43 protein-coding genes and 1 pseudogene (2 of these 44 running past the window's edge) are annotated in these 57671 nt (G+C 71.8%); 27 read left to right on the top strand and 17 right to left on the bottom strand.

The window, feature by feature from the left end:
- Positions 1-745, top strand: partial view of a saccharopine dehydrogenase NADP-binding domain-containing protein gene (locus AB0959_RS15175; protein ID WP_366826856.1) — the 3' portion only. The gene continues 434 nt to the left of window position 1, outside the view; only the last 745 of its 1179 coding nucleotides appear in the window; the start codon falls outside the window, past its left edge; the stop codon is at positions 743-745.
- A gap of 39 nt (positions 746-784) precedes the next feature.
- Here AB0959_RS15175 and AB0959_RS15170 read toward each other — a convergent pair whose 3' ends face one another.
- The 3 genes from AB0959_RS15170 to AB0959_RS15160 all read right to left on the bottom strand — a co-directional run bounded on the left by AB0959_RS15170 (position 785) and on the right by AB0959_RS15160 (position 2923).
- On the bottom strand, positions 785-931 hold the full coding sequence (locus tag AB0959_RS15170; RefSeq protein ID WP_366826855.1) for a hypothetical protein: 147 nt from the start codon (positions 929-931) through the stop codon (positions 785-787).
- 75 nt (positions 932-1006) lie between these two features.
- On the bottom strand, positions 1007-1705 hold the full coding sequence (locus tag AB0959_RS15165; protein WP_366826854.1) for an endonuclease V: 699 nt from the start codon (positions 1703-1705) through the stop codon (positions 1007-1009).
- Positions 1706-1822: 117 nt separating this feature from the next.
- Positions 1823-2923: an oxidoreductase gene (locus tag AB0959_RS15160; RefSeq protein WP_366826853.1), complete on the bottom strand. Its 1101-nt coding sequence runs from the start codon at positions 2921-2923 to the stop codon at positions 1823-1825.
- Positions 2924-3182: 259 nt separating this feature from the next.
- Here AB0959_RS15160 and AB0959_RS15155 point away from each other — a divergent pair, with 259 nt between their 5' ends.
- Positions 3183-3599, top strand: coding sequence for an SsgA family sporulation/cell division regulator (locus AB0959_RS15155; RefSeq protein ID WP_366826852.1), 417 nt, complete (start codon positions 3183-3185; stop codon positions 3597-3599).
- Positions 3600-3610: 11 nt separating this feature from the next.
- Here the strand turns inward: AB0959_RS15155 and AB0959_RS15150 are convergent, their stop codons facing one another.
- Positions 3611-4282, bottom strand: a complete 672-nt coding sequence (locus tag AB0959_RS15150; RefSeq protein WP_366826851.1) for a GPP34 family phosphoprotein — start codon at positions 4280-4282, stop codon at positions 3611-3613.
- Positions 4283-4613: 331 nt separating this feature from the next.
- On the opposite strand from AB0959_RS15150, the gene AB0959_RS15145 reads away from it, so the two are divergent.
- The 4 genes from AB0959_RS15145 (at position 4614) to AB0959_RS15130 (ending at position 10670) form a co-directional block, all read left to right on the top strand.
- Entirely contained in the window at positions 4614-6239 is a 1626-nt protein-coding gene (locus AB0959_RS15145; protein WP_366826850.1) for an ABC-F family ATP-binding cassette domain-containing protein, read from the top strand.
- Positions 6240-6249: 10 nt separating this feature from the next.
- Positions 6250-8556: an excinuclease ABC subunit UvrA gene (locus AB0959_RS15140; protein WP_366826849.1), complete on the top strand. Its 2307-nt coding sequence runs from the start codon at positions 6250-6252 to the stop codon at positions 8554-8556.
- A gap of 139 nt (positions 8557-8695) precedes the next feature.
- Positions 8696-9472, top strand: a complete 777-nt coding sequence (gene ddaH / locus AB0959_RS15135) for a dimethylargininase (protein WP_366826848.1) — start codon at positions 8696-8698, stop codon at positions 9470-9472.
- 223 nt (positions 9473-9695) lie between these two features.
- Positions 9696-10670: an acyl-ACP desaturase gene (locus tag AB0959_RS15130; RefSeq protein WP_366826847.1), complete on the top strand. Its 975-nt coding sequence runs from the start codon at positions 9696-9698 to the stop codon at positions 10668-10670.
- A 69-nt stretch (positions 10671-10739) separates the two neighbouring features.
- Here the strand turns inward: AB0959_RS15130 and AB0959_RS15125 are convergent, their stop codons facing one another.
- Positions 10740-14168 carry a hypothetical protein gene (locus tag AB0959_RS15125; protein WP_366826846.1) on the bottom strand — a complete coding sequence of 1143 codons (3429 nt, stop codon included), beginning with the start codon at positions 14166-14168 and terminating at the stop codon, positions 10740-10742.
- A 139-nt stretch (positions 14169-14307) separates the two neighbouring features.
- Entirely contained in the window at positions 14308-14556 is a 249-nt protein-coding gene (locus AB0959_RS15120; protein ID WP_366826873.1) for a WhiB family transcriptional regulator, read from the bottom strand.
- 299 nt (positions 14557-14855) lie between these two features.
- Here AB0959_RS15120 and AB0959_RS15115 point away from each other — a divergent pair, with 299 nt between their 5' ends.
- Positions 14856-15644 (top strand): VOC family protein, encoded by a 789-nt coding sequence (locus AB0959_RS15115; RefSeq protein ID WP_366826845.1) that lies wholly within the window; start codon positions 14856-14858, stop codon positions 15642-15644.
- Between the two features lie 629 nt (positions 15645-16273).
- Here AB0959_RS15115 and AB0959_RS15110 read toward each other — a convergent pair.
- The gene (locus AB0959_RS15110) at positions 16274-17317 is read right to left on the bottom strand and encodes a LacI family DNA-binding transcriptional regulator (RefSeq protein ID WP_366826844.1); all 1044 of its coding nucleotides are present in this window, start codon (positions 17315-17317) and stop codon (positions 16274-16276) included.
- Positions 17318-17404: 87 nt separating this feature from the next.
- Positions 17405-18304 (bottom strand): alpha/beta hydrolase, encoded by a 900-nt coding sequence (locus tag AB0959_RS15105; RefSeq protein WP_366826843.1) that lies wholly within the window; start codon positions 18302-18304, stop codon positions 17405-17407.
- Between the two features lie 278 nt (positions 18305-18582).
- Between AB0959_RS15105 and AB0959_RS15100 the strand changes: the two genes are divergently transcribed.
- Positions 18583-20334: a SpoIIE family protein phosphatase gene (locus AB0959_RS15100; protein WP_366826842.1), complete on the top strand. Its 1752-nt coding sequence runs from the start codon at positions 18583-18585 to the stop codon at positions 20332-20334.
- Positions 20335-20492: 158 nt separating this feature from the next.
- On the opposite strand, the gene AB0959_RS15095 is transcribed toward AB0959_RS15100, so the two are convergent.
- Positions 20493-21164, bottom strand: coding sequence for a hypothetical protein (locus tag AB0959_RS15095; protein ID WP_366826841.1), 672 nt, complete (start codon positions 21162-21164; stop codon positions 20493-20495).
- Between the two features lie 679 nt (positions 21165-21843).
- Positions 21844-22788 carry a multicopper oxidase domain-containing protein gene (locus AB0959_RS15090; protein WP_366826840.1) on the bottom strand — a complete coding sequence of 315 codons (945 nt, stop codon included), beginning with the start codon at positions 22786-22788 and terminating at the stop codon, positions 21844-21846.
- A gap of 190 nt (positions 22789-22978) precedes the next feature.
- On the opposite strand from AB0959_RS15090, the gene AB0959_RS15085 reads away from it, so the two are divergent.
- From AB0959_RS15085 to AB0959_RS15075, 3 genes are read left to right on the top strand one after another with little or no spacing between them, the layout of a single operon-like run.
- Positions 22979-25456, top strand: coding sequence for a ThuA domain-containing protein (locus AB0959_RS15085; protein WP_366826839.1), 2478 nt, complete (start codon positions 22979-22981; stop codon positions 25454-25456).
- Between the two features lie 14 nt (positions 25457-25470).
- On the top strand, positions 25471-27714 hold the full coding sequence (locus tag AB0959_RS15080; protein WP_366826838.1) for a family 16 glycoside hydrolase: 2244 nt from the start codon (positions 25471-25473) through the stop codon (positions 27712-27714).
- Positions 27715-27753: 39 nt separating this feature from the next.
- Entirely contained in the window at positions 27754-29934 is a 2181-nt protein-coding gene (locus tag AB0959_RS15075; RefSeq protein WP_366826837.1) for a HEAT repeat domain-containing protein, read from the top strand.
- 72 nt (positions 29935-30006) lie between these two features.
- Here the strand turns inward: AB0959_RS15075 and ligD are convergent, their stop codons facing one another.
- Complete coding sequence (gene ligD / locus AB0959_RS15070) at positions 30007-31032, bottom strand: non-homologous end-joining DNA ligase (RefSeq protein WP_366826836.1); 1026 nt, start codon at positions 31030-31032, stop codon at positions 30007-30009.
- Positions 31033-31147: 115 nt separating this feature from the next.
- Here ligD and AB0959_RS15065 point away from each other — a divergent pair, with 115 nt between their 5' ends.
- Complete coding sequence (locus tag AB0959_RS15065) at positions 31148-32212, top strand: ATP-dependent DNA ligase (protein WP_366826835.1); 1065 nt, start codon at positions 31148-31150, stop codon at positions 32210-32212.
- Between the two features lie 99 nt (positions 32213-32311).
- Here AB0959_RS15065 and AB0959_RS15060 read toward each other — a convergent pair whose 3' ends face one another.
- Positions 32312-33502, bottom strand: a complete 1191-nt coding sequence (locus AB0959_RS15060) for a zinc-dependent alcohol dehydrogenase (protein WP_366826834.1) — start codon at positions 33500-33502, stop codon at positions 32312-32314.
- Positions 33503-33726: 224 nt separating this feature from the next.
- Between AB0959_RS15060 and AB0959_RS15055 the strand changes: the two genes are divergently transcribed.
- On the top strand, positions 33727-34707 hold the full coding sequence (locus tag AB0959_RS15055; RefSeq protein WP_366826833.1) for a DUF3048 domain-containing protein: 981 nt from the start codon (positions 33727-33729) through the stop codon (positions 34705-34707).
- A gap of 19 nt (positions 34708-34726) precedes the next feature.
- Here the strand turns inward: AB0959_RS15055 and AB0959_RS15050 are convergent, their stop codons facing one another.
- The gene (locus AB0959_RS15050; RefSeq protein WP_366826832.1) at positions 34727-35191 is read right to left on the bottom strand and encodes a MarR family transcriptional regulator; all 465 of its coding nucleotides are present in this window, start codon (positions 35189-35191) and stop codon (positions 34727-34729) included.
- A 212-nt stretch (positions 35192-35403) separates the two neighbouring features.
- Here AB0959_RS15050 and AB0959_RS15045 point away from each other — a divergent pair, with 212 nt between their 5' ends.
- From AB0959_RS15045 to AB0959_RS15010, 8 genes are all read left to right on the top strand, one after another.
- Positions 35404-36186 (top strand): CoA transferase subunit A, encoded by a 783-nt coding sequence (locus AB0959_RS15045; protein ID WP_366826831.1) that lies wholly within the window; start codon positions 35404-35406, stop codon positions 36184-36186.
- Complete coding sequence (locus tag AB0959_RS15040; RefSeq protein WP_366826830.1) at positions 36186-36830, top strand: CoA transferase subunit B; 645 nt, start codon at positions 36186-36188, stop codon at positions 36828-36830. Before AB0959_RS15045 ends, AB0959_RS15040 begins: the two co-directional genes overlap by 1 nt.
- Positions 36831-36838: 8 nt before the next feature.
- A complete protein-coding gene (locus AB0959_RS15035; protein ID WP_366826872.1) occupies positions 36839-38041 on the top strand; it encodes a thiolase family protein in 1203 nt (400 codons plus the stop codon).
- Positions 38042-38059: 18 nt separating this feature from the next.
- Positions 38060-38833 (top strand): protocatechuate 3,4-dioxygenase subunit beta, encoded by a 774-nt coding sequence (gene pcaH / locus AB0959_RS15030; RefSeq protein WP_366826829.1) that lies wholly within the window; start codon positions 38060-38062, stop codon positions 38831-38833.
- Between the two features lie 6 nt (positions 38834-38839).
- Positions 38840-39445 carry a protocatechuate 3,4-dioxygenase subunit alpha gene (gene pcaG / locus AB0959_RS15025; RefSeq protein WP_366826828.1) on the top strand — a complete coding sequence of 202 codons (606 nt, stop codon included), beginning with the start codon at positions 38840-38842 and terminating at the stop codon, positions 39443-39445.
- A complete protein-coding gene (gene pcaB / locus AB0959_RS15020) occupies positions 39442-40791 on the top strand; it encodes a 3-carboxy-cis,cis-muconate cycloisomerase (protein WP_366826827.1) in 1350 nt (449 codons plus the stop codon). The genes pcaG and pcaB overlap by 4 nt, the downstream gene beginning before the upstream one ends.
- Before the next feature lie 2 nt (positions 40792-40793).
- Positions 40794-41954 carry a 3-oxoadipate enol-lactonase gene (gene pcaD, locus AB0959_RS15015; RefSeq protein WP_366826871.1) on the top strand — a complete coding sequence of 387 codons (1161 nt, stop codon included), beginning with the start codon at positions 40794-40796 and terminating at the stop codon, positions 41952-41954.
- A 106-nt stretch (positions 41955-42060) separates the two neighbouring features.
- Positions 42061-42852, top strand: coding sequence for an SDR family NAD(P)-dependent oxidoreductase (locus AB0959_RS15010; RefSeq protein WP_366826826.1), 792 nt, complete (start codon positions 42061-42063; stop codon positions 42850-42852).
- A 30-nt stretch (positions 42853-42882) separates the two neighbouring features.
- Here AB0959_RS15010 and AB0959_RS15005 read toward each other — a convergent pair whose 3' ends face one another.
- A complete protein-coding gene (locus AB0959_RS15005; RefSeq protein ID WP_366826825.1) occupies positions 42883-45567 on the bottom strand; it encodes an AAA family ATPase in 2685 nt (894 codons plus the stop codon).
- Positions 45568-45827: 260 nt separating this feature from the next.
- Here AB0959_RS15005 and AB0959_RS15000 point away from each other — a divergent pair, with 260 nt between their 5' ends.
- The 3 genes from AB0959_RS15000 to AB0959_RS14990 all read left to right on the top strand — a co-directional run bounded on the left by AB0959_RS15000 (position 45828) and on the right by AB0959_RS14990 (position 49417).
- A complete protein-coding gene (locus tag AB0959_RS15000) occupies positions 45828-47123 on the top strand; it encodes an MFS transporter (RefSeq protein WP_366826824.1) in 1296 nt (431 codons plus the stop codon).
- A 38-nt stretch (positions 47124-47161) separates the two neighbouring features.
- Entirely contained in the window at positions 47162-48334 is a 1173-nt protein-coding gene (locus tag AB0959_RS14995; protein WP_366826823.1) for an anhydro-N-acetylmuramic acid kinase, read from the top strand.
- Positions 48335-48397: 63 nt separating this feature from the next.
- A complete protein-coding gene (locus AB0959_RS14990) occupies positions 48398-49417 on the top strand; it encodes a DUF2510 domain-containing protein (protein WP_366826822.1) in 1020 nt (339 codons plus the stop codon).
- Between the two features lie 142 nt (positions 49418-49559).
- On the opposite strand, the gene AB0959_RS14985 is transcribed toward AB0959_RS14990, so the two are convergent.
- Positions 49560-50228, bottom strand: coding sequence for a TetR/AcrR family transcriptional regulator (locus AB0959_RS14985; protein ID WP_366826821.1), 669 nt, complete (start codon positions 50226-50228; stop codon positions 49560-49562).
- A gap of 224 nt (positions 50229-50452) precedes the next feature.
- Between AB0959_RS14985 and AB0959_RS14980 the strand changes: the two genes are divergently transcribed.
- Both AB0959_RS14980 and AB0959_RS14975 read left to right on the top strand, forming a co-directional pair.
- The gene (locus AB0959_RS14980) at positions 50453-51280 is read left to right on the top strand and encodes a phosphatase PAP2 family protein (protein WP_366826820.1); all 828 of its coding nucleotides are present in this window, start codon (positions 50453-50455) and stop codon (positions 51278-51280) included.
- The gene (locus AB0959_RS14975) at positions 51277-52269 is read left to right on the top strand and encodes a hypothetical protein (protein ID WP_366826819.1); all 993 of its coding nucleotides are present in this window, start codon (positions 51277-51279) and stop codon (positions 52267-52269) included. Before AB0959_RS14980 ends, AB0959_RS14975 begins: the two co-directional genes overlap by 4 nt.
- 104 nt (positions 52270-52373) lie before the next feature.
- Here the strand turns inward: AB0959_RS14975 and AB0959_RS14970 are convergent.
- Both AB0959_RS14970 and AB0959_RS14965 read right to left on the bottom strand, forming a co-directional pair.
- Positions 52374-53036: pseudogene (locus AB0959_RS14970) on the bottom strand (phospholipid scramblase-related protein); the annotation flags it as partial.
- Between the two features lie 106 nt (positions 53037-53142).
- On the bottom strand, positions 53143-55194 hold the full coding sequence (locus tag AB0959_RS14965; RefSeq protein WP_366826818.1) for a phosphocholine-specific phospholipase C: 2052 nt from the start codon (positions 55192-55194) through the stop codon (positions 53143-53145).
- Between the two features lie 467 nt (positions 55195-55661).
- On the opposite strand from AB0959_RS14965, the gene AB0959_RS14960 reads away from it, so the two are divergent.
- Positions 55662-57671: the 5' portion of a SpoIIE family protein phosphatase gene (locus AB0959_RS14960; RefSeq protein WP_366826817.1), read on the top strand. It continues 435 nt past the right edge of the window; the window shows 2010 of its 2445 coding nt (coding positions 1-2010); its start codon is at positions 55662-55664; its stop codon lies off the right edge, out of view.

Below are 57671 nucleotides of genomic sequence, written 5' to 3'. Positions count from 1 at the left end.
CGACTCGGTCCCGCACGACCTGGGGGCGTACTTCACCGTGGCGCAGCTCCCGGAGGGCGTGCCGATCACGGTGGACGGATTCGTGCGCTCCGACGCGATGTTCTCGGGCGGCACGTTCGCCTCCGCGCTGAACCAGTTCTCGCGCGGGCGGCAGATGGTGACCGCGGCGCGGGACCGGCGGCGGCACGAGCCGCGCACGCCGGGGCGGCGGGCGCACGCGCCGGTGAGTGCGCCGCGGTTCGCCAAGGAGGTCGGCGCGTGGGCGGTGCCGCTGCCCACGATCGACGGTCAGGTGGTGCGGCGTTCGGCACGCGAGCTGGGGCGGTACGGGCCCGACTTCCGCTACCACCACTACGCGGCCGTGCGGAGTCTGCCGTTCGCCGTGGGCGGTGCCGCCGCCGTCGGCGCGCTGGTCGCGGCGGCCCAGCTGCCGCCGGCGCGGCGCTGGATGTCGGCGCGGATCAGGCCGGGTGAGGGGCCGAGCGCCGAGAAGCGGGCGAAGAGCTGGTTCTCCGTGCGGTTCGTGGGCGAGGGCGGTGGCCGCCGGGTGTTCACGGAGGTCGCGGGCGGCGACCCCGGCTACGACGAGACGGCGAAGATGCTCGCCGAGTCGGCGCTGAGCCTCGCCGTCGACGAGCTGCCGGACGCGGCCGGGCAGGTCACCACGGCGGTCGCGATGGGCGACGCGCTGATCGGGCGGCTGCGCCGGGCGGGGATCACGTTCCGGGTGGCGGCCAGCCGGTAGATCCGGTGGTGGCCAGCCGGTAGATCCGGGCCGGCCGGTTCAGGAGGACCAGCCGGTGACCGTGTAGATCATGCCGCCGATCCAGGCGACTCCGGCGATCACGGCGAGGATCAGGGCCGCCATCACGGCGCGCTCGACGGGCTGGGTCGGGCTGGTGGCGGGCTTGGTGGCGCGGTGTGTCGTCATGGGCCACAGCCTGCCGATCATGACAGCGCCCTCACATCCGTACAGGTACTCAGATCCGGTACTCAGACAAGCCGATCACCTTCCCGGGGAGGTCGCCTCTTTGAGGGCCCGCCGGCACAGGGAGTCCGCCCGCCGGGTGGACTCGGGGATGCGGTAGTCGGGGGTGAGCGCGAGCGTGTGCGCGCACGCGGTGTCGAGGCTCACCCGGTGGCCGACCGAGACGAACACCGGCTTGACGCCGTCACGGGTGCGCAGGGCACGGCCCACCTCCTCGGAGCCGGCGCGCAGCGGGGACACGCTCCCGCGCGCGGCGCCGGGATCGTCGTACGTGAAGGTGAAGGGATTCTTGGCCACGCCGATCGTGGGGTGCCCGGTGAGGACGCCGAGGTGGCTGGCGAGGCCGAAGCGGCGCGGGTGGGCGAGCCCGTACCCGTCGCACACGACGAGCCCCGGCGCGCAGGGCAGCGCGTCGAGGGCCGCGAGCACGGTGGGGATCTCCCGGAAGGCGAGCAGGCCGGGCACGTACGGGAAGGAGACCTGTCCGACGGCGGTGGCCTCGGCGACGACGTCGAGGGTGGCGGCGTCCAGCACGACGGCCGCCGCCGCGACCACGTCCCGCCCGTCGTCGTAGGCGACGTCCACGCCGGTCACCCGGCCGGTGCCGGGCGCCGGCCCGTCCTCGTCGAGCACCACCCGGTCCCGCAACTCGTCCTGCACGGCACGGGCCTGCTCTTCGGTGGCGGGCCAGCCCGCCGGGATGCGCACGGTCGTCATGGTGGTGCCGAGCCTACGGTCCGGCGACCAGTTGTCGCCGAGGCCGGTCACTTGTCGGCGAGGGCCCGCCGCGGCTCGCTCTTGTTCCACCGTGTCGCCGCGTCGCCCGCGCCCAGGTCAGCGCTCCAGGCGTGCCACACGGCCCTGTTCGCCGGCTGCCCAGCAGCCCCGGTCGGGGGCGCAGTCCACGGTGTCGTACGAACCGGTGTCCACCGTCCGCCAGGTGCGCCCGCCGTTCGTGGTGAGGTCGGTGCCGGCCGGGCCGACGGCGAGCGCCGTGCCGCGGCTGTGCGGGAGCCAGGTGACGCCGGAGCGATAGGCGGGCGGTGGCTCGGTGGCGGGCGTCCAGGTGCGGCCGCGGTCGCCGGTGGTGGCCGCCGCCCGGGGTGAGGCCTGGTCGGGGCGGTAGTCGCCGCCGACAGCGATGCCGTGCGTACGGTCGCGGAAGGCGAGTGCGAAGACGCCCCGGGCCGGATCGCCCGCCGGGATCGGGGAGTCGGTGGCCGTCCAGGTCAGTCCCCGGTCGGAGGAGTGCAGCACGCGCGCGCGTGCGGCCCCGCCCGTGGCCAGCCACACGTCGCGCGGCCCGGAGCTGACGAGGCACTGGCCGCTCGCCGCGAAGCCCGCCTCGCCCTCCAGGGCCGCCGGCATGCCGGCACTGGGCAGCACCGTCCAGGAGCGCCCGCCGTCGCGCGTCGACAGGATGCGGAATCTGCCGTCCACCGGGTCGCTCATGGCCAGCCCGTGCCGCCGGTCGAAGAAGGTGAGGCAGTCGTAGAAGGCCTTGGGGTCGGTGTTGCGGAAGGACTCCGTCCAGGTGGCGCCGCCGTCCTCGGTACGGAACACGCGGGACGCCTCGCCCTCGCCGATGGCCAGCACGACGGCCCTGCGTGCGTCGAACGCCTCGATGTCGCGGAACTGCAACTCTCCCGCGCCGGGCGGCGAGACGTTCCGCCAGCTCGCCCCGCCGTCGGTGGTGCGCAGCACGGTGCCCTTGGTCCCGGCCAGCCAGGCGGCATCGTGACCGACCGCCGCCAGACCACGGAAGCGGACGTCCGGCGCACCCGTGGCCTTGAGCTCCCAGTGCGGCGGCCCGGGTGTCGCGTGGGCCTGCGCCGCCGCGGTCAGCGTGGCGACGAGCCCCGCCGCGCACAGTCCCACGAGCGCCCTTCGGCCGGCCCGCTTCCCCGAAAACCTCATGTTCCCCACGAGTCCCATGGCGGGCGAAGCTAGCCCACCGTCCCGGTGACGTCCAGATGCCCTCCGGCGGGAACCGCGCGGCGTGTTCGGGTGTCCTCTCCGATATCCCGGGGACCACGGGATGAGAAATGGATCACCAACAGACATCACAGTGAATGTTCTCGGTGACAGAGGTCACTCGACTTTCATGTGCACGGATTGGCTCAATCCAGCGTCTCTTCAAGTGCCCTGCCACATACACCCGGAGTCCGTCCGCCCGTCACGAGGGAGCAAGGCGTTGTCCACCGTCATCGAGCAGCCCGTTGAGGCCCGTCTCGTCGCCGCCGCGCCGCGGATGCCGAGCATTCCCGCCACGCTCCGCTACGACCGGCAAGACCCCTTCGCCGTCCGTATGACGTTCCCGGCCCCGGCCACCCTGGAGGGCGTGGAGGTCTGCTGGACCTTCGCCCGCGAACTGCTCGTGTCCGGCCTGGAGGAGCCGGTCGGCCGCGGCGACGTCCGGGTGCGGCCGTACGGCTACGAGCGGCTGGTCATGGAGTTCCACGCTCCCGAGGGCACCGCGGTGGTGCACATCCGGTCGGCCGAAGTGCGGGGCTTCCTGGACCGTACGACCGACCTGGTGCCCCTCGGCCTCGAACACCTCCAGGTCGACCTGGACCACGACCTCGCGGAGCTGATGCGCGACGCCTGCTGAGCGGGGCGGCTTCAGGTGACGGCGGCTGCTGCCGTGAGCAGCGCCGCGCGCATCTCCTGGAGCACCTTCGGCAGGGCCGGGGCCGCCGTTCCGGCCCGCTCCGACAGAGCCTCGATCCGCTCCTTGTGACGGTCCGGATGGTGACGGTCCGGATCCTCGCCGGTGAACAGGGTGGACAGCCCGGCGGAGGCGGCTAGCGCGACCAGGGCCGCGTCGTCCCCGGGCACCTCCGCCACCGGGACCGGCCCCTCCAGGATCCGCCGGGCCTCCTCGTGCAGGGCGCGCACCAGGGGCACGCCCTCCAGTTCGTACTCCACGGTCGGGAAGACGCCGAGCGCGCGCCGCTTGACCACGCGCAGACGGCCGTCGGCGGCGAGCCGGGCGCGCACGGCGTCGAGAGTGACGCGGGCCCGCAGCGTGACCCAGGTCTGCCAGGTGCGTGGCCGGGACTCCTCGACGAGTTCCAGCAGACCGTCGAGAACCGGGTCGCCGGTGCGGGCGTCGGGGTCGACCGGCGTGGCGATGCCGTCGTCGTCGGTGAGCAGCCCCCGCCGGGCCAGTTCGACGAGGGCACCGGCGCGGACCAGGCGAGGCAGGTGGGACTCGCCGGTGATCCCCGTCCTCGTGGTGTCCCAGGCCAGCAGGTAGAGCCGGGCGGGCAGCGACAGCGAGCCGTTGGGCACGGGGTGTCCTCCTCGGGGTGGGGCGGGGCTCAGGTTAATCCGTTGACAGCCCTCGAACCCCCTCCGTACCGTCATACGCGGTCCTGTTGCCGTCGATTGGAGAAGGACGTTGCTCGTCTGAGGTCCTGAGACACCGCGTCACACACCGTTCCGTCGTGTGTGTGCGCAGCGTGCGACCTCGGCGTTTGAGCCGTCCTCCGGCACGGGGCTTTCTCATGCACTCCATGCACCCCCTGCCTCCCCGGCTGTCGTGCCTCCCTCGCCCGCTTCCGCCTCGCGGTGTCTCTCACGCGTTTGCCACCGACCACCCCCCAGCATCCGCGAGGCCACCATGTCTGCTTCCATCACCTGCACCGCCCTTTCCTTCTCCTGGCCCGACGGCACCCCCGTCCTCGACGACCTGCAGATCGCGTTCGGCTCCGGCCGCAGCGGGCTCGTCGGCATCAACGGGTCAGGCAAATCAACCTTGTTGAAGCTGATCGCCGGGGAGCTCACCCCGGCCGATGGCACCGTTCGCGTGGCGGGCGAGGTCGGCTACCTGCCGCAGAACGTCACGCTCGACACCGGCCTCAGGGTCGACCAGGCCCTCGGCATCGCCGCCGTCCGCGCCGCGCTGCACGCCATCGAGGCGGGCGACGTGGCCGAGGAGCACTTCGCGACGGTCGGCGACGACTGGGACGTGGAGGAGCGCGCACTCGCCACTCTCGGCGAGCTCGGGCTCGGCCACATCGACCTGGACCGCACGATCGGCGAGGTCTCGGGCGGCGAGTCGGTGCTCCTGCGCCTGGCCGCGCTGCTGCTGCGCCGGCCGGACGTGCTCCTGCTGGACGAGCCGACCAACAACCTCGACGTGTACGCGCGCCGCCGTCTGTACGACGCCGTGGCGTCCTGGTCCGGGGTGATGGTCGTGGTCAGCCACGACCGCGAACTCCTCGAACTGGTCGACCAGATCGCCGACCTGCGTTCCGGGGAGGTCACCTGGTACGGCGGCCCCTACTCGGCGTACGAGGAGGCGCTCGAAACCGAGCAGGAGGCGGCGGAGCGGATGGTGCGGGTCGCCGAGGCCGACGTGAAGAAGCAGAAGCGAGACTTGGTCGACGCCCAGGTCAAGATGGCCCGGCGCAGGCGGTACGGCCAGAAGATGTTCGAGCAGAAGCGTGAGCCCAAGATCGTCATGGGGGCACGCAAACGGGCCGCCCAGGTCTCCTCGGGAAAGCACCGCATCATGCACGAGGAGAAGCTCGCCGACGCCAAGGAGCGGCTCGACGGCGCGGTGGAGGCCGTCAGGGACGACGACGAGATCCGCGTCGACCTGCCGTACACGGCCGTGCCCCCGGGCCGTACCGTCCTCACGGTCATGGACCTGGAGCTGAAGTACGGCGCGCGTGTCGGCGGTGTCCTCGATCTGCGCGGGCCCGAGCGGGTCGCGCTCGTCGGGCGCAACGGCTCGGGCAAGACCACGCTGCTGCGCACCATCGCGGGCGAGCTGGAACCGGTGGCGGGCGAGACGACGGCGCACGTCCCGCTGCGCTTCCTGCCGCAGCGGCTCGACGTGCTCGACGGTGATCTGACGGTCGCGGAGAACGTGGCCCGGTTCGCGCCGGGCGCCACCAACAACCATGTCCGGGCGCGCCTGGCCCGCTTCCTGTTCAAGGGGGCGCGGGCCGACCAGTCGGCCGCCACGCTCTCCGGCGGCGAACGCTTCCGGGCGGCGCTGGCCGCGCTGATGCTGGCGGAGCCCGCGCCGCAGCTGCTGATGCTGGACGAGCCGACGAACAACCTGGACATGGCGAGCGTGCGGCAGCTCACCACGGCCCTGGAGTCGTACGAGGGCGCGCTGGTCGTGGCCAGTCACGACCTGCCGTTCCTGGAGTCGATCGGGATCACCCGCTGGCTGCTGATGGAGGAGGGAGAGCTGAAGGAAATCACGCCAGAAGCTGTCGGGTATCCCGCCTAGCGTCGGATGCATGCCCGCATTCATCACTGCCGCCGGAGCCCCGTCCGTCACCACTGCCGGAGCCCCGTTCATCACCCTCACCGGGGCCCGGGAGAACAACCTCAAGGACGTCTGTCTCCGTATCCCGAAAGGCCGGCTGACCGTGTTCACCGGCCTGTCGGGGTCGGGGAAGTCGTCCGTCGTCTTCGACACGATCGCCGTCGAGTCGCAGCGGCAACTCAACGAGACGTTCACGTGGTTCGTGCGCAACCGGCTGCCCAAGTACGAGCGGCCGCACGCCGACGCCATCGAGGACCTCTCCCCCGCGATCGTCGTCGACCAGCGGCCGGTCGGGGGACACTCCCGGTCCACGGTCGGCACCATGACCGACATCCACTCGGTGATGCGGGTGCTGTTCTCGCGGCACGGCACGCCCAGCGCGGGCCCGGCGACCGCGTACTCGTTCAACGACCCGTCCGGCATGTGCCCAGGGTGCGACGGGCTCGGGCGGGCGGTCCGGCCCGACTGGGACCGCATGCTCGACCCGGCCCGGTCCCTGGCGGACGGAGCGATCCTGTTCCCGCCGTTCGCCGCCGGGACCTGGCAGGGGCAGGGCTACACGAACACCCCCGAACTGGACCCGGACAAGCCGGTGGGTGAGTTCACCGACGCCGAGCGGGAGTTCCTCCTGCACGGCGCACCCGGCAGCAGGGTCGAGGTCACCGGCTCCGGCGGCACGTGGAGCACCGACTACGAGGGGCTCGCCGACCGTTTCGAGCGGCTGTACCTCAAGCGGGACCTGTCGGGCCTGAGCCAGAAGACCCGCGACCTCGTGCAACGCTTCCTCGTCGAGGACACCTGCCCGGTGTGCCACGGCGCCCGCCTCAACGCGGCGGCGCTCGCCACGCGGGTGGGCGGCCTGTCCATCGCCGACTGCGCCCGTATGCAGGTCACCGATCTCATCGGCGTGCTCAGGGAGATCGACGACCCGGTGGCCGGTCCGATCGCCTCGGCCGCCGTCACCGCGCTGGAGCGGATCGACGCCATCGGCCTCGGCTACCTCAGTCTCGACCGGGAGACGTCCACGCTGTCGGGCGGGGAGGGGCAACGGCTGAAGACGGTACGGCACCTGGGGTCGAGCCTGACGGGGATGACGTACGTCTTCGACGAGCCGAGCGTCGGACTGCACCCGCGGGACGTGGGCCGCCTCGGTGATCTGCTGCTGCGGCTGCGGGACAAGGGGAACACCGTGCTGGTCGTCGAACACGACCGGGACGTCATCGCCCTCGCCGACCACGTCGTGGACATGGGTCCGGGCGCGGGTGCCGACGGCGGGAGGGTCGTCTTCGCGGGCACTCCGGACGAGCTGGCCGCCGCGGACACCCGGACCGGGCGCTGTCTGCGCCGCCGTACGAGGATCAAGGCGGAGCCCCGGCGGCCGGCCGGCGGGCTGTGGGTGAAGGGCGCGAGCCTGCACAACCTGCGCGACGTGACCGTGGAGTTCCCGACCGGGGTGCTCACGGTCGTCACCGGGGTCGCCGGGTCCGGGAAGAGCTCGCTGGTGTCCGGGGCGTTCGTGGCGGCGCATCCGCAGGCCGTGGTCGTCGACCAGTCGGCGGTCGGCATCTCGGCGCGCTCGACGCCGGCGACGTATCTGGGCGTCATGGACACCGTGCGGAAGGTCTTCGCACGGGAGACGGGCGCGGACGCCGGGCTGTTCAGCTTCAACTCGTCGGGCGCGTGCGGGGCCTGTCAGGGGCGCGGGATCATCCACACCGACCTGGCGTTCATGGACCCGGTGACCACGACGTGCCACGACTGCGAGGGGCGCCGCTTCAAGGAGGAGGTTCTGCGGCTGACCGTGGACGGCCGCTCCGTCGCCGACGTCCTGGACATGACGGCCGGTCAGGCGCTGGACGTCCTCGCCGACTCGGGCGTACAACGACGGCTGCGCGCCCTGCGGGACGTGGGACTGACCTACCTCACGCTCGGGCAGCCGCTGTCCACGCTGTCCGGCGGCGAGCGGCAACGCATCAAGCTCGCGACCCGGCTCCACCGGACAGGCGCGGTGTACGTCCTCGACGAACCGACGACCGGGCTGCACATGGCGGACGTCGACGGTCTGCTCGCGCTGCTGGACCGGCTGGTCGACGGGGGCAACACGGTCGTGGTCGTCGAGCACAACCTTGACGTGGTGGCGCACGCCGACTGGATCGTCGATCTGGGGCCGGGCGGAGGCCGGGACGGCGGCAGGGTGATCTTCGAGGGGACGCCCGGACGGCTGCTGGACGCACACGACTCCTTCACAGCCGAGCACTTGCGGCGGGCCGCGGCCTGAGCGTGCGTGACCTCGGCGGACATCCGCTTGTTACCGGAGGGTTTTGTTCGCGCGGACCGGGGCTGCATGATGGACGGCATCCCGATGGGCACACCCCCGAGAACGCCCTGCCCGAGAACGCCCGAGACGGAGATCCGCCGTGCCCAGCAAGAAGGCCCTCATCCGCCGCCCCAGCCCCAAACTGGCCGACGGGCTGGTCACCCACATCGAACGCGAGAAGGTCGACGTCGATCTCGCGGTCGAGCAGTGGGAGGCCTACGCGGAGGCGTTGCGCGCGCACGACTGGGAGACCGTCGAGGTGGAACCCGCCGACGACTGCCCGGACTCGGTGTTCGTCGAGGACACGGTCGTGATGTTCCGCAACGTCGCGCTGATCGGCAGGTCCGGGGCGGAGTCCCGGCGCGGCGAGTCCCTCGGCGTGGAGGAGGCGGTGGCCGGGCTCGGCTGCTCGGTGAACTGGATCTGGGCGCCGGGCACCCTCGACGGCGGTGACGTCCTGAAGATCGGTGACACGGTCTTCGTGGGCCGCGGCGGGCGCACCAACGCGGCCGGGGTCCAGCAGGTCAGGGCCGCGTTCGAGCCGCTCGGGGCGCGGGTGGTGGCCGTGCCGGTGAGCAAGGTGCTGCACCTGAAGTCGGCGGTGACCGCGCTGCCCGACGGCACGGTCGTCGGGCACATCCCCAAGATGGACAGCCCCTCGTTGTTCCCGAGCTTCCTGCACGTGCCGGAGGAGTCCGGCGCCCATGTGGTGCTGCTCGGCGGCGACAAGCTGCTCATGGCGGCGAGCGCGCCGAAGACGGCGGCCCTGTACGAGGATCTCGGGTACGAGCCCGTCGTCGTGGACATCAGCGAGTTCGAGAAGCTGGAGGGCTGTGTGACATGCCTCTCGGTGCGGCTGCGGGAGCTGTACGCCTGACCGGGTGAGCACGTCGCCCGTCCGGTCCCGGGACCTGCGAGTCTGCTGGGCTGTCGGCGTACCGGTGACACCCAGGGGCACTGCGGGAACACCCGCTGAACAGGGCTCTTTACAGCGCTTTTAACCTACGGTTTCGTAACCTACGGATTCGTAGCCTACGATTCCGTAGGTTGGGTCACTCGCTCGTGACCGCGCACGATCTTCTCGTCCCCCTGGAGCCACCGTGTCGATCACTTCTCCCCATCTTGGCAGCTCGTCGACCTGGACCGACGCACGGCTGCTGTACGCCCTGGAGGAAGTGGTCGAGAAGGAGCTCAACCGGCATCTGCAGGTCGCCAAGGACTGGATGCCGCACGAGTACGTGCCGTGGAGCGACGCCCGCAACTTCCCCGGTCTCTTCGAGGACGGCGAGGCCTGGGAGAAGGGGCAGTCGAAGGTCACCGAGATCGGCCGTATAGCTCTCGTGGTGAACCTGCTCACCGAGGACAACCTGCCCAGCTACCACCACGAGATCGCCTCGCTGTTCGGCCGCGACGGCGCCTGGGGCACCTGGGTGCACCGCTGGACCGCCGAGGAGGGCCGGCACGGCATCGTGATGCGCGACTACCTCCTCGCGTCGCGCGCCGTCGACCCGGACAAGCTCGAAGAGTTCCGCATGGCGCACATGAGCGAGGGCTTCGAGTCGGACAACCGGCACTCGATGCTGCACTCGGTCGCGTACGTCGCCTTCCAGGAGCTCGCCACCCGCATCTCGCACCGCAACACCGGCCACCAGTCCGGCGACCCGGTCTGCGACCGCATGCTGTCGCGCATCGCGACCGACGAGAACCTGCACATGGTCTTCTACCGGAACCTGCTCAAGGCGGCGTTCGAGCTGGCGCCCGACCTGACGATGCAGGCGGTCCGCGACGTCGTCGTCGACTTCCGCATGCCCGGCCACGGCATCCCCGGCTTCGAGCGCGCGGCCGCCCAGATGGCCATCGGTGAGGTCTACAACATGCGGATCCACCACGACGACGTGCTCCAGCCGGTGCTGCGCTTCCTGAAGATCATGGAGATCGACGGGCTGGGCCCGGAGGGCCAGAAGGCGCAGGAGGAGTTGGGTCTCTACATGGGCGGACTGGACGCCGAGGCCCTGAAGTTCGACGAGAAGCTCGCGGCACGCAAGGCGCGGATGGCGGCGCGCGCGGGCGCGTAGCGGAGTCCGGTCCGTACTGCACGCGGGTGCCCCGCCTCGGTCGAGGCGGGGCACCCGCGTTTCTTACGTCTACTCGTGCGCCGTCACCTCGGCCAGGGCCGCGTCGCGCACGTCCGGCACCGGGTGGCGGCGCAGCGCCCTGAGCTGCGCCCGCCAGGGCGCGGGCCAGCCGGTGCGGGCGCCGAGGGCTCCGGTGAGGGCCACGGCGAACAGGCCCTGGGCGTGACCGCCGTGGGCGGCCAGGCGGCGAGCGGCGTCCAACAGCACCCCGGGGTCGCCCTCGTGGGCGTGGCCGCGCAGCCGCGCGTCCACCTCCTGAGCCGTCCGGGAGGCCAGTGCCGGGCGGCCCTCCGTGAGGGCGGCCAGCCGGTCGAGCCGGTCCACGTCGGCGTCCAGGTCCAGGTGGAACGCGGCGATCTCGGCGGCCTGCGGCACGAAGTCGTCGTACTCCGCGAGGAGTTCGCTCGCGGCGAGGGCGGCCGGGCGGACGGTGCCCGGAGCCGATCGGGCGTGGAGGGCGAGCCGGACGACGAGGTCCTGGACGCGTCGGCGGGCGGGGCGGTCGCGGCGCTCCCCGGCGTCGGCCGACGCGTCCCGGGCAGGCGGGGTCACCGACCCCTCCGCCGTCTCCCCCGCCGCAGCCCCCTCCCCCGCGGCCACGGTCGCGTCCGCGATCCCGGCCTCCGCGTCCGCCAGCTTCCGCAGCGCCCGGCGCAGTCCCTCGGCGCCCCGGGCCGAGCCCGCCGCGGCCGTCACCAGACCGTTCGCCGCGGCGGCCCAGGTCGCCCGTTCCGACAGGTCGGCGGTCGCGTCGGCGAGTACCGTCGGGGCGTCCGGTGACCACGGTGCCCAGCGGGCCAGCGCCTCGAAGGCCGGGGCCGCCGTCTCGGGGTCGTCGGTGTCGCAGACGTCGCGGACCAGTCGTGCGTAACGCTCCCGGCGGGGCTCGGCGAGGTCCAGCGGCGTCACGCGCAGGACAGCCGAGCGGAGCACGGGTTCCGCGCGCGCGGCGTCGGCCAGCAGCCCCCGCACCGGCTCCTCGGAGAGCAGCGGTCCCGCGAAGGCCACGCAGGCGGCACGTACGTCGATGTGGGTGCCGGGCCTCGCGTACACCTCGCTGAGCAGCTCCGCGGCCCGCGGCACCGGCAGCCGCGCGGCGGCCAGGCGTGCCGCCTCCTTACGGCTGGTCACCTTGACGTCCGGGGCGAACAGCAGGGCGCGGAGTCGCTCGGCGAGGAGGGACGGCGGGACGTACCGGGACGCCTGCGTGGCCGCGTACACGGCCACCCGTGCCCGGTCGCCGCCCGCGTGGGCCAGCAGGTCGTCCAACGCGTCGGCGCGCCGGTCGGTACGGGCGAGCGCGGCGAGCGCCGCCTCGGCGAGGACGACGTCCGCGGAGCCCGTCCAGCGGCGTACGAGGTCGAGGCCGATGCCCGGCACCAACGCGACGCGCTCGACGGCGCCGGCCCGCTCGTACAGCGGCCGCCCCATGTCTTCGGCCTCCGCCGTCAACTGCCGGGCCAGTGCCTGCTGTTGACGCGGCACCCAGCGTCGGACGGAGCTGTCCACGGGTATGGTCCACGACATGCCCTTGGTCAGGAAGCGCCCGTACGGCGGGGTCTCGGCCAGCAGGGGGTCGAGGAGGTCCGTGCGACGGCGGACCACGATCTGCAGGACCGGCCACAGCGCGGCGGCGGACGGCTCCAGCGCGAGGACGCGGGCCACGCGCTCGTCCCGGGTCGCGGGCGGCTCCAGCCACAGGCCGATGGCGTCACTGGCGGTCGCGTCGCCGCCGTAGCGGATGGCCTGCCACAGGAGTTCCTGCAGTTCGGGCATGCCGGCGGCGCGTCGGCCCACGGCGCGGGCGAGGGCGAAGGCGAGTCCGTAGTCGGCCTTCTCGGCGCCCGCCTCGATCCAGGGGCGCAGTGCCTCGTACACCTGGTGCTCCTGGCCGCGCCTCAGGGTGCGGTCGAGGGGGCCGAGGTCCGCGCCGCCGGTGTTTCCGGAGATCCGCACCAGGGTGCGCAGCGCCCAGTTCACCAGCGCGCGCTGTCCGTTCGCCGCGTGCTCGCGCAGAACCGAGACGGCGAACCGGCTCAGGTGGTTCCGGGTGGCGGGCGAGGAGTCGGGGGCCTCCACGGCGTCGACGGCGATCCGGTCCAGGTGCGGCTCGGCGTCCTCGGTGTACAACGCGGGCCGGACGTCGGCCAGTTCACGGAGTGCGGCCGAGCGCACCGGGTCCTGTTCGTTGCGCAGTCGCCTCATCTCCTCCAGGGTGAGGAGGACGGCGGTGGGGTCGGCGGAGCGGGCCGCGTTGCGGATCAGCAGCGGCCAGGCCTCGGCGCGGTCCTCGGCGGCCGGGCGGCGGGTGGCCTCGACCAGTCGGCCGCGGACCTCGGAGACGGGCAGGAAGCACTCGACGCGCAGCAGGTCGTTCCACCGTCCGCCGCGCTCGCGCACGGCGTCGGCCATCGCGCGGGCCTCGTCCGCGACATGGTTGCGGGGCAGCGCTTCGAGCAGGACCACATCGGCCGCCGCCGGTCCCCGGCCTTCGTACACCTCGGTGCAGAACGCGTGCCGCCGGGCGGGCGGGAGTGCCCTCAGCAGCTGCGGGAGGCCTCCGTGCGGCACCAGGGTCCGGGCGTACGCGACGAGTTCGGGCGCGCCGGAGCGGGCCAGCCCGCGCAGCACGATCCTGCTGAGGGAGCGTACTCCCAGGACGCGGGACCAGGCGGGCGTCAGCAGCAGTCGCACCACGCGCGCGGGGTCGGCGGACGCGAACGCGCCCACGTGGTCGCGGAGTTCGTACGGCACGGTCGCGGGCCCACGGTGTTCGAGGAGGCCGAGCACGCGCAGGGGCTCGGTGGGCGCCACCGAGGCCAGGGCGATCGCGTACCGGCGCCACCAGGAGCCGCGCAACGCGCCGGGCAGCGCGTCCAGTTCCCGCTCCGCCACGTCGAGCAGGGTTCCCGCATGCCGTTTGGCGAGGCTGTTCCACCCGGTGACCGCGTGGAACAGTTCGGGCAGCAGCCGGGCGACCGTCCCCGGTGAGCAGGCGGGCAGCAGCCGGGCCGCCTCCGTGTCGCCCCAGTCGCGTCGCAGCCCGTCGACCAGGCGGTCGGCGAGCGCGGTGCGGCGCGCGGTGACGAGGGCGCGCAGCAGCTCGCGGCGCACGGCTTCGGGCGCGTCCGCGAGCGCCGACTCGTAGACGGAGTCGGGCACTTGGAGGCTGTCGGCGACCCGCAGCGCCTGTCCGCGCACGTACGGATCGGGGTCGGCGACGCGCGCGGCGATCCACTCCGTGTCCTGGGCGACGGCCGCGGCCAGCACGGCGATCCCTCGCTCGTAGGGGCCGCGTGCTTCGAGCTCCTCCAGTACCGGCCGCAGAGGACGGTCCATGGTCCGTACGCGCGTGGCGAGTTCGCGTGTGCGGTGCGGGTACGGAAGCGGGTCGAGGACGTTCAGCAGGCCGTCGACCGTCTGCGCTGTGCTGGGCATGCGCTGGATTGTGCCTGCTGGGGCCGAGCGGGCGCGCGGAGATTACGGTATGCGCGGTACCGAGTGGGTATGCCCGTCCGGCCCGGCTGGGCCGTCGGCGCGGGTCGTCGGCGCGGGGATCGCTCAGCGTGGGGGTCGCTCAGCGTGGGTCGGTGCGCCTGATGTGGAGCCGTTCCCGTTCGGAGAGGCCGCCCCAGACGCCGAAGCGCTCGTCGTTGGCCAGCGCGTATTCGAGACAGGCGGAGCGCATCTCGCACATGCCGCAGATGAGCTTCGCCTCCCGCACCGAGCTGCCGGGTTCGGGAAAGAAGAAGTCGGCCCCCGTCTGTGCGCACAGCGCCTGTGCCTGCCAGTTCAGGTCCGGCGGGGTCGATGTGTCGGTGTGCATGGTCGAGATGCTGCCGGGCGGCGAAAAACGTTCGATCAACGCCGGATCAACGACACGTTCCACACGGCGCGGCCGCTCCGGTGCCACCTCTGCCGGCACCCGATGGTGGACCGGCGGACCGGTCGGACGCACGGCGGCGCGCGGACCGCCGCGCACACGTTTCCCCCTCCTCCTCTTCCTCCTCCGATTACCGACCGTGATGGGGTGTGGTCGCAGAGGCAGCGTCCCGGCAGCGATTGTCAGTGGGCGGTGCGAGACTCGGCAGTGCAGGCAACTGGACCTCTCGAAGGAGAGCACGGATGCTCACCACCCGCTATGTCACCGGCGCCCCGAACTGGCTCGATCTCGGTACTCCCGACATCGACGGCGCCTCGTCCTTCTACGGCGGACTCTTCGGCTGGCAGTTCCGGCCGGGCCCGCCCGAGGCCGGCGGCTACGGCTTCTTCCAGCTCGACGGGAAGACCGCGGCGGGGGGTATGCGGACCGCTCCGGAGCAGGGCCCGCCGTCCTGGACGGTGTACTTCCAGACGCCGGACGCGGACGCCACGGCGAAGGCGGCCGAGCAGGCGCACGGCACGGTGCTCATGCGGCCCATGGACGTGCTGGACGAGGGCCGCATGGCGATCCTCGCCGACCGGGCCGGCGTGTCCTTCGGTATCTGGCAGCCCGCGGCCACCAAGGGCCTGGACGTCGTGCGGGACCAGGGCTCGCTGTGCTGGCTGGAGCTGTACACGCCGGACCTTCCCGCGGCCGCCGGGTTCTACAACACCGTGCTGGGCTGGGAGACCTCGGCGGTCACGTTCCCCGGAGGCGCGTACACCACGGTCCACCCGGCGGGCACCGAGATGGACGCCATGTTCGGCGGCATCGTCCCGCTGGAGGACGACCCGACCGAGGCGGAGACCGGGCGCTGGCTGCCGTACTTCGAGGTCCCGGACACGGACGCCACGGTCACCAGGGCGCGTGAGCTGGGCGGCACCGTCCGCCTCCCGGCGACCGACCTGAAGGACGTCGGCCGCATCGCGGAACTCGCCGACCCGTACGGAGCGCGGTTCGCGGTGATCAAGAGCGTGCCGCGGCAGAGCTGAGGTCCGGCGGTCGGGCGGACCGGCGGCCAGGCGGCTCCGGCGCTCCCGAGGCCGGGCGGCGCCGGGCGGCATGCGGCGGCAGGCCGTTGGCGAGCAGCGGTGCCGCGGCAGGCCGGGCGGCGGCAGACCAGCGACGCGAGGCCGGCCGGGCCGCGGCAGACGAGGCGGCGGGGCAGCGGCAGGCCAAGCGGCGGGCGGCCGGGAAGCGGCAGGCGGGGGGCGCAGGCCGTTGGCGGGCGACTGGCGGCCGGGCGGTGAGTTCGTCGCCGGCGTCCCGGCGGAGCGCTCAAACCGAGGCGCGTCGTACCAGCGTGGTCGGCAGGACGACGCCGGCGGGCGGCCGGGCAACGGCAAGCCAGGCGGCGGCAGGCCGGACGGCGGGCGGCCGACGGGCAGCGGCGGGGCGGCGATGGACCAGCCGGCGCGAGACCGACCGGGCTGCGACAGGCCGGGTTGCGGCAGACGAGGCGCGGGGCAGCGGCTGAGCAGGCGGCGGGCGGCGGGCGGCGGGCGGCCGGGCAACGGCAGAGCAGGCGGCGGGTGGCCGGGCAACGGCGGGCGGGGGCAAGGCGTTCGCGGGCGACTGGCGGCCGGGCGGTGAGTTCGTCGCCGACGTGCCGGCGGAGCGCTCAGGCCGAGGCGCGTCGTACCAGCGTGGTCGGCAGGACGACGCCGGCGGGTGTGCTTCCGGTCTCCCGTCCGGCTTCCGTGCCTCTCGGCTCCAGCCCGCCCAGCAGCAGGCGAGCCATCAGCCGGCCCATCTCCTCGATGTCCTGACGGACCGTCGTGAGGGGCGGGTCGGCCTGCTCGGCGACCGGCAGCATGTCGTCGAAGCCGACGACGGCGACATCGCCGGGAACGCGGCGCCCGCGCTCGCGCAGGGCGCGCAGGGCACCCGAGGCGGAGAGGTCGTTGGCGGCGAAGACGGCGTCCAGGTCCGGGCAGCGGTCCAGGAGCTCCCGCATGGCGCGCTCGCCGCCCGCGGGCGTGAAGTCGCCCTCCACGACCAGCCGCGGATCGGCGTCCACCATGACGTCCCGGAACCCTTCGAGCCGGTCGACGGCGGAGGTCTGGTCGAGGGGCCCGGCGATGTGCCCGATCCGGGTGCGGCCGAGCCCGGCGAGGTGCCGTACGGCGTCCCGAGCGCCACCGCGGTTGTCGCTGTCCACGTAGACGATGTCCGGCGTGCCGTCCCCCCAGCCGGGCCGTCCGCCGAACACGGTCGGCACGCCGGCCCCGTGGATCAGCCCGGGCAGCGGGTCGTCGAGGTGCAGCGAGAAGACGAGCGCGCCGTCGACATGCCCGCCGGCGAGGTACCGCCCCACCCGTACGTGATCATCGCGCCCTTCGGTGAGCAGCAGCACGAGCTGGGAGTCGTGCGCGGTCAGCTCCTTGCTGATGCCGCGCAGTTGGAGGGCGAAGAAGGGGTCGGCGAACACTCGGGTCTCGGGCTCGGCGATCACGACGGCGACGGCGTCGTGCCGTCGGGTGACCAGACTCCGGGCCGCCTGGTTCGGCACGTACCCGAGTTCCTCGACGGCCTTGCGCACCCGCTCGACGAGCGGCTCCCGCACGCCCTGGCCCCCGTTCACGACCCGTGACGCGGTCGCCCGCGACACTCCCGCCCGCGCGGCCACGGCCTCCAGCGTGGGACGCGACGCTGCCTCGGTCACTTCGGGACTCTCCTCCAGAGCGGCTGCCGCTCAGGATAGCCGTGGGCGCCGCCGGTCTGAGAGCGCTCCCCCGCGAGAAACGGCCGGTCACGATCCTGCTTCCCGTTCCCCGCCCCGAACCGGCTCGGCGCTCGGCCAGGCCTTCAGCAGTTCTTCGGCCAGTTTCCCGGGAGCCTCCTCGGCCACATGGTGACCGCTGTCGATGCCCTTGGCCGTCACCTCGCCCGCGACCCATGTCTGCCAGATACCTCTGATGTCCTCGTACAGCAGAGGGAGATCGCTCTTCGTGGCCCACAGCACGAGGGTGGGGCACCGCACCCGTCGTCCGGCCGCCTGGTCCTCGTCGTGCCGGCGGTCGATGCCCAGTCCGGCCCGGTAGTCCTCGCACATGGCGTGAATGGTCCGCGGGTCGCTGAGCGCGAGCTGGAGGTCCTGCCATGACTCCTGGCCCATGTCCTCCGGAGTTGCCCGGTACCACAGGCTGAGATTGTTGTTGATGACGGTTTCCGGTCCAGGACTGGGTTGAGCGCGGAAGAACCAGTGCCACCACCGGGTGGCGAAGTTCGCGTCGCAGCGGGACAGAGCTTCACCGATGGGGACGACGTCCAGCGCGGTGAGGTGGGTGACGGCCGAAGGATGGTCCAGCGCCAGGCGGGTGGCGACATAACCGCCTCTGTCGTGTCCCACCACGTGGAACGTCTCATGGCCCAGACGCCGCATGGGTTCCAGGCAGTCAGCGGCCATACGGCGCTTGGAACAGGGCTCGTGGTCGTCGTCCGTCCGGGGTTTCGAGGACTGGCCGTAGCCGCGGAGATCGGGACAGACGACGGTGTGGGTCTCGGCGAGCCACGGTGCCGGCCGGTGCCCTGTGGTGTGGGTGCGCGGGTGTCCGTGGAGAAGGAGAACGGCGGGTCCTCGCCCTCCGTGACGGACGCGCGGGACGACCTCGCCGAGGTCGAGATTCTCGAATGTGAAATCGGTGAACACGAAGGCCTCAGTTCCCTTGAAACCGTGGCATGAACTCCTGGTCGCCGCGCCACGGCCCTCCCGCACGCTCATGACACACGGCGACCAAGTCCGGTACCAAGCGGTCGCGGCCGCTACCGAAGGCGTCATCCGGTGACACCAGGTGCGGCTCACCCCGGCAGGCAGGGATGATGTGAGGTGTGTCCGCGCGGGGGCATACGGGGAGGAGCAAGCAGGAGAGGACCCCCCGCGGCAGGCGCGCCGACAGTGAGTGGGGCGGCGGCACACGGAGGTCGGAAGTGGCAGGGCTGGAGCGTACGGACATCGTTCGGAAGCGGTCGGTGCCGGCAGTTTCTGCCGACGTCACCAGGGCGCTGGAAGCCATCGGGTCCGGGGCCTACGTCGTGGACGAGCAGGGCTGCATCCTCGCCGTCAACACCCGCGCGGAAAAGCTGCTGGCCCGTTCCGCCGAAGATCTCCTCGGTCATGACGCGCACGATCTGCTGCACCGCGGGCCCCACGGCCAGCCACTGCCCAGGACTCAGTGCGCCATGCGGCAGGCGTTCCACGCCAGACGCACGGCCCAGGCCGACGAGGACTACTTCGCTCGCTCGGACGGCACTCTGCTGACCATCTCCTGGCTGATCACCCCGTACGACATCGGCGATGACGAGAGCCGCACGCTCGTCGTCTTCCACACTCCCGAGCGCCGGCAGGAGACCGGTCCGCGCCTCGAGCCGGCGGGGAGGCCACTGCCGGAGCTCGAGCGGCTGGCCCTGCTGGCCGAGACGACCGCGCAGGTGACCTCCACCCTCGACGTCGACGAGGCACTGAGCCGGCTGGTGGCCCTGGTCGCGCCCCGGCTGGCGGACTGGGCCGTCGTCGACCTGATCACCGAGCGGGACGAGGTGTGGCGCACCGTCGTGGTCCACGCCGACGGCGACACCGCGGCACGCCACGAGGACCTGCAGGGCCCGATGCCACCAGTCCCCCAGGAATCCTCCATGCCCCTGTCCAGGGCCCTGCGCGGCGTCGCCTCCACCCTGGCCGGCCCGCAGACCTACCAGCGGGCACCGGATTCCGGCATCGCGGTCGAGCAACGCCGTCTGTTCGACATCACCGGGATGCACTCCGCGGCCATCGCGCCCATCCGCAGCACGCGGGAAGTCCTGGGCGCTCTGACGCTGGGGCGGGCCGAGAACCCGGTGGCCTTCACCGCTGCCGATCTCCCCCTGATCGAGGACATCGCGCGCCGTGTCGGCCTGGCCCTGGACAACGCTCGTCTCTACCAGCGCCAGCGCAAGGTCGCCGAGACCATGCAGAACCATCTGCTGCCCCAGATGCCGGGCGTGCCGGGCCTGCAGATGGCCGCCCGCTACCTGCCCGCGCCCGACGCCTCACAGGTCGGCGGCGACTGGTACGACGCCTTCCCCCTGTCCGACGGATCGACCGCCCTGGCCATCGGGGACGTCGTCGGTCACGACCTGGAAGCCGCGGCCGGCATGGCACAGGTGCGCAACATGCTTCGCGCCTACGCCTGGTCCCAGCATGAACTCCCCAGCCGGATCGTCGAGCGGCTCGACGAGGCGATGCAGCACATCACCGACGTCACCATGGCCACCATGATCTTCGCCCGGCTCGAGGAGGCGGACGACGGCCAGTGGCAGCTGTCCTGGACCAATGCGGGCCACCCTCCGCCCCTGCTGATCAGCCGCGATGGTCTGGCGGACTACCTCGACGAGGGCCACGGCATCGTCCTGGGGATAGGGGCCCGTGCCCCGCGCCCGGACGCCACGGCTCTGCTCCCGCCCGGTTCGACGCTGGTGCTGTACACCGACGGCCTCATCGAAGCGCCCGGCGACACCCTCGACGTGGGCCTGGACCGACTGCGCCGGCACGCCGCGGCCCTCGCCCACCGCCCCCTCACCTCCTTCACCGACCAGCTGTTGCGCCGCGTCCGCCCCGCGGGCAACGACGACGACGTCGCCCTCCTGGCCCTGCGCACCCCTGTTCGGGAGGGAGAACCCGGCGCCTCCGGCGACCGGCAGTGAGCGGCGCTTGGTGCCCCCGGTCATGGGACGCGCTCGCCGATACGTTCTCCGTCACCGGCCCGTGGCCACGCCTCCAGCGGGCCGGTGAACGGGTGTCCTGACAGCACGGCCCGGGGGCACGGCGTGGCGGCAGACCCGAGCGACGGCCGCGACAGAGGTCAGCTCTGCTGCTGGTTCTGCTTGAGAAGCCTGTCCGTCATGTCGGCGGTCTGGCTCGCCGGCGGCTTGTCGGCCTCGACGTCTGTGCCGAAGTCCCCGTACTCGATGAGCATGCGCACCTTGGCCTGCTCAGACGCGGCGCCCGTGGTGGAACCGCCCTTGCCCGCGGACCCCTTGACGGTCATGTCGACCTGCTGGCGCCTGATCCGGCCGTCATCGTCGACCCAGAGGTCCATCGGCACGGTGGAGCCCACTTGTCGCTGCAGGGAGGCACCGTTGGGCAGCTTGGTGACGTCCACCGTGACCCGGTACTGGGAGGTGTTGGCACCGTCGATCGTGGTGGTGCCGACCTTCTTGACGTCCTTGTCGGTGATGCCCTTGGCGAACGCGGCCGATTCCGCCGGGTCTCCGAGCCCCTGGTCGGTGCCGCTGCCCCCCTGGGAGGCGACCTTTTTCAGATCGATGCTGATCCACGGCTTGTTCCCGGGCACCCGCTTGGTCTGTCCGGCGGGCAGTTTCTGGTAGAGGACCTGGTCGGCGACACGCTGTTCGATCCTCTGGTCCCCGGCCCGGACCGTCATGTTGCTCTCACCGTCCTGGAAGTCGATGGCGCCCTCCCCGTGGACGGTGACGGATTTCCCCGCCGCCGCAGTCCGCACGCGCATCGTCATCCGCGCGGACTCCGCTTCCTGCGTCTTCTGATACGCCGTACGGACATCCCGCGTCCCCTCCTCCCGGGCGCCGGGACTGCCGGCTCCCTCGGTGGCGCTCGGTTTCCTCCCTTCGGACGCATCGTCCTCCCCACAGCTCGCCAGCGCGACGCACGCGAGCACAACGGCAGCACTCGTCGCCCCTGTCCGGATTCCTCGATTCCTAGCCAGCACCGTGGCCGTCCTCCCGTTCGTGTAAGCGGAATGCAAGCCGCCAAATAACTGACTTACCGTCAGTTACCGGCCGCCCCGACCGATTACCCCTGAAACGGGGAGCAACGCTCTCAAGTCGCAAAAGGCGAAAAACGGTTGGCCGGCAAGTGACGCTGAGGGCGCCGGCACGTCGTGCGGGCAGGCGTCTGCCCGGATCATTCATGACAAGGAGCCACTTCACGACGCTGGGCAACGACGGCGACAGCGACGACGGCGACGGCGACGGCGACGGCAGGAAGTGGTCAGGCTCGCGGGCGATTTGGCTCTGACGCGGTCGGCGATTGCTCGGTGGCCGGCTGACGACTCGGCCACCGGGCGGCGCCGGCGCGTCCACGTCCGCCGCGTGGGCACGAGCAGTCGCAGCCGGCCCGCACTCCCCCAACCACTCGGCGCGCCCCGCACCCGGCCGCTCGACCCAGCGGAGCGCCTAGTGCTCGTGCGGCTCGTACCCCGGGATCGTGCCGTCCGGCTTCTTCACCAGGAACAGGCCCACCATGCCCATGTCGGAGTGGCTCTGGACGTGACAGTGGTACATCCAGGCGCCCGCGCCGACACCCTCGCCGGCGATCACCTGGAAGCCGAAGGAGTCCGCAGGACCCACGATCTTGTTGTCGATGACCTGGCTGGGGTCCTCGGGGCCGGTCAGCGTGCCCGTGCGGTTGTCCGCCCAGCGGTGACCGTGCAGGTGGAACGTGTGGTAGTACTCGCCGTGGGTGATCATCACCCACTCGACCCGATCGCCCACCGTCGCCTCGAAGTTGGGGCCGGAGTGGGCCGGCTTGTTGTTGATGAGCATGTCGTTGAAGACGACCGTGACCGTCTTGTCGGGCAGGACGTCGCCCTTCCTGCGGACGATCACCGGGCCGTAGAGGCCGTTCCGGATGCCGCCCGTTCCGTGTTCCGTGCCCACCACGTGGTCGTGGTAGTGCCAGTACCCCGCGCTGCCCGCCCGCCAGGTGCCGTCCTTGCGGAGGCCGGGGGCATGCGTGCGCCAGGTGTAGGTGCGGGTGCCGCCCGGCTCGACGTCGCTCTTGTTCAACTTCGTGCCGTCGCTGGTGATCTCGTAGTCCATCCCGTGGACGTGCAGGCTCGCCGCCACGTCCATGGTGTTCTCGAACTCGATGTGGAGGGTGTCGCCCTCGTTGAGCTCGATCAGCGGGCCGGGGACCGTCGCCTTGCCCTTCTCCAGGCCGTAGCCCATCTGCCCGCCCGGGAGCTTCTCGGCGTACAGCTTGATGCGCTTCACCTCGCCGCCGGCGGGCGCGGTCTTCACCGTGGCCTCGGCGCTCACGGCTTCCGGGGCTATGGACAACGATGTCGCGACGGCCGCGCCGCCCAGCAGCACCCGCCGGTTGAATCCGCGTCTGTCCATGCGGAACTCCCCACCCTGCAACGGAATTGACGGAGACGTACCTGTGATGAACTTGTGCGAACGGTACCGGCCACGCTCGCGTTTATCCACACTCAGGACAAAGTTCGTTCCATTGCGGTCATAGGTATTGGCGAGCTGTGCAAAAGGGTCTAGCTTCCTTGGCGCTGTTGCTGTGACCGTGGAGGTGCCCATGCACTTACGAGGGTTGAGCACGAGAAGACGGGCCTGTGTGGCGGGCGTGACCGCCGCCATCGTCGCCGCCGGGCTGCTGTCGGGCCCGGCCGCCAGCGCGCGCCCCGCCCCTGAACCACCCCTGACAACGATGTCCATCAAGTCGCCGCCGGGCGGCGCGAACGCGAGAGTGCTGATCTTCTACGGGTCCGCCGCGGCCGGTGAGGAGTCGCCCGTCGTCAACGCGGGCATCGAGGCCATCGAGAAGATCGGTCTCACCGGACCGACCGACCAGCAGTTCAGCGTCGTCGCCACCGACGACGCGTCCGTCTTCACCAACGACACCCGGCTGAGCCGCTTCAACGCCGTCGTGTTCCTGACCGGCGGCGGGGACGTCCTCGACCCGGAGCAGGAGGCCGGCCTGGAGACCTACATGGAGGCGGGCGGCGGTTTCGTCGGCGTCCATGACGCGGCCCGCGCCGAGCCGTACTCGGACTGGTTCACCGGCCTCGTCGGCGCCCGCCCGGCCGCGTCGAGCCCGACCGCCGTGCAGCGGGCGACCGTTGAGGTGGGCGACCGGCGGCATCCGGCGACCAAGGACCTGCCGGTGCAGTGGAAGCGGCCCGACCAGTGGTTCAACTGGGTCAAGAACCCCTCCGGAGACGTGCACACGGTGGCACGGGTGCGTGAGTCGACGTACCAGCCCGGAGCGAGCAAGAACGGCTGGGACCACCCGGTGAGCTGGTGCCGCGACTACGACGGCGGCCGTTCCTTCTACACGGGTATGGGCGGCACCGCCTCCTCCTACGACGAGACCGAGTTCCGTACGCACCTGCGTGGCGCCCTGCTCTGGACGAGCCGCCTGACCCAGGCGGACTGCAAGGCGACGATCAACGCCAACTACAAGGCGGAGCGCCTCACCCAGCCCAACCAGCCGGGGCAGAACGACCAGATCGGCGAGCCGCACGGCCTGGTGACCGCGCCCGACGGACGCGTGCTCTACATCGGCCGGGGCGGCGCCGACTCCTCCCAGCCGGTGATCACGGACTGGAACAACCCGGACATCGGCAAGGGCAAGGGCGAGATCCACGTCTACGACCCGAAGACCAAGAAGGTCACCCTCGCGGGCGCCTTGTCCGTCTTCGGCAACAAGGGCGGCGGGGACGAGCTCATCAAGGTCGAGGAGGGTCTCCTCGGCATCGAGCTGGACCCGCGCTTCGAGCAGAACGGCTGGGTGTACCTGCACTACACCCCGCACTCACGGATCAACCGCGACTCGCGGATGGCCGAGCGCTACGTCTCCCGCTTCACCCTGGACCTCGCCACCAACAAGCTGGACCTCGGCAGCGAGAAGGTGCTGCTGAAGTGGCCGGTACAGATCCACAGCTGCTGTCACGCGGGCGGCGGGATGGCCTGGGACTCCAAGGGCAACCTGTACATCGCGACCGGTGACAACAACTCCAGTGGTTTCAGCGACGGTTACTCCGGCAACAACCCGCAGCCCAACTACAAGGGCGTGTCGTTCGCGGACGCGCGCCGCACCGCCGGCAACACCAACAACCTCAACGGCAAGATCCTGCGCATCCACCCGGAGCCCGACGGCACGTACACGCTGCCCGAGGGCAACCTCTTCACCGGGAAGGAGACCGACGAGGGCGGCGGCAAGACGCGCGGCGAGATCTATGTGATGGGGGTCAGGAACCCCGCCCGTATCTCCGTCGACAAGTCGACCGACACCCTGTACGCGGGCTGGGTCGGCCCGGACGCGAGCCAGCCGTCCACGACCTGGGGCCCGGCGAAGTACGACACGTTCGCCGTCATCACCAAGGCGAGCAACCGGGGCTGGCCGTACTGCATGGGCAACAAGCAGCCCTACCGCGACCGTAACCTGCCCGACCCGACGAAGCCGCTGGGCTGGTACGACTGCGACCACCCCAAGAACGAGTCCCCGAACAACGACGGCCTGGTCAACGTGCCCCCGGTGACCGGCAACAACATCTGGTACTCGCCCCAGGGCGGCGCCCCGGACTTCCCGCGCGACGCGAACGGCATCCCCTCGTACAAGAACGAGGAGGCCACCTACCGGCTGCCGTGGCTCAAGGGCGGCGGGCAGGCCGCGATGAACGGGCCGGTCTACCGCTACGACGCCTCCGTGACCGCCACCGGCCAGTGGCCGGCCTACTGGGACGGCAAGTGGTTCGTGGGCGACTTCTACGACGCCGACCAGCCGCGCAACGCGGTCATCACCGACCCCAGGACGCACGGCGACGGCGGACTGCCGATCCACTCGGAGTCGCTGAAGAAGATCGTGCCGATCGGCAACGACGGCATCAAGAACCTCATGGACTGGAAGTTCGGGCCCGACGGATCGCTGTACGTCCTCGACTACGGCCGCGGCTTCTTCACCTCGGACGCCAAGTCGGCGCTGTGGCGCGTGACGTACACGGGCGGTGGCCCGACCCCGGCAGCCGACCAGCTGGCGAGGAAGGCGGAGTGATGCGCGAGAGACATATGAGACGCAAGAGGCACGTGAGACACCTGATACGTCAAGTCCGGTGGGTGACCGCCCTGTTGGCGTCCCTGCTGATGGTGCTCGGGCTCACCTCGACATCGGCGTCCGGCCGGACGCAGCCCGAGGGTGCCAAGGCCGCCGCCGCCCAGGTGCTGACCTGGACCGCCGGCGACGACATCACCAAGTACGCGTCCGCCCCGCAGACGGCGGTCGCGGGACCGACCACCATCGTCTTCGAGAACAGCGCGGCGACCGGCAACACCATGGGAATGCCGCACACGCTGACGTTCGACGTCTCCGATCCGGAGTACAACAACGACGTCCCGCTGAACATCCTCGCCAACCCCAACGACGCCCAGGGCGGCAAGTACACCGCCGAGGTGAACCTCACCCCGGGCCGCTACCGCTACCACTGCACCATCCCGGGCCACGGCCAGATGCAGGGCATCCTCGTCGTGACCGAGGGCACGGGCGAGGACACGACCCCGCCCGGGACCTCGGCCAAGGTGACCGGGACGCAGAACGCGCAGGGCGCGTACGTCGGTTCGGCGACCGTGGCGGTGAGCGCGACCGACGAGAGCGGCGGCTCCGGAGTCGACCGCGTGGAGTACGCGCTGGGGCTGTCGGGTGACTGGCAGCCGTACACCACGCCGGTCGTGATCGACACGGTCGGTGACCACCACGTCCGCTACCGGGCGTTCGACAAGGCGGGCAACGTCGCGGCCGAGAAGAACGTCGACTTCACCGTCGTCGCGCCGCCGACCGACGACACCACGGCACCGGAGACGTCGGCGACGGTGACCGGTGAGCGGAACACGCAGGGCGAGTACCTGTCCATGGCGACGGTCACCGTCTCCGCGTCCGACACCGGCTCGGGGGTCAACACGATCGAGTACGCGCTCGGCGACTCGGGCGCCTGGCAGCCGTACACGGCGCCGGTGATGGTGCACGAGGTCGGCGCGCACAAGGTGCGGTACCGCGCCACCGACAAGGCGGGCAACGTGTCCGCCGAGAAGAACGTCACGTTCACCGTCGTCACGCCGCCCGTCGAGGACAAGACGGCGCCGGTGACCGGGGTGACCGTCGACGGCACCCGGAACTCCGACGGCGCCTACCTCAAGAGCGCCAAGGTGACGGTGAGCGCGACCGACGAGCACGGCGGCTCGGGTGTGGCGTCGATCGAGTACTCGATCGACGGCGGGCCCTACCTCGCCTACACCGCACCGGTCGTGGTGGACCGCGCGGGCACGCACACGCTCGGGTACCGGGCGAGCGACAAGGCGGGCAACACGTCCCAGCCGCGCACCGTGACCTTCACGGTGGTCTCCGGTGGCGGTGTCCCTGCGCCCAACTGCGCCGAGTGGGACGAGCGGTTGACCGTCATCGTCGGCACGGTCGACTCGGGCGTGCCGAACCGGCTCACCAACAGCCGGTGCCGCATCAACGAGTTGATCGAGGACGAGAAGGAGTGGACGTCCCACGCGCTGTTCCTCAAGCACGTGAACACGGTCCTGGACAAGCTCCTCAAGGAAGGCGTCATCGACGAGCGCGAGTACGACGCCATCCAGGAGGCGGCGCGCGAGTCTGGCATCGGCGGGCCCGGCCAGACCGAGGGCTACCGCACGATCCTCGACGGGACGCAGGACTCCTTCGCCAAGTGGCAGCAGGTGGGTGGCGGTTCCTTCGCCCTGAACGGCGACGGCTCGATCACCTCGGGGAGGACGAAGGACGGGCTCGGCATGCTGTGGTTCCCGGAGCGGAAGTACGGCGACTTCTCGCTGCGCCTGCAGTGGCGTGACGACGCGCCGGGCACGGGCAACGCCAACTCCGGTGTGTTCGTGCGGTTCCCGTGGGTCCACGACCACCCCGAGGAGTCCCGCCCGGAGTGGGTCGCCATCAAGTACGGGCACGAGGTGCAGGTGCTCGACCGGCCCGACGGCGACATGTACAAGACCGGCTCGGTCTACGGCTTCGACCGCGTCGGGCTCGCCGGTGCCGGCGTCACCCAGAAGGGCACCTGGAACGACTACGAGATCCGCGTGGTCGACCAGCACTACTCGGTGTACCGCAACGGCGTGCTGATCAACGAGTTCGACAACACCGGCGGGCAGGAGTTCACCCCGCCGCGTTCGGACGACCCGGGCACGGACGGCCGGCGGTTCGCCTCCGGCTACATCGGGCTCCAGGTGCACGGGACGACGGACGTGGTGTCGTACCGGGACATCCGGATCAAGGAGCTCTAGCCGGTACTCCCGCGCGGCCCGTTGTCAGTGGCGTACGGCATGCTGTTGATCAGTGGCAGCAGCCGTACGCCACTGCGCGACGGGAGGAAAGACGTGTTCACGGGGATCGACGACGTCGACTGGGCGTCGATGGGGCATGCGTACACCGACTCGGCGACGGACGTGCCGGACCTGCTGCGGGATCTGGCCGCGGACGACCCGGCCCGCCGGGAGATCGCGCTGGACGGCATGTACGGGGCGGTGCACCACCAGGGCGACGTGTACGACAGCACGGTCGCCTGCATACCGTTCCTCTTCGAGCTCGTGACCACTCCGGCGGTGGCCGACCGGGGTGCGGTCGTGCACCTGCTGTGCAGCATCGCGGGCGAGCGCGAGCCCGACCCGGAGGAGATCGGCGGCCTCTTCGAGGACGAGGAGGAGGACGCCGCGTTCGTCCAGCCGTTCCTGGACGCCTGGGCGACGGTCCGGGGGCGCGCGGACGTCTTCCTCGAGCTGCTCGACGATCCGGACGCCGAGGTGCGCGCGGCGGCCGCCGGGGCGCTGGCCCATGCACACCCGGATCCGGCCCGTGCCTTCGGCGCGCTGCGGGAGCGGCTGGTCGTCGAGCGGGATCAGGAGGCGGTGGGCGCGCTGGTCGAGGCCATCGGCGGGTTGGGTGCCAGCCATCGGGAGCTGCTGGGGGCCGGGGCGGGCGCGGTGCTGCGGGAGGTGGTGTCCGTCGCCTCCCACCCCGAGCAGCGCCTGGCGGGGCTCGTCCAACTGGCGCGCTGCGAGCCCTTGTCGCTGCCCGAGGACCTGGTGGAGAGCGTTCTGGACGTCATGCGCCTCGCGTGCGAGCACGACGCGCTGGAGGCGTCCGGAGAGGACCGGGAGGACCGGCCGGAGGCGGACCGTGCGGAGGCGGAGCGGCCCCACACGGACACGATGGTGTCGTACCTGCGCGAGCTGGAGGGCGCACACCGCCGGAGCATCGACGCCTCGACGGCCGGCGACCTCCTGGAGGAGCTGCACGGGGCGCTCGGTGATCACACGGCGCCCCGGTTCGAGCTCCTGGCCGGGCAGTTGCAGAGCCCTGACTGGGGCCAGCGCATGGCGGCGGTCGACATGGCGGGCACCCTGCTGACGGGGTGGCGGGCGCCGAACGACCTGCCGGTCGCGCTGCTCGCCCACCAGCTGGTCGAGGACGAACCGCGGCTCTCCCTGCGGGCCCTGACGGAGCTGTGCTATGCGGCTCCGATCGCGGGGGCCGTCGCGGACGTCCTCGCGGTGTGCGTCGAGGAATGGGACGACACCTGGGAGCCGGACGACTGGAAGGGGACCCTCTTCGGCAAGGCGCTGGAGGCGCTGGCGCTCCAAGGAGACGAGCGGGCCGTTCCCGCGCTGGCCGAGGTCCTGGCGCGGGAGGGCACCGTCCCGGAGAACCTGGGCACGTGGGTCGACAGGGTCGGTCCCGAGGCCGCGGCTCCGCTGGGGCCGGAGCTGCACCGCCGGCTCGCGGCACTGCCGTCCGACCGCGGCACCCCCGCGAGGGAGCGGCTGGTCGACGCGCTCGGTGTGCTCTCCCGCGCCGAGTCCCTTCCGCTCCTCGTCGAGATGGTCCAGCCCGACGGCGGGCGCATGCGGGCGGTGCTGCGCGCCCTCGCCCGGTACGGGCCGGCGGCGGCCGAAGCGGCGCCTCGGCTGCGGGAGTTGGCCGCCGCGGCGTCGGAGTCGATCGAGATCCGGCTGGACGTGGCGGAGACTCTGCGGGCGGTGACCGGCGAGGCGGGGCCCCTGCTGCCCCTGGTCCGGGAGGGCCTGGAGTCGGACCGCTGGTACGAGCTGTCCCCGGCTCTGGAGGCCGCGGCGTCGCTGGGCCCGGCCGGGGCACCGCTGGCTCCGCGGCTGCGGGAGCTGCTCGCGGGGCGCGACGCGCACACGGACACGATCGTGGCGCTGTGGAGGACCGCCCAGGACGTGGAAGAGGTGCTGCCGCTGCTGCTCGGCCAGTGGACGGCTCTCCCGAGCACACGGCCGGCCGTCGCCACCTGCCTGATCGAGATGGGTTCGGGGGCCGCTCCGGCCCTTCCGCTCATACGTGAGGAGCTGTCCTCGCCACGGCGTCACACCAACGACCGCCGCGACGGCGACAGTTCCGGGATGAGGATGCGTTACGACGTGGCGGCGGACGAGGGGCTGCTGAGGGACTGCCGTCGGCTGGCGGCCGCGCTCGGGGACTGATCCGGGGCGCCAGTGGCGGTCCGGGCCTCGTCCCGTCCTGGTGACGCTCCTGGGGGGTGTTGCGAAAGCCCCCTAGTCCTTCCGGCCCGGCACCTTCTTCGCCCGGCTCGGCTGGACCCGCTTGGGCTCCCCCGGCATCTTCGGGTACTCCGGCGGGTACGGCAGGTCGCCCAGCCCGTGGTCGTGCTCGTCGCGGGCGGCCAGCTCCAGCAGGGCCTCCAGCGAGAATGCGTGGTCGTCCATGTCGGCGTGCACGTCCCCGTGTTCGGCGAAGCGCGCCGGCATGGTCGCGAGGTCGAAGTCCCGGGGGTGCGCGTCGCCGACCTCGTCCCAGCGCAGGGGTGCCGAGACCGGGGCGTGCGGGCGGGGGCGCACGGAGTAGGCGGAGGCGATCGTACGGTCGCGGGCGGTCTGGTTGTAGTCGACGAAGATCTTGCTCCCGCGCTCCTCCTTCCACCAGGCCGTGGTGACGTGCTCGGGCATCCGGCGTTCCAGCTCCCGGGCGACCGCGATGGCCGCCCGGCGCACCTGGGTGAAGGTCCACTGCGGCTGGATCGGCACGAAGACGTGCAGGCCGCGCCCGCCGGACGTCTTGGGCCAGCCCGTCAGGTCGCCGTACTCATGGAGTACCTCGCGCAGTTCGTGGGCGGCGCGGACGGCGTCGGCGTAGTCGGTGCCGGGCTGCGGGTCGAGGTCGATGCGGAGCTCGTCGGGGCGGTCGACGTCGTCGCGGCGCACCGGCCACGGGTGGAAGGTGAGGGTGCCGAACTGGGCCGCCCACACCACGGCGCCGACCTCGGTGGGGCACATCTCGTCGGCGCTGCGGCCGCTGGGGAAGGCGATGTGGGCGGTGGGGATCCAGTCGGGCATGTTCTTGGGCGCCCTCTTCTGGAAGAACGACTCACCGGTCACGCCCTCCGGGTAGCGCTCCAGAGTGGTCGGGCGTTCCCGCAGGGCGCGGAGGATGCCGGGGCCGACGGCGAGGTAGTAGCGGGCGAGATCCAGCTTCGTGAACCCGCGCTCCGGGAAGAAGACCTTGTCGGGGCTGGACAGCCGTACCGTCCGGCCCGCCACCTCCAGCTCCACCGCATCGCCCATGCGAGCCACGGTAGGCCCGGCCGGCGAACCGCGCATACCGGGCGGCACGCCCCTGATGCTGAATTCCGCCCGCGCACACCGGGCGGAAAGCGATGGATGCTCGCAGAATCGGAGCATGGAGCTCCCTGTGATGCCACCCGTGATGCCGATGCTCGCCAAGTCCGTGGCGAAGATCCCGCCGGGCATGCACTACGAGGCGAAGTGGGACGGTTTCCGCGCGATCGTGTTCCGCGACGGGGACGAGGTGGAGCTGGGAAGCCGCACGGGCAAGACGCTGACCAGGTACTTCCCCGAGCTGGTGGAAGCGCTCAAGGGCAGGGTGCCGGAGCGTTGTGTGCTGGACGGAGAGATCGTGATCGCCCGGGAGGGACGGCTCGACTTCGACGCGCTGACCGAGCGCATCCACCCCGCCGAGTCGCGCGTCCGCATGCTGGCCGGGAAGACCCCCGCGTCGTTCGTCGCCTTCGACCTGCTCGCGCTCGCGGACGAGTCGCTGCTGGACGTGGCTCTCGCCGACCGGCGCGCCCTGCTGGTGGCGGCCCTCGCCGGGGCCACGGCACCCGTCCACGTGGCCCCCGCCACCACGGACATCGAGGTGGCCGGGCACTGGTTCGAGCAGTACGAGGGGGCGGGCCTCGACGGGGTGATCGCCAAGCCGCTCACGCTGACCTACCGGCAGGACGAGCGCGCGATGTTCAAGATCAAGCACGAGCGCACGGCGGACGTGGTGGTCGCCGGCTACCGCCTCCACAAGAGCGGGCCGGTCGTCGGTTCGCTGCTCCTCGGGCTGTACGACGACGGGGGCACCCTCCAGCACGTCGGGGTCTCCGCCGCGTTCCCCATGAAGCGGCGCGCCGAGCTGGTGGAGGAGCTGGAGCCGCTGCGGATGGAGGACGTCGCCGAGCATCCGTGGGCGGCCTGGTCGGACGAGGCCGCCCATGAGACGGCTCGGCTGCCGGGGGCGCCGAGCCGGTGGTCGGCGAAGAAGGACCTGTCGTGGGTGCCGCTCAGTCCCGAGCGGGTGGCGGAGGTGGCGTACGACCACATGGAGAACGGGGTGCGGTTTCGTCATACGGCGCGGTTTCGGCGGTGGCGGCCGGATCGGGTGGCCAGCAGCTGTACGTATGGGCAGCTTGAGGAGCCTGTGCGGTATGACTTGGGGGAGATTCTGCCTGGTTGATGCGGTTGTTCGACTGCCGGTCGTTCTTGGCTGATCGCGCCCACGCGGCGGAGCCGCAAATGGAACACAGCCCCGCGCCCCTGACGGGGCGCGGCCCCCTCACGGCTGCATGAGTACCTTCACCGTGCCCTCCTCCTTCCGCTGGAACGCCTCGTAGGCGTGTGGGGCCTCGGTGAGGGGGAGGCGGTGGGTGGCGAAGTCCTCGACGCCGAGCGGGTCCTCGTCCGTCAGCAGCGGGAGGATGTCGTCGACCCAGGTACGGACGTTGGCCTGGCCCATGCGGAGCCGGATCTGCTTGTCGAACAGGGTGAGCAGGGGCAGCGGGTCGGCCGTGCCGCCGTACATCCCGGAGAGCGATATCGTGCCGCCGCGCCGTACGAGGTCGATGGCGGTGTGAAGTGCGGCCAGCCGGTCCACACTGACGCGTTCGGCGAAGCGCGCGCTGATGGCCTTCGGCAGCAGCCCGGTCGCGGTCTGGGCGAGGCGGGCGGCGGCGCTGCCGTGGGCCTCGGTGCCGACGGCGTCGATGACGGAGTCGGGTCCACGGCCCTCGGTCTGCTCGTGGATCGCGGCGACGAGTTCCTTCTCACTGTCGAAGTTCCTGAGGTCGTACGTCTCCACGCCTCGCTCGCGCGCCCTGCGCAGCCGCTCGGGGACCAGGTCCACGCCGAACACCCTGTCCGCGCCCTGGACCTGGGCGACCCGGCAGGCCATGTCGCCGATCGGGCCGAGGCCGAGGACGGCCACGCTGCCACCGGCCGGGATGTGCGCGTACTGGACGGCCTGCCAGGCGGTGGGCAGCACGTCGGAGAGGTAGACGAACCGGTCGTCGGGCGGCCCCTCGGGCACCTTGATCGGCCCGAACTGGGCCTGCGGGACGCGCAGGTACTCGGCCTGGGCGCCCGGCACCGAGCCGTACAGCCGGGTGTAGCCGAAGAGGGGGGCGCCCATGCCCTCGCCGGTGCACTGGGTGGTCTCGCACTGGGTCGGCAGTCCCTCGACGCACATCCAGCAGTGCCCGCAGGCGATCTGGAACGGCACCACGACACGGTCACCGGGACTGAGGTTCGGCACCTCGGCCCCGACCTCCTCGACGATGCCGATGGGTTCGTGGCCGAGGATGTCGCCGGGTGTCATGAACGGGGTGAGCACCTCGTAGAGGTGCAGGTCGGATCCGCACAGTCCGGTGGAGGTGATGCGGACGACGGCGTCCGTCGGTTCCTGGATCACCGGATCGGGCACGGTCTCCACGCGTACGTCCCGCCTGCCCTGCCATGTCACTGCCTTCATCCGTCGCGCTCCGTCCCTCGGTTCCTCACACGGGGTCTCAGGTCACGCCCGGGTACCCGGGCGACCTTCCACGAACCGTGGGGCCCGACCGTGGGGCGGGCCCCACGGTTCGGTGGGCCGACTGGCCTAGCGGACCATTCCCGGGCAGAAGAAGGCGGGTATGGCCATTCGTGCGCCTATAAGCGCACAATCGATGGCAAACGGACAAGGTGGCCACGGTGGGCATGAGACAGAGAACGAAGACACGGCGCGGCAGAATGACGGCGGCGCTGCTGGCCGCCGCGGTGGCGGGTTCCCTCATGGCGGGCTGCAGCAACGGCTCGGGGAGCGGCGACGGACAGGGGAAGGGCCAGACAGAGCCCGGGGACAGCCCGACGAGCTCGGCGCCGCCGGGCTCCGTACTCGCCGTCAAGATCGACAACTCGGCGACGGCCCGCCCTCAGACAGGGCTCGACGCGGCGGACGTCGTGTACGCGGAGGAGGTCGAGGGCGGTCTGAGCCGGCTGATGGCGGTGTACGCGACCAATCTGCCGGACGTGGTCGGGCCGGTGCGCAGCGCGCGGGAGTCCGACCTGGAGCTGCTGCGCCAGTTCGACGAGCCGACGCTCGCCTTCTCGGGCGCCCAGAGCAAGTTGCTGCCCCTGATCGAGAAGGCGCCGCTGCACGCGAAGACTCCCGGGAACTCGGCCGACGCGTTCTTCCGCGGCTCCGGCAAGCCCGCGCCGCACAACCTCTATCTGCACCCCAACAAGCTGCTGGACTCCGTACCCGGCGCCGGCGCCCTCACGACGGGCTACCACTACGGCGCGGCCCCCGGCGGCGGCACTCCGGAGGACTCGCGGACGGTCAGCTACCCGGCGGCCCGTTTCACCTTCACCTGGTCCGGGAGCCAGCACCGCTGGCTGGTGACCATGGACGGCACACCGACGGTGACGAACGACGGCAAGCGGGTGACCGCGGCGACGGTGGTCGTGCAGTACGTGAAGGTGCGGCAGTCGCAGTTCCGGGACTTCCTCGGCAACAACACGCCGTTCACGGAGACCGTGGGGTCGGGCAAGGCCCAGGTGCTGCGCGACGGACGGTCGTACGACGCGAACTGGGAGCGGGAGAAGGCCACGGACGGAACGGACTTCACCACGGCGAACGGCGACCGGATGAACTTCGCCAAGGGCCCGGTGTGGGTGGTGTTCGCGAAGGCTCCCTGAGCAGGGTCAGGCCTCGCGGTCAGGCTTGGGTCACGTGGGGTTCCGCCGGGTTGCGGAGCCCCTCGGCGGCGTCCGCGACCCGCCGGATGAGGTCGAAGAAGACGGTCTGCTCCTCGGCGGACAGCGGAGCCAGGAAGACCTGGTTCATCCGGGCCGTGCGCACGGTGAGCTTGCGGTGCGTACGGACGCCCTCCTCCGTCAGCCGCAGCAGGAAGCGGCGGCCGTCCCGCGGGTCGCGGACCTTGTCCATGAGCCCTCGTCGTGTCAGCCGGCTGATCACCTCGGCGACGGTGGACCGGTCGAGACCGACCCGCTCCCCCACCGTGCGCTGGTCCAGTCCCGGCTCGGCGACGAGCGTGTTGAGTACCGCGAACTGCGGTGAGGTGATCTCCTCCGAGACCATCGTGTTCCACAGCAGGTAGTGCGCCTGCTGGAGCCTGCGGGCCAGGTGCCCGGGGTGGGTGGTCAGGTCCACCGACGCCATGTGCACTCCCGAGGTCGTATTCGTTGGTGTACTGAACAATACCCGGAGGACGCCGTACCCGTCCCCCACCTGGTGGATAGGGCGTGACGTGGGCATTCTTCAAGGTCTTGACGGCCCGCTCCGCCAGTGGCAGCGTGAAGGACACCTCGCTGAAATAATCAGTGCCCTGATTAATAGCTGACCTGGGCGCTCGGACGGATGGGGCTTCACGGATGGACAAGGTGGTCGCCACAGCCCTGGAGGCGGTGGCCGATGTGCCGGAGGGCGCGTCGCTGGCGGTGGGCGGGTTCGGGCTGAGCGGTGTGCCGAACGTGCTGATCCAGGCGTTGTACGAGCGCGGGGTGGGCGGACTCGCGGTCGTGTCGAACAACTGTGGGGCCATGGAGTCCGGGCTGGCGGTGCTGCTGTCGGCGGGACGGATCGCACGGGTGACCGGCTCGTACATAGGGGCGAACAAGGAGTTCGCGCGGCAGTACCTGGCCGGTGAGCTGGAAGTGGAGATGATTCCGCAGGGCACGCTGGCGGAGCGGCTGCGCGCGGGAGGCGCCGGGATTCCGGCGTTCTACACGCCGGCCGGGGTGGGCACGCAGGTCGCCGACGGCGGGCTGCCGTGGCGCTACGACGGCCAGGGCGGCATCGCGCTGGCATCGCCGCCGAAGGAGGTGCGCGAGTTCGACGGCGTGGACTACGTTCTTGAGCACGGGATCCGCACCGACTTCGCCCTGGTGCGGGCGGTGAGGGGCGACCGCCACGGCAACCTGGTCTTCAACAAGTCCTCCCGCAACTTCAACCCCCTCGCCGCCATGGCCGGCCGGATCACGATCGCCGAGGTGGAGGAGCTGGTGGAGCCCGGCGGGATCGACCCGGACGCGGTGCACCTTCCGGGGATCTTCGTACAGCGGGTGGTGGCCCTCACCCCGGAGCAGGCCGCCGACAAGGGCATCGAACGGCGCACGATCTCCGCGCCTCCGGCACGAGGGACGGTGAGCCAGTAATGGCGTGGACGCGGGAAGAGATGGCGGCGCGGGCCGCGCGCGAGCTGCGGGACGGTCAGTACGTCAATCTCGGCATCGGCCTGCCGACGCTGATCCCGAACTACCTGCCCGAGGGCGTCGAGGTGATCCTGGAGTCGGAGAACGGCATCCTCGGCACCGGCCCGTACCCCACCGAGGACCAGGTCGACCCCGACCTGATCAACGCGGGCAAGGAGACCGTCACCGTACTGCCGGGGGCGTCCTTCTTCGACTCGGCGCTGTCCTTCTCGATGATCCGGGGCGGGCACATCGATGTCGCCGTGCTGGGCGCGATGCAGGTGTCCGAGACCGGTGACCTGGCCAACTGGGCCATACCCGGCAAGATGATCACCGGGATCGGAGGGGCGATGGACCTGGTCCACGGCGCCCGCACGGTCATCGTCGTGATGACCCACACCGCCAAGGACGGCTCCCCCAAGGTCCTCGGCCAGTGCGCGCTGCCGCTCACGGGCAAGGGGTGCGTGAACCGGATCATCACCGACCTCGGCGTCCTGGACGTCACCGAGGACGGCCTGCTGCTCGTCGAGACCGCGCCCGGTGTGGGGGTCGACGAGATCATCGCCAAGACCGACGCCAAACTGACCGTCGCGGAGGGCCCCCAGTGAAGCCCGCAGTGAAGAACGTCTACATCGTCGACGCCGTACGCACGCCGATCGGCCGCTACAACGGAGGCCTGGCGAGCGTGCGTCCGGACGACCTCGGCGCCCACGCCATCCGTGAACTCCTCGCCCGTACGCCCGATCTGGACCCGGCGCTGATCGAGGACGTGTACTTCGGCAACGCCAACGGCGCGGGTGAGGAGAACCGCAACGTCGGCCGTATGGCCGCGCTCCTCGCGGGACTGCCCACCTCCGTGCCGGGCGTGACCGTCAACCGGCTGTGCGCCTCCGGCCTGGAGGCCGTCATCCAGGCGGCCCGCGCGATCGCCGTCGGGGACGCCTCCGTCGCCGTCGCGGGCGGCGTCGAGTCGATGACCCGGGCGCCGTACGTGCTGCCCAAGTCCGACAAGCCGTTCCCGGCCGGGCACACCGAGCTGTACTCGACCACGCTGGGCTGGCGCATGGTCAACCCGAGGATGGAGCCGCAGTGGACCGTCCCGCTCGGTGAGAGCGCGGAGTTGATCGCCGACAAGCACAAGATCAGCCGTGAGCAGCAGGACGAGTTCGCGCTGCACAGCCACCGGAAGGCGGCCCAGGCGCAGGCCGACGGTCTCTTCGACGCCGAGCTCGCGCCGGTGTCCATCCCGCGGCGCAAGGGCGACCCGGTGGTCTTCGGCGCCGACGAGTGCGTACGGCCCGACGCGTCCCTGGAGGCGATGGCGAAGCTCAAGCCGTCCTTCCGTAGAGAGAACGGCACCGTCACCGCCGGCAACGCCTCTCCCCTCAACGACGGTGCCGCCGCTCTGCTCCTCGTCGACGACGAGGGTCTCGCGGCCACAGGACGCGAGCCGCTGGCCCGGATCTCGGCCACGGGCGTGAACGCCGTCGACCCGCACTACTTCGGGCTCGCCCCGGTCGAGGCCGTCAACCGTGCTCTGGCCAAGGCGGGCAAGGGATTTGACGATCTGTCGGTCCTGGAGCTGAACGAGGCGTTCGCCGCGCAGGTGCTGGGGTGTGTCGCCGAGTGGCCCGAGTTCGATCCGGCGATCCTCAACCCCCAGGGCGGCGCCATCGCCCTGGGGCATCCCCTCGGCGGCTCAGGTGCCCGGCTCGCCGGCACCGTCGCCCACCAGCTGGCCCGCCGCGGCTCCGGTACCGGCGTCGCCACCCTCTGCATCGGCGTGGGCCAGGGCCTCGCACTCGTCCTCGAACGCTAGGAACCCCCGGGAAGCCCCATGACTCTCACACAGCACGACATCGACCAGGAAATCGCGGCCGAGCACGCCGCGTACGAGAAGCGGGTCGCCGACGGTGCCCCCGTCGAGCACCAGCCGCGCCGCGACTACGCGCCGTACCGTTCCTCGGTCCTCCGTCACCCGAAGCAGCCGCCGATCACCATCGACGTCACCAAGGACCCGGAGCTGGTGGAGCTGTCCTCCCCTGCCTTCGGGGAGCGGGACATCACCGAGATCGACAACGACCTCACCCGCCAGCACAACGGCGAGCCGATCGGCGAGCGCATCACCGTCTCCGGGCGGCTGCTGGACCGTGACGGGCGTCCGGTCCGCGGGCAGCTCGTAGAGATCTGGCAGGCGAACTCGGCGGGCCGGTACGCGCACCAGCGCGAGCAGCACGACGCACCGCTGGACCCGAACTTCACCGGCGTCGGCCGCACGATCACCGATGCCGACGGGCAGTACCACTTCACGACCGTCCAGCCGGGCCCCTACCCCTGGCGCAACCACGTCAACGCCTGGCGGCCGGCCCACATCCACTTCTCGATGTTCGGGACGGCGTTCACGCAGCGGCTGGTGACGCAGATGTACTTCCCGAGCGACCCGCTGTTCCCGTACGACCCGATCATCCAGTCGGTGACGGACGACGCGGCGCGGCAGCGCCTGGTCGCGACCTACGACCACAGCCTGTCCGTGCCGGAGTTCTCGATGGGCTACCACTGGGACATCGTGCTCGACGGCCCGAACGCCACCTGGATCGAAGAAGGGCGCTGACCTGCCATGACGAAGATCGACACGAGCAGCCCGGAGAACGTGCTGCCGACCCCGTCGCACACGGTGGGCCCCTTCTACGGTTACGCGCTGCCCTTCCGCGGTGGCGAGGACATCGCGCCCCTCGGGCACCCGGACACGATCACCGTCCACGGGTACGTCCTCGACGGCGAGGGCAAGCCACTGCCCGACGCGTTCGTGGAGCTGTGGGGGGCGGATCCCGACGGCAACGTGTCCACGACCGACGGCTCGATGCGGCGTGATCCGGCGTCCGGTGACCATCTGGGCCGCAACGGCGTGGAGTTCACCGGCTGGGGCCGCGTCCAGACGGATGCCAACGGTCACTGGTACGCGCGGACCCTGCGGCCGGGCGCGCGCGGGCGGAGTGCCCCGTACATCAGTGCCTGCGTGTTCGCGCGCGGGCTGCTCGTGCACCTGTTCACCCGGATCTATCTGCCGGGCGACGAGGCCGCGCACACCACCGACCCGCTGCTCACCCGGCTCGACGAGAAGCGGCGCGGCACGTTGATCGCCGGGGACGAGGGGCACGGCGCGTACCGTTTCGACATCCGCCTTCAGGGAGAGGGCGAGACGGTCTTCCTGGAGTTCCAGTGACTTCCGCGGGTCCCGACCGCCTCGACGGCTTCGCCGGTTCGGATGCCGGCCTGCTCACCCCGGGGTCGGCAGGCTCCTTCGCGACGAGCGACGCCGCGTATCTGCGGGCGCTGCTCGACGCGGAGGTGGCGCTGACCCGCGCCCAGGCCTCGCTGGGGCTCGCTCCGGAGGGGGCGGTGACGGCGGTGAGCGCGGCGGCCGTGCCCGAGGGCTTCGACCTCCGGGACATCGCGGGCCGTGCGCGCGCCGGCGGGAACCCGGTCATCCCTCTCGTCGCCGATCTGACGAAGGCGGTCGGCGCGGAGTACGGGCCGTACGTCCACCGGGGCGCGACCAGCCAGGACATCATGGACACGGCGGCGATGCTGATCGCCGTGCGGACGCTGGATCCGGTGCTGGCGAACCTGGAACGGGCTCAGCGGGCACTCGCCCGTCTGGCCGCCGAACACCGTGACGCGGTCATGCCCGGGCGGACACTCACCCAGCACGCGGTGCCGACGACGTTCGGGCTGAAGGCGGCGGGGTGGCGATCGCTGGTGCTGGACGCCAGGGATCGCCTCAGGACCGTACGGGACGGTCTTCCCGCCCAACTGGGCGGGGCAGCGGGCACGTTGGCCGCTTTCGGCGTGTTCGGCGCCTCGGACGCACGGACGCTGATCGCCGCGTACGCTCGCGAACTCGGGCTGGCCGAGCCGCTGATGCCCTGGCACACCCTGCGCACCCCCGTCGCGGACCTCGCCGGCGCCCTCGCCTTCGCCGTGGGCGCCCTCGGCAAGATGGCCGTCGACGTGCTCACCCTCGCCCGCACGGAGATCGCGGAGGTCTCCGAGGGCAGCGGCGGGGGTTCGTCCGCCATGCCGCACAAGGCGAATCCCGTTCGGTCCACGCTGATCGCCGCGGCCGCCCGGCGCGCCCCGCACCTCGCGGCCACGCTGTACGGCTCGCTGTCCGCCGAGGACGAGCGACCCGCCGGGGCCTGGCACGCCGAGTGGGAGCCGCTGCGGGATCTGCTGCGGCTGGTCGCGGGCGCGGCTGGGGACGCCGTGGAGTTGACGGAGGGACTCCGCGTGCATACCGACACCATGCGACGACACCTCGACCTCACCCACGGGCTGATCGTCTCCGAGCGGCTGGCCGCCGAGCTCGCGCCCGTGCTGGGGCGGGCCCGTGCCAAGGAGCTGCTGACCGAGACCGCGAAGCGCACCTACTCCGAGGGCCGACCACTGGCCGAACTCCTCGCCGAAGAGCCCGAGTTGAAGGGCCTCGACCTCGCCGAGCTCACCGACCCCACCCGTTACACCGGCTCCGCCGGAGCCCTCACCGACCGTGCTCTGGAGCGACGTTGACCATGCTCAACCACTGCGCCGAGGGACCCACCACCGCTCCCCCACTGCTGCTGGGTCCCTCGCTCGGCACGTCCACCACGCTGTGGGACAAAGTGGCGCCCGAACTGTCCGTCACGCACCGGGTGGTGCGCTGGGACCTGCCGGGTCACGGAGGCTCACCCGCGGACCTCATCGGGCCGGGGGCCACCGTCGCCGACCTGGCCGGCCTGGTGCTGGCGCTGGCCGACTCCCTCGGCGTCGAGCGGTTCGCCTACGCGGGTGTGTCGCTCGGCGGCGCGGTGGGACTGCATCTGGCGGTCCACCACCCTCAGCGGGTGTCGGCGCTCGCCGTGATCTGTTCCTCGGCCCACTTCGGCGGCTCCAAGCCGTGGGAGGAGCGGGCCGCGCTGGTCCGCCGTGAGGGCCTCGCGCAGCTCGCGGAGTCGGCGGACTCCCGCTGGTTCACGCCCGGTTTCACCGTGCCCGAGTTGGTGGCCGACCACCGGAACGCGGACCCGGAGGCGTACGCCGCCTGCTGTGACGCGCTGGCCGCGTTCGACCTGCGGGACCGGCTCGCGGAGATCAGCGCGCCCACCCTGCTCGTCGCGGGACGCCAGGACCCGGCGACACCGCCCGCGCATCTGCGCCAGATCGCGGACTCGGTACCGGGCGCGGCCCTCGTCGAGCTGCCCGGCGCCTCGCACCTGGCGCCCGCACAGTGCCCCGAGGCGGTCCTGACCGCGCTGCGGTCCCATCTCCTGGGAGGCGCGAAGCGCGGCATGGAGGTGCGCCGCGAGGTCCTCGGCGACGCGCACGTGGACCGCGCCCAGTCCCGGCAGACCCCGTTCACCGCCCGCTTCCAGGACTTCATCTCCCGCTACGCCTGGGGCGAGATCTGGACGGACCCGACGCTCACGCGCCGCGAACGCAGCATGATCACGCTGACCGCGCTGGTGGCACACGGCCACTACGACGAGCTGGCGATGCACGTGCGCGCGGCGCGGCGCAACGGGCTCACCCCGGAGGAGATCGGGGCGGTGCTGCTGCAGACGGCCGTGTACTGCGGTGTCCCGGCGGCGAACTCGGCGTTCGCGACGGCCCAGCGGGTGCTCGCGGAGGAGGACCCTGCGAAGGAGGGTACGGCGGAGGGGGGTCCGGCGGAGGGGGACGGCCCCCGGGCCTGAACCGCACCCAGGTCCCCTTCCCCGCAGGGTGACCCTGCGGGTCGTAGCTCCAACAGCACCTCTTCCGTGCCTCGCCCCTGCCTCCCCGTCTGCCTACGGTGGAGGCATGTCCACTGTTCTGATCACCGGCGCCACCTCCGGACTCGGCCGCCACGTCGCCCTGGAGCTGGCCCGGGCGGGGCACGTCGTCCTCGCCCACGGCCGTGATCCCGGCCGTGCGGAGCGGGTCGCCGAGGAGCTGCGCACCGAGGGCGAGGCGTACGCGTACGTCGCCGATCTGGCCTCCCTGGCGCAGGTCCGTGACCTGGGCGCCCGGGTCGCCGCCGAGCATCCCGGGCTCGACGTGCTCGTCAACAACGCAGGGGTGGGCAGCGGCCCGCGCGACGCGGCCCGGGAGCTGAGCGGCGACGGCCACGAACTGCGGCTGGCCGTGAACTACCTGGCGCCGGTGGCCCTCACCCGTGCCCTGCTGCCCGCTCTCCGTGCGAACGCGCCCTCCCGTGTCGTGAACGTCGGCTCCGCCGGTGAGGAGCCCCTCGACTTCGGTGATCCCGAGTTCACCCGTGGCTACAACGGCATGTCGGCGTACTGCCGCGCCAAGTTCGCGCTCGCCGCCCACACGTTCACGCTGGCCGGTCAGCTGGCGGGCACCGGTGTGTCGGTGAACGTGCTGCATCCGGCCACCTTCATGAACACCACCATGGTCCGCGAGGCCGGTGTCTCCCCGTGGTCCACGGTCGCCGAGGGAGCGGAGGCCGTGCTCGCGCTGATCACCGGGGACGTGGGGTCGGGGGGCTACTTCGACGGCACGTCGCCGTCCCGGGCGCACGAGCAGGCGTACGACCGTGAGGTGGCGAAGCGCCTGGAGGCGACCACGGAGCAGTTGCTCGCCCTCTAGGGCGGGAGCGGCGCGGTGGCCGTCGTCCCGCTACCGCAGTCCCCGTCCTTCGTCCAGCGCCCGCTGCGCCTGGGCCACCAGGCCGTCCGCGCCGCAGTCACGCGCCAGGTCAAGGCCCTTGTGGAGTTCCGTCGTGGAGCGGCCGGCGATGCCGTACTCCACGCGCGCCACGGCGTGTTCGTAGGCGCAGGGGGAGCCCTCCAGGCAGGCGACGGCCCGGGCGTACAGGGCGGTGGCGCGTCGGCCGGTCTCCAGTGACGCGGCGAGGCGGAGTGCCTCTCCTATGGCCGTGTCGGTGCCGAAGCGTTCGGCCTGGCGGCGGACGGCGAGCGCGAGTTCGGCCGCGCGGCGCGGGTCCTCGTGGGCGAGGGCGCGTGCGAGGTCGCCGCCCCAGGGCGCCGCCACGGGGTTGTGGTGGCCGCGGGCCGCGGCGGCCTTCTCCGCGGCCTGGAGTTCGTTGACGCCCTCGTCCCTGCGGCCGGTGGCGAGCAGCAGCCGGCCGCGGAGGGAGCGGGAGTCGGGCAGGACGATGGTGGAGGGGTACGGCGGGGCGAAGCCGTACCGCTCCGCGATCTCCCAGGCCTCGTCGACGTGGCCGCGGGCGAGCAGGGTGTCGACGAGGTTGCAGGTCGTCGTCCAGTACAGCGGCAGCCCGCGGCCGACCCGTTCGGCGATGCGCAGCGACTCCCGCAGGGAGGCCTCCGCGTCCTTCAGGCGGCCCCTCCTGCGGTGTCCGAGGCCGACGTAGGCGTGGGCCAGGGCGAGGTGGCCGCCGCTCCAGCCGGCGGACTCGTAGGCGCGCAGGGCCTGTGCGTACAGGGTCTCCGCCTGGTCGAGCCGGTCGGCGTAGGCGTACGCGCTCGCCAGCATCAGCAGTGGTTCGATGCCCCACTCGGTGTCCGTCCAGCCGAGTCCGGGCGCGAGGCCGCCGTCGACGAGTGCGCGGTCGCAGTACTCGACGACCTCCTCGGCGTTGTCGCCGCGTGTCATCAGGTCGAAGCCGCGGAGGATGAGCAGCACGCGCTCCGAGTTGTCCCGGCCCGTGCAGGTGGCCGCGAGGGCGGCGAGCCCCTCGGAGCGCCCCGGTAAGTGCTCCTCGCCCGGGTGGAGTCCCTGCCACATGTAGTGCACGGCCTTGAGCCGCAGCCGGCCCGGGCCGGGGCCGAGCCGGGCGGCCTCCGTGTCGACGGTGCGGACGGCGTCCTGAAGCTGGTCGTTGTGGAGGAGTGCCTGGGAGAGGCGGACCACGGCGTCCACGCGGGTGTCCCCGTCGAGGCCGGGCATCGCGAGGGCCGACTGGAGGTAGTCGATGGTGGTGGCCGGTGAGGTCAGCAGCGTGGCGCAGCCCAGCTCGTAGAGCACCTCCGCGTGGACGCCGGGCTCGGGCGGTTCCAGCAGGGCGCGCTCCAGGCAGCGGCGGGCCGCGTCGGGTGCTCCGATGGCGAGGTGCTCGCGCGCCGCCTCGCGCAACTGCTCGACCAGCTCGGGGTCGTCGTCCGGGTGCACCTTGAGCAGGTGGCGCGAGGCCGCGGCGGCTCCGAGCCCGGAGGCGGTGACGGCCTCGGCGGCGACGCCGTGCAGGGCGGTGCGCATGGCGGGCGGGATCGATTGGTACACGGCGGTGGCGATCAGCGGGTGCACGAACTCCAGCTCTCCGTCGCCCACCTGACGGGTCGTCCGGTCGGTCTCGGTGAGGATGCGGGCCGCGCCGAGCAGCCGGGCGCAGCGCACGGCTTCCTCGGGGCGCATGGTGGCGAGCGTGGCGACGAGCTCCACGGTGATGCCGGTGCCGAGGACGGCGGCGGCCCACGCGAAGCGGGTGGCGTCGAGTCCGAGCCCTTCGAGGCGGGCGACCAGGCCGCGGCCGCGGGCCGAGCGGTTCAGGGCGCGCAGTTCGGCGGCCGACGACTCGACCGGTTCCAGCTGGCTGTCCTGGACCTTGGCGAGGAGTTCCACGGTCTCGTACGGGTTGCCGCCGGTGACCGCCCACGCCTCGCGGCAGAAGGGCGCGTCGGCGTGTTCGCCGACCGTGGCGCGGGTGAGCCCGGCGGTCGCCTCGGGGGTCAGTGCGCTCAGCGGGGCGGTGGGGCGGGCCGTGGCGGCGACCTCGTCCAGGAGGCAGGCGCGCTCCCCGGTGACGTCGGCCGGGCGGCGGGCGACCACGACGAGGACGGACAGCTCGCCGAGGCGCTCCGCCAACGCGGCCAGCCAGTGCAGGGTCTCCTGGTCGGCCCAGTGCGCGTCGTCGATCAGCAGGACCAGGGGCCAGTCGCGCCGGGCGAGCCGGCTGACGGCCGCGATCAGACCGTCGCACACCCCCTGCGGATCGGCGAGCCGGTCTCCGGGGGCCGCTATGCCGAGCGCGGGGCCGGCGACGTCGTACCAGTCGCCCAGGTACTCCCGGGCCTCGTCCGGCATCAGGGACAGGAACACGGGTTGCATCAGCTGCCGTACGACGTTGAAGGGGACGGAGGTGACGGTCTCGCCGCCGCGCGCCGACCAGACCGCGCAGCCGCGTTCCTCCGCGAGGCGACGTGCCTCGGCGAGGAGCGCGGTCTTGCCGATGCCCGCCTCGCCCGTGAACACGAGGAGGCTGCCCCGGGAGGCGCGGTCCTCGCGCAGGTCGTCGATCGCCTCCTTGATGGCGTCGAGTTCCGCTTCGCGCTCCCACAGGGAGGCCGAGGCGGCGGCCGCTCCCGGCCGATCCTCCGTCATCCCGGTCCCTCCCCAGGTCGCCCACACGACAGGTCACCCAAACGACGTACGGGGATCGAGGGTAGTCGTCCGGGAGCCGTGGGGAGGGCGGTCCGGGCACGAGGTGCTGACACGAGTGACACCGGGTGCGCGAGGTCGACGCGACGCCCCCTTCACCTCACCTTTCACCAGCACCGGTGAAACTAATTGACAGTCAAGAAGGGCTTTGCTGAAACTAATTTTCCAACATCGTTCGGTCCCACGCCCCGGAAGGAGCCGGCATGACGGCCGCCCCTGAGCACGGCCCGGACCAGCAGACGGCCGTCCGGCCCGCACAGTCCCGCAGGGCGCTGTTCGCGGGATCGGTGGGCAACTTCATCGAGTGGTACGAGTTCGGCGTCTACGGCTACTTCGCCACGATCATCGCGGCCCGCTTCTTCACTCCGGAGGGCGGCAGCGAGATCGAGGGCCTGGTGAAGACGTACGCCTCGTTCGCGCTCGCGTTCTTCTTCCGGCCGGTGGGCGCGGCGCTGTTCGGCCGTCTCGGGGACCGGATCGGGCGCCGCCCGGTGCTCATCACGGTCGTCCTGCTGATGACGGGGGCGACGACGCTGATCGGCTTGCTGCCCACGTACGCCACGGCGGGCGCCCTCGCCCCGTGGCTGCTGACCTTCCTGCGGGTGCTCCAAGGGCTGTCCGCGGGCGGGGAGTTCGGGGGCGCGGTGTCGGTGATGACGGAGTTCGCGCCACCGGGGAAGCGGGGGCTGTACGGGTCGTGGCAGTCGTTCACGGTGGCCCTGGGGCTGCTGGGCGGGGCCGGGGTGGCCGCCCTGCTGGCCACGGTGCTTGATCCGCGGGACCTGAACTCCTGGGGCTGGCGCCTGCCGTTCCTGTTGACGCTGCCCCTCGGCCTGGCCGCGCTGTGGCTCCGCCTGCGGCTGGACGAGACGCCGGCGTTCCGTCAGGAGCGGGAGGCCGGGCGTCCGCCGCCGCGGGAGGTCGCGCGGTCCGTCGCGCTCGGCGCCGGACGCGTCATGGGCTGGGCGGCGGCCGGTTACACCTTCCTGGTGGTGCTGCCCTCGTATCTGCAGAGCAGCCTGAACGCGACGTTCCAGCAGGCCCTCGTGGCCACGGTGCTGGCGAACCTCGGTTTCGCGGCCACGATCGTCCCCGCCGGGTGGCTCAGCGACCGGTTCGGGCGGCGGCCGGTGATGCTGGCGGGCGCGCTGCTGGTGACCGCGCTGGCGCTGCCGCTCCTCAACCTCCTTCAGAGCACGGGGACTTCGAACGTCGTGAAGGGCGTGGCCGTGTTCGTGGCGGGAGCGGTGGTGGGCCTGATGGCGGGCCCCGGCCCGGCGATGCTCTCCGAGCTCTTCCCGACGAACGTCCGCTACACCGGCCTGGGACTCGCCTACGCCCTGTCCAACGCCGTGTTCTCGGGCTGCGCCGGGCTCGTCATCACCAAGACGATCGAGCGCACGGGGAACGTGGACATTCCGGGGTACTACGCGGCGGTGACGTGCGCGGTGAGCGCGTTGACGCTTCTGGTGACGAACAAGGGTACTAACAAGTACTGATCATTACTAAATGTACTGATACTAGGGGGAATTGAGTAATGCGGGTGATCGGGCTGATGTCAGGGACGTCGTACGACGCGATCGACGCGGCGGCGGCGGACCTGAGCCTCGACGGGGGCACCCTCACGCTGAAGCCGCTCGGCTTCGTCAGCGAACCGTACGACGACGCGCTGCGACAGGCTCTCGCCGCGGCGCTCCCTCCGGCGACCACCAGCATGGCCGCCGTGTGCCGTCTGGACACACGGATCGGGCAGGCCTTCGCCGCGGCCGCGCTCCACGCGAACGACCGGTTCTGCGACGGGCGGGCCGAGTTGGTCGCCTCGCACGGGCAGACCGTGTACCACTGGGCCGAGCAGGGCACCGTGCGCGGCACGCTCCAGATCGGGCAGCCCGCCTGGATCGCGGAGGCGACGGGGCTTCCCGTGGTCTCCGACTTCCGGCCGCGCGACATCGCCGCGGGCGGTCAGGGGGCGCCGCTGGTGAGCCTGTTCGACGTGTTGTGGCTGCGGGGGCGCCCGGGTACCCCGGTCGCGCTGAACCTCGGCGGCATCGCCAACCTCACCACGCCGGACGGCACGGCCTTCGACACCGGTCCGGCGGGCGCCCTCGTCGACGCGGCGGTCCTTCACTTCAGCGGTGGGCGGCTGCCGTACGACGTGGACGGTGCGCTCGCCGCGGGCGGGACCGTGCACGAGGCGTTACTGGACCGGCTCCTCGACGAGCCGTACTACGCGTTGCCCGCGCCCAAGACGACGGGCAAGGAGCTCTTCCACGTGGGCTATCTGCTCGACGCGCTCGCCGGTTTCCCCGGGCTGCCCCCTCAGGACGTCGTCGCGACGCTCACCCGGCTGTCGGCGCGGACGATCGCCGACGCCGTGCGGTTGGTGGGGGGCACAGAGGTGATCGTCTCGGGTGGCGGCACGTGTAACCCGGTGCTGATGGGCATGCTGCGGGCCGAGTCGGGTGGTGTGCCGGTGCGTACCTCCGACGCGCTGGGGGTGCCTCCTGCCGCCAAGGAGGCGTACGCGTTCGGTGTGCTGGGGTTCCTGACCGCGCACGGACTGCCGGGCACGTGTCCGGTTGGCACCGGGGCGCGACGGGCGAGCGTGTTGGGGTCGGTGACGCCGGGGTGGGGTGGGTTGCCGTCGGTGGGGCGTGTTGAGCGAGGGCCGGAGCGGTTGGTGTTTGAGGAGGGTGGGGTGGACGGGTAGGGGCGGCGGGGGCGAAGAACCCCCTCTCATCCGTCTTTCACCCTCACCTCATACCGTGACCCCATGACCCAGGAGACTCCCCCCGGCTGGTACCCCGACCCCGGGCAGACAAATGACGGCCCCGCCACCGAACGCTGGTGGGACGGCAAGGCATGGACGGACCGGATCCGCCCCGCGGAACCGGCCGCCACATGGGGTCCCCCGACGCAGTCACCGCCCGCGGCGGCATACCCCGCCACCATGGGCCCGTACCCGGCGCACCCACCCGCACCCCCACGACGCGGCCTGCGCACCGGCATCGCCGTAGCCGTGGCCGCAGCCGTCCTGGCGAGCATCGGCGTCGGCGTGTACGCCCTCACCAAGGACGGCGGGCGGGATTCGGCAGCCAGTTCACAGGGCCCGGGCGGACAGAACGGCCAGGGCGGCCCCGGCGGTGGACAGAGCGGAGGCCAGGGCGGCCCCGGCGGAGGTTCCGGCGGCTCGGGCGGCTCCGGCGGTTCCGATGGTCAGACTCCGGCGCCCGGCGAGTCCGCGAAGCCGCGGATCGTGGACGGATACGCCGTCGACCCGGTCAACGGCATCGGCATCCCGGTGCCCGACGACTGGACCGCCCAGTCGCTCGCCGTGGGCGTACAGGTCACGAGCAAGGACTCGTACAAGTGCCCCGGCAACCCCTCCGAGACGTGCACACGCGGCGGCGCGTACTCGGCGCCCGCCGAGGTGCTGAAGCTCAACGCCACCACGGCCGAGGCCGCCGCGAAGGCGGACATCGAGAAGAACGCCGAGGAGGCCTACGGCGGCACCACGTACGGGAAGATCACCTCGCACGACGAGCTGGGCTCCAAGGCCGTGACCGTGGCCGGCGAGAAGGGCTACATGGTCCGCTGGAAGGTCGTCACGAGCGAGGGCGCCGACGGTTACGTGGAGTCGCTCGCGTTCCCGGCACCCGCCGACCCCGACCGGCTCGTCGTGATCCGCTTCGGCATCGACGTCGGCTCCAAGGCGCCCAAGCAGTCCGTCATCGACGAGATCACCAAGGGCATCAAGGAGATGTCGGGGGGCGGAAACGGGCAGAACGTCTGAACGTCCAGGGCCCGAGAACGCACACCGCCCGCGAACGAGTCGGCCGGGTGGAGTCCCCCTCCGCTCCAGAGGAACCCCACCCGGCCGGTGATGCGCGCCGTCCCCGTCCCCACGGTGCGGCGCGGCACGGGCCGGCGCCCGGTCATCCGCCGGACGTCGGCCCGCGTTCTAAGGTCGTGGCCCCCGGCCGCCCCTCACCCAGCCCGAGCGCCGGGAGGACGGCCGCCTCCACGAAGCGGGCCAGATACGCCTCGTCGGCGTCCCGGCCCTCCAGGAGCGGGCGGGCCCGCAGCACACCGAGGATCTGGGCGGGCACGTACTCCGTCGCGGGGTTGTCCGCGGCGATCTCACCCCGGGCGACCGCGCGGTCGAGGAGCTTCCGCAGACCGGCGATCTCCGGCTCGACGAACGCGTCACGCATCGCCCGCTGCAGGTCCGTGTCCTGCGTGATGGCGTGGGCGAGCCCGTGGAGCAGCCGGGCGTCGCGGCCGAACCAGTCGGCCCCGGCCCGTGCCGCCACCTCGCGCAGGTCCCCGGCGAGCGAGCCGGTGTCGATGTCGGCGAACCGCGGGCAGCGGCTGGCCCGGAGTGCCGCCGCCACGAACTGCGGCTTCGTCTTCCACTGCCGGTACAGCGTGGACTTGCTGCACCGCGTGCTCGCCGCGACGCCCTCCATGCTCACCGCGTCGTAGCCGCACTCCCGGATCTGTTCGAGCACGGCGTCGAAGAACTCCCGCTCACGCTCGGGCGTGATCTTGGAGCGGCGCGAGGCTGCGACCGTCTCCGGCCCGTCCGCTGCCTGCGACGTCATGGACTCTCCCTCTTCCCGCACTTCTCGGATCGAGGCCTGTCAACTCTCGGCCGTGATCCGCCGTCTTGATCGGTGGGCTGTCTCACACAGTGTATAGCGATACGCCACTGTACCGAAACGCCTTCGTATCGGTACAGTGGCGTATCGGTACACCACCGTATCGGTACGTTCGCGTATCGGTGATTCCGTACGTCGTCAGCAGTCGTCAGCAAAGGGGCCGGGGGATGACAGCCCGAACCGAGCCTGCAGGATCCGAGTCCGACGCGGCCATACGGCGCCGGGCGGCGCCCGACGGCGCCGCGCGGCCGCCCCTCGTCCGCGAGCTCCTGCTCGTCGCGGGACTCTTCCTCGTCTACAAGTTCGGCCGGCTGCTGGCGAACGGCCACACCGGCGAGGCCTTCCGCAACGCCCACCACGTGTGGGACTGGGAGCGGGCCCTGCGCCTGCCCGACGAGGCCACCGTGCAGTCCGTGCTCCTGCACGGCGACGGGCTCGCCCAGCTGGCGAACAGCTACTACGCGATCGTCCACTTCCCCGCCACCGCGGCCTTCCTGGTCTGGCTCTATCTGCGACGGCCGACGCACTACGTGTGGGCCCGCCGGGTCCTGGCCGCCGTCACGGCCGCCGCCCTGCTGCTGCACCTGGCGTTCCCGCTGGCTCCGCCGCGCATGCTCGACGGCACGGGCCTCGTCGACACGGCCCAGGTGTACGGGCCCTCGGTCTACGCGGCGACCCCGGCGACCGACTCGCTGGCGAACCAGTTCGCGGCGATGCCGTCGCTGCACTTCGGCTGGGCGCTCATGGTCGCGATCGGGCTGATCGCCGCCACCCGGTCCCGCTGGCGGTGGCTGTGGCTGCTGCACCCGCTGGTGACCCTGCTGGTGATCGTCGGCACGGCGAACCACTACTGGCTCGACGCGATCGGCGCCGCCGCGCTGCTCGGCCTCGCCCTCGCGGCGATCCACCTGCCACACCGCACGGCGACCACCGCCGGGCGCGCCCCGGAGCTCGTCAGGGCCGATGAGCCCGTCCTGGTGGGAGCGGGCCGATGAACGCCACCCTCGTCGCCGTCGCCCTCTCCCTGTTCTCGGCCGTCGCGTACGCCGCCGCGGCCGTCGCCCAGGAGCGGCTCGCGTCCCGGAGCGGCGACGCGGGCGTGGGCCGACTGCTGGCCAGCGGCGCCTGGTGGGGCTCCGTCCTGCTGAACGGGTCCGCGGCGCTGCTGCACGTGGTGGCCCTCAAGTACGGTCCGCTGACCGTGGTGCAGCCGCTCGGCGCGCTCACCCTGGTGGCCGCCGTGCCGCTGGGCGCGCGGATGGCCGGGCGGCGGGTCAGCGCGGTGGAGTGGCGGGGCACGGCGTTCACGCTCGCCGGGCTCGCCGCGATCCTGGTCGCCGCGTCCGGCCCCGCGCCCGACGACGTACTGAGCCTCCCGGAGGCCCTCGCGGTCTCCGGGGTGACGGCAGCCCTGATCGGCATGCTGGCCCGGCGGGGCGCGCGGCCCGGACTGCGGCACGCGACCGCGTCCGGCTTCGCCTCGGGCGTCGCGTCGGCGCTCACGCAGACCGTGACGGTCGCCGCGACGGACCGCTCGGGCTCACTGCTCAGTGTCCAGGTGATCGGGGTGGCCCTGCTGGTCGCGGCCTTCGCCACGGGCGGACTGCTGCTCTCCCAGACCGCCTACAAGGGCGGTCTCGGTGCCCCGCTCGCCGTGGTGACCCTGGCCAATCCGGTCGCCGCCTCGGTGATCGGCCTGTCCCTGCTGGGCGAGCAGGTGCGCTCCGGCCTCGCGGGCGTACCTCTTGCCCTGGCGGGAGCGGCGCTGGCCTCCTGGGGCGTGGTGCTGCTGTCGCGGGCGACGCCCCAACCGCACCGGACGGACCCCGCACCGCATCCGGCCGATCTCCTCGTCCCGGACGACGACCATCCGGTGGCGGCGGTCCTGGCACTGGAGCCCGGACAGGCGCCGTACGAGCCCTCCCTGGTGTCCCGCCGGTCCGCCCCGCCCTCGCCCTCGCCCGGGCACCTGACTCCCCTGTGATCCCCACGAAGTGATCCCGCACGAACTCCCCCACGAACAAGGGGTGGGTGGCACGCGCCGTGCGTGCCACCCACCCCTTGCCCGAAACGGGTTCAGAAACGGGTTCAGCCGATCCCGCGCGCGTCCTGCTTCAGTGCCGTGTCCACGGTCAGCGCCGTCGCGACGACGAGGCTGAGCAGCGGTTCGGGCAACTGGTAGTGGATCTGCAGGACGTAGTTGTCCGCGGTCGTGAACATCGTCTTGGCGAGGCCCTCCCAGGTCTTGGTGATCCGGGCGACCTCGTTGCCCGCGTGGTCGACGATCGCGAAGTTCCAGGCGCGCCAGTTCTCCGCCTTGACGGCACCGACCTGCTGACCGCCCGCGTTGATCGCGAAGTTGATCTTCCCGATCATGTTCTGCTGGACGATCTCGCCGACGGGACTGCCGTCGGGACGCTGCACGATCACCCGGGACTTGAATATCTTCCGGGGTCGCGTGAGCAGCAGCTGCGGCTGTCCGTGCGCGTCGCGGATCTCCAGCTTGTGCGTCATGTACTGGTCGAGGCTGGCGACGAAGCGCAGGATCTTCTTGAGCGCGCTCTGCCCGACCTGGACGACCGATCCGAGCTGGTTGCCCTGCTGGTCCATGACCTTGTACTCATTGGTCAGCTCGATCAGCTTGGCCTTCTGGTTCACCACCAGGACGGGCTCGGTGAAGAGGGTGCCGCCGCCGGGGCCGCCAGGGGCGACCCCGGCCTGCTGCTGCACCTGTCGCTGCACGCGCGGATCAGCCGATCCACCTGCAGAAATGTTCGATTCTGTGGTCACCGCGGCACCCTACCGTGAGGTGGCCGAGAACCGACCCCGCTTTTCTCCGCAGGTTTCACGGCTTTTCCTAAATCGTGACGATCGCCGGGTCGCTCACACCTGCCCGTCCGTTCTCGACGTGGCCCGCGAACCGGCGCAGGAAGCCGGCGTCGGCGTCGGAGACGACGGTCAGGTCGTACCAGCGCTTGCCGCGGCTCAGGTCCACCGTGTGCTTCACGGTGGCCCCCGCCCTCACCCGGAACGTGCGGGGCCGGCCGCCGTATCCGTCGGTGAGCGTCAGATTCGCCGTGCGGGAGCCCGTGTTGGTGAGGGTCAGCTCGACGTCGTCGCCGACGTGCCGGGCGGTCACCTCGGGACCGGCCGCCTTGCCCGGGCCCTTGAAGACGCGCAGGAAGCCGTTCGGGCCGTGCACGGTCAGGTCGTACGAGCCGTTCGAGGCGGTCGTGTTCCAGGTGTCCGAGATCCTCTTGCCCGCCTCGGTCGTGTAGGTCCACGGGCCGTCGGTGCGGTTGCCGGAGGTGACGAGGAAGCCTGCGCCCGCCTTGGGCCCGGAGGCGAAGGTCAGGGTGAGCTTCCCGCTCGCCGCGTCCACCGAACCGTCCACGTACGGCGCGTACTTGAGCGGCCGGGCGAGCCGCAGGCCGTGCTCCTGCCTGGGCAGGACCGGGTTGGCGGGCGGGGTCGGCACGTAGTCGGGGTGGCGGTCCCTGTCCGGCGGCTCGTACCCGTCGGTGCCGGGCAGCGCGACCGGCCGGGTGTCCTCGCGGGAGAAGTCGAACGCGGCCGTCAGGTCACCGCAGACCGCGCGCCGCCAGGGCGAGATGTTCGGCTCGTGCACACCGAACCGGCGCTCCATGAACCGGATGATCGAGGTGTGGTCGAGGGTCTCGGAGCAGACGTAACCGCCCTTGCTCCACGGGGAGACGACGAGCATCGGCACGCGCTGGCCGAGCCCGTACGGTCCGGCCACGTGGCCGTTGTCACCCTTGAAGAGGTCGGGACCGACGTCGACCGTGGACCGGCCCTGGCCGGCGGACCCCGGCGGGAACGGCGGGAGGAGGTGGTCGAAGAAGCCGTCGTTCTCGTCGTACGTGATGAACAGCGCCGTCTTCCCCCAGACCTCGGGGTTCGAGGTCAGCGCGTCGAGGACCTGGGCGACGTACCAGGCGCCGTAGTTCGCGGGCCAGTTGGGGTGCTCGGTGAAGGCCTCGGGGGCGACGATCCAGGAGATCTGCGGCAGGGTGCCGTTCTTGATGTCGGCCTTGAGCTGGTCGAAGTACCCCTCGCCCTTGCGGGCGTCGGTGCCCGTGCGGGCCTTGTCGTAGAGGGGGTCGCCGGGCTTGGCGTCGCGGTACTGGTTGAAGTACAGCAGCGAGTTGTCGCCGTAGTTGCCGCGGTAGGCGTCCTGGATCCAGCCCCAGGAGCCGTTCGCGTCCAGGCCGTCGCCGACGTCCTGGTAGATCTTCCAGGAGATCCCGGCCTTCTCGAGACGCTCGGGGTACGTGGTCCAGCCGTATCCGACCTCGTCGTTGCCGAGGACGGGGCCGCCGCCGGTGCCGTCGTTGCCCGTGTAACCCGTCCACATGTAGTAGCGGTTGGGGTCGGTGGAGCCGATGAACGAGCAGTGGTAGGCGTCGCAGATCGTGAACGAGTCGGCGAGCGCGTAGTGGAACGGGATGTCCTCGCGGGTCAGGTACGCCATCGTCGTGGCCGACTTGGCGGGCACCCACTGGTCGTACCGGCCCTGGTCGAAGGCCTGGTGGCCGTCGTTCCAGCCGTGCGGGAGGTCCTGGATGAACTGCAGGCCCAGGTCGTCGGCGTCGGGGCGGAAGGGCAGCACGTCCTTGGTGCCGTCCGACTGGTGCCAGACCGACTTGCCGTTCCGCAGCGTCACGGGCCGCGGGTCGCCGAACCCGCGGACGCCTCTGAGGGAACCGAAGTAGTGGTCGAAGGACCGGTTCTCCTGCATCAGGACGACGATGTGCTCGACGTCCTCGATGGTGCCGGACCGGTGGTGCGCGGGCAGTGCCGCGGCCTGCTCGATGCTGTTGGACAGCGCGGTGAACGCCGTGGTGGCGCCCGTGAGTTGGAGGAATCGGCGCCGGTTGACTTCAGGCATGGGCGGATGACCTCTTGTCCTGACGTGGTGCGATGGATGTGACCTGCGCGCAGGGAGTGTGCCAAGCGCAGCGAACGTGGGGGAAGGGCCCGTGGCGCGCGCGTGACGGTTGGTCGTCCGGGATGCGAACAGCACCGTGCGGCGAGTGTGCCGACCGACCGGGCTTTGCGGCACCAGGTCGCTGTCCGTTGACCACCGACGGCCGGCTGCTGGCCGCTGGCTGCTGGCCGCTGGCCGCTGGCCGCTGGCCGCATGGTGACCGCCAGCCGTCGACCGCTGTCTGCCGGCTGCCGGCTGCCGACCAGCGACCGCCGGCCGACGACCGCGAGTCCGTCGCGGTTGGCCGACCAGCCACAACAAACCCGCAGCCGGACAGACACCTCCAGCCAAGGTCACCGTCGCCGACATCGCCCGGCGGTCGTGGGCGAAACATCCTGCCGCAGGGGGTACCCGGGAAGCGAGAGCCCATGAACAGCGGAGACGTCACATCCGGAGGCACCGTGGAGGGACGCGTACCGGAGGACTTCGCGGTCGTCGTGGGCGCCGGTGGGACGATCAGGATGTGGAGCGCCGGGGCCCGGCAGCTGCTCGGGTACGAGGCGGCGGACGTCGTGGGCCGGGCCGCCGACGACCTGCTGGCCGCCGAGCTGCCCCGGTCCGCCCGGCGCCACCTGGCCCGTGGACAGCGCTGGGCCAGCGAGGTCGCGCTGCGGCACCGCGACGGCGCCCGTGTCGTGGTGCACCTGCAGGGGACGCCGTTGCTGGACGCGGGACCGGAGGGGCTCTGGCTCGTCACCCGTGCCGTACCGGCGAGCACGGCCGGGCGGACCGATCCGGGGGCGGGGGCCCTGTGGGACCTCACGCTGGCGCAGCTCCCCGTGCCGGTGGCGGTCTACGACCGCGAGAACCGGTTCGTGGCCGCCAACGAGAGCATGATCCGGATCATGGGCAGGCCCGAGGAGGAGATGCGGGGCCTGACCCTGTGGGAGATCGAGCCCAGCTGGCCGTTCGACGAGTACGACCGCCTCCAGCGGCAGGTCCTGCGCACCGGTGAGACGGTGTTCCACGAGCAGCACGGCCAGGCACCGGGCGAGACCCGGCCGCATGCGTGGTCGATGTTCATATCGCCGCTCAAGGGCGAGGCCGGCACGGTCCACGGACTGTCCGCGGCCGTGTTCGACACGACGGAGCAGTACTGGGCCCGCCGCCGCCTCGCGGTGCTCAACGACGCCGGACTCCGCATCGGCAGCACCCTGGACGTGATCCGGACGGCGGACGAGCTGGCGGAGGCTGCCGTGACCGGGTTCGCGGACTTCGTCGCCGTGGACCTGCTGGAGTCCGTCGTCCTGGGCGACGAGCCGGAACCGGTGCGGATCAGTGAGCCGGTCACCGCGCGCCGCACGGCGCAGCGGTCGGTGCTGGAGGGCTGTCCCGAGTCGGTGGTCGCCTCGGGCGACCCGACCGTCTACCCCGTGGGCACGCTGCCCGTACGGACGCTGCTCACCGGCCGCGGCGCACGGCACAAGCCGGGCGACCCGGAGCTGCGGGAGTGGATCACGTCCTCCCCGGCCCGCGCCGAGACCGTGGCCCGGCACATGATCCACTCGGTGATGATGGTGCCGCTGCGGGCCCGTGGGGTGACCCTGGGCCTGGTCCACTTCCTGCGGCACCGGACGGCGGAGCCGTTCGACGAGGACGACCTGCTGCTCGCGGAGGAGATCGTCGCCAGGGCGGCGGTCAGTGTGGACAACGCCCGCCGTTACACCCGTGAGCGCCGGACGGCGCTGGCGCTCCAGCGCAGCCTCCTTCCCGAGCGGCCGCCGGGCCTCGCGGCGATGGAGGTCGCCTACCGCTATCTGCCGGCCGGTTCCGGTGCGGACGTCGGCGGGGACTGGTTCGACGCGATCCCCCTGTCCGGCGCCCGGGTCGCCCTGGTCGTCGGCGACGTGGTGGGGCACGGCATCCACGCGTCGGCCACGATGGGCCGCCTGCGGACCGCCGTACGGACCCTCGCCGACGTCGACCTCGCCCCCGACGAGTTGCTGACCCAGCTGGACGACCTCGTCATCAGGCTCGACCGGGAGGAGGGGCCGGAGGTGCGCGGGCGGGAAGAGGCGTCCGGGCAGGTCGGGGCCACCTGCCTGTACGCCGTGTACGACCCGGTCTCCCGCCGCTGCGCCATCGCCCGCGCCGGACATCCGCCGCCCGCCCTCGTCACCCCCGACGGCCGTGTGCGGTTCCTGGATCTGCCGGCCGGCCCACCACTCGGTCTCGGGGGCCTGCCGTTCGAGGCCGCCGAGGTCGAGCTGGAGGAGGGCAGCCTGCTCGCCCTCTACACCGACGGCCTGATCGGGACCGCCGACCGCGACGTCGAGGCCGGGCTCACCCGGCTGAGCGAGGCGTTGAGCAATCCGGCCGAGCGGCTGGAGGACACCTGCGACCAGGTGCTGCGCACGGTGCCGGCGGGCCGTCCCGCC

Source organism: Streptomyces sp. NPDC046862 (assembly GCF_040704615.1).
Lineage (GTDB): Bacteria > Actinomycetota > Actinomycetes > Streptomycetales > Streptomycetaceae > Streptomyces.
Note: the sequence above shows the minus strand (reverse complement) of the source record. Positions and strands in the feature narration are given on the sequence as shown.

Excerpts from the sequence above, each read along its gene's own strand:
- AB0959_RS15170 (WP_366826855.1), bottom strand. The coding sequence starts at position 931 with ATGACGACACACCGCGCCACCAAGCCCGCCACCAGCCCGACCCAGCCC.
- AB0959_RS15165 (WP_366826854.1), bottom strand. The coding sequence starts at position 1,705 with ATGACGACCGTGCGCATCCCGGCGGGCTGGCCCGCCACCGAAGAGCAG.
- AB0959_RS15160 (WP_366826853.1), bottom strand. The coding sequence starts at position 2,923 with ATGGGACTCGTGGGGAACATGAGGTTTTCGGGGAAGCGGGCCGGCCGA.
- AB0959_RS15145 (WP_366826850.1), top strand. The coding sequence starts at position 4,614 with ATGTCTGCTTCCATCACCTGCACCGCCCTTTCCTTCTCCTGGCCCGAC.
- AB0959_RS15140 (WP_366826849.1), top strand. The coding sequence starts at position 6,250 with ATGCCCGCATTCATCACTGCCGCCGGAGCCCCGTCCGTCACCACTGCC.
- AB0959_RS15125 (WP_366826846.1), bottom strand. The coding sequence starts at position 14,168 with ATGCCCAGCACAGCGCAGACGGTCGACGGCCTGCTGAACGTCCTCGAC.
- AB0959_RS15120 (WP_366826873.1), bottom strand. The coding sequence starts at position 14,556 with ATGCACACCGACACATCGACCCCGCCGGACCTGAACTGGCAGGCACAG.
- AB0959_RS15115 (WP_366826845.1), top strand. The coding sequence starts at position 14,856 with ATGCTCACCACCCGCTATGTCACCGGCGCCCCGAACTGGCTCGATCTC.
- AB0959_RS15095 (WP_366826841.1), bottom strand. The coding sequence starts at position 21,164 with ATGACGATGCGCGTGCGGACTGCGGCGGCGGGGAAATCCGTCACCGTC.
- AB0959_RS15090 (WP_366826840.1), bottom strand. The coding sequence starts at position 22,788 with ATGGACAGACGCGGATTCAACCGGCGGGTGCTGCTGGGCGGCGCGGCC.
- AB0959_RS15085 (WP_366826839.1), top strand. The coding sequence starts at position 22,979 with ATGCACTTACGAGGGTTGAGCACGAGAAGACGGGCCTGTGTGGCGGGC.
- AB0959_RS15080 (WP_366826838.1), top strand. The coding sequence starts at position 25,471 with ATGAGACGCAAGAGGCACGTGAGACACCTGATACGTCAAGTCCGGTGG.
- AB0959_RS15075 (WP_366826837.1), top strand. The coding sequence starts at position 27,754 with ATGCTGTTGATCAGTGGCAGCAGCCGTACGCCACTGCGCGACGGGAGG.
- ligD (WP_366826836.1), bottom strand. The coding sequence starts at position 31,032 with ATGGGCGATGCGGTGGAGCTGGAGGTGGCGGGCCGGACGGTACGGCTG.
- AB0959_RS15065 (WP_366826835.1), top strand. The coding sequence starts at position 31,148 with ATGGAGCTCCCTGTGATGCCACCCGTGATGCCGATGCTCGCCAAGTCC.
- AB0959_RS15060 (WP_366826834.1), bottom strand. The coding sequence starts at position 33,502 with ATGAAGGCAGTGACATGGCAGGGCAGGCGGGACGTACGCGTGGAGACC.
- AB0959_RS15055 (WP_366826833.1), top strand. The coding sequence starts at position 33,727 with ATGAGACAGAGAACGAAGACACGGCGCGGCAGAATGACGGCGGCGCTG.
- AB0959_RS15050 (WP_366826832.1), bottom strand. The coding sequence starts at position 35,191 with ATGGCGTCGGTGGACCTGACCACCCACCCCGGGCACCTGGCCCGCAGG.
- AB0959_RS15045 (WP_366826831.1), top strand. The coding sequence starts at position 35,404 with ATGGACAAGGTGGTCGCCACAGCCCTGGAGGCGGTGGCCGATGTGCCG.
- AB0959_RS15040 (WP_366826830.1), top strand. The coding sequence starts at position 36,186 with ATGGCGTGGACGCGGGAAGAGATGGCGGCGCGGGCCGCGCGCGAGCTG.
- pcaH (WP_366826829.1), top strand. The coding sequence starts at position 38,060 with ATGACTCTCACACAGCACGACATCGACCAGGAAATCGCGGCCGAGCAC.
- pcaG (WP_366826828.1), top strand. The coding sequence starts at position 38,840 with ATGACGAAGATCGACACGAGCAGCCCGGAGAACGTGCTGCCGACCCCG.
- pcaD (WP_366826871.1), top strand. The coding sequence starts at position 40,794 with ATGCTCAACCACTGCGCCGAGGGACCCACCACCGCTCCCCCACTGCTG.
- AB0959_RS15010 (WP_366826826.1), top strand. The coding sequence starts at position 42,061 with ATGTCCACTGTTCTGATCACCGGCGCCACCTCCGGACTCGGCCGCCAC.
- AB0959_RS15005 (WP_366826825.1), bottom strand. The coding sequence starts at position 45,567 with ATGACGGAGGATCGGCCGGGAGCGGCCGCCGCCTCGGCCTCCCTGTGG.
- AB0959_RS15000 (WP_366826824.1), top strand. The coding sequence starts at position 45,828 with ATGACGGCCGCCCCTGAGCACGGCCCGGACCAGCAGACGGCCGTCCGG.
- AB0959_RS14995 (WP_366826823.1), top strand. The coding sequence starts at position 47,162 with ATGCGGGTGATCGGGCTGATGTCAGGGACGTCGTACGACGCGATCGAC.
- AB0959_RS14990 (WP_366826822.1), top strand. The coding sequence starts at position 48,398 with ATGACCCAGGAGACTCCCCCCGGCTGGTACCCCGACCCCGGGCAGACA.
- AB0959_RS14985 (WP_366826821.1), bottom strand. The coding sequence starts at position 50,228 with ATGACGTCGCAGGCAGCGGACGGGCCGGAGACGGTCGCAGCCTCGCGC.
- AB0959_RS14980 (WP_366826820.1), top strand. The coding sequence starts at position 50,453 with ATGACAGCCCGAACCGAGCCTGCAGGATCCGAGTCCGACGCGGCCATA.
- AB0959_RS14975 (WP_366826819.1), top strand. The coding sequence starts at position 51,277 with ATGAACGCCACCCTCGTCGCCGTCGCCCTCTCCCTGTTCTCGGCCGTC.
- AB0959_RS14965 (WP_366826818.1), bottom strand. The coding sequence starts at position 55,194 with ATGCCTGAAGTCAACCGGCGCCGATTCCTCCAACTCACGGGCGCCACC.